This window comes from Pseudomonas wadenswilerensis (assembly GCF_024749185.1).
Taxonomy (GTDB): Bacteria; Pseudomonadota; Gammaproteobacteria; order Pseudomonadales; family Pseudomonadaceae; genus Aquipseudomonas; species Aquipseudomonas wadenswilerensis.
Map to the genome: position 1 here is coordinate 2,759,935 of NZ_CP087191.1, position 57,517 is coordinate 2,817,451.

Below are 57,517 nucleotides of genomic sequence, written 5' to 3' on the forward strand. Positions count from 1 at the left end.
CTCGATGCCGCCGAAGGCCGGGTCGACGTGGTGCTGGCCTACAACAGCGACCAGCGCGATCAGGGCATGCGCTTTTCCACGGTGCCGGTGCTGCGCGAGGAGGTGGCAGTGTTCTTCAATCGCCAGCGGCCGGTGACCTTCGAGCGCCTTGAAGACCTGGCCAGCTACCGCGGCGGGCTGTTGTTCGGCGAAAGCTACGGGCCTGACTTCGACCGCTTCGTCGCCCGTCACCAGAACATCGAATGGGTCTCCGACAGCCAGCAGAACTTCGGCAAGCTGATTCGCGGGCGTATCGACTTCGTCATCCAGGAGCGGCGCACCGGCCAGCTGTTCGTCGAGCATCTGCCCGGCGCCAAGGACATCCAGGCCTTGCCCACCGCGCTGAGCGTCGACTACCTGCGGGTGGCGGTATCGCGGCATTCGCCCTTGAGCCAGCACATGGCGCAGATCGACGAGCAACTGCAGCGCATGACCGACAACGGCGAGATCCAGCGCTGGCTGGAGCAGAGCGAAGTCACCTACCGCGACATGGTCAACCTGCCGGCAGACGCCAAATGATGCGCCTGCAACCCGGTGGCCTGCTGCGGCGCCTGCTGTTGTTCATCTTGCTGTTCAGCCTGTGCTTTACCGTGCTGGCCAGCACCGTGCAGCTGTATTTCGAGTACCGCCGCGAGATGCGCGACATCGACGCGCGCATGGCGTTGATTCGCGCCGGTTACCTGGCAAGCCTTGAACGCAGCCTCTGGGACCTCAACCAGGAGCAGTTGAAGGTGCAGTTGCGCGGCCTGGTGGACTTCTCGGATGTGGCGCGGGTACGCCTGAGCAGTGCCGACTTCGACTTGCTACAGGGCGAAGCGACGCCACAAGGGCCGCTGCGCATCGAGCGTTTCGCCCTGGACTATCAACCGCCTTCCGGGCCGTTGCGCCACCTTGGCGAGCTGGAGGTCAGCATCGACCTGGGTGCGGTGCACCGGCGCCTGTTCGCCACCGGGCTGACCAGCCTGCTGTGGATGAGCGTGTTCCTCTGCGGCCTGGCGGTGGCGTTGTCGGGCTTGTTTTACCGCCTGGTCACTCGCCATTTGCAGGTGATGGCCGAGTTTGCCCGGCGCATCGGCGCGGGCGACTGGCAAGAGCCGCTGCGCCTGGACAAACGCCGCTCGGCCCGCGCAGACGAAATCGACACCGTGGCCCACGCCCTGGACGACATGCGCCGGGCCATTCTCAGTGATATCGACCGCCGTGAAGTCGACCGCCTGGCCTTGCAGGACAAGCGCGACGAGCTGCAGAAGATGGTCGAGCGGCGCACTGCCAGCCTGATGCGCGCCAAGGATGATGCCGAAGCGGCGAACCTGGCCAAGTCGCGCTTCCTGGCGACCATGAGCCATGAACTGCGCACCCCGCTCAACGGCATCCTCGGCATGGCCGAATTATTGCGCGAGGCTGATCTCGACGCCCAGGACCGCAAGCGCCTGGATGCCCTGTACAAGGCCGGCGAAGGCTTGCTGACCATCCTCAACGAAGTGCTGTACTTTGCCCGCCTGGAGGAGGGCGAAAGCCACCCGGAAGCGGTGGATTTCTCCCTGCGCCAACTGTGCGACGAGGTCATGACCCTGCTCGAACCGCGGGCCCTGAACAACGACACGGTGTTGCGCTGTCGCATCGATACCCAGTTGGGGCCACGTCAACACGGCGCCGAACAGTTCCTGCGCCAGGTGCTCAGCAACCTGCTGGCCAACGCCATCAAGTTCACCGAGGCCGGTGAGGTGAGTGTCGAGGTCCAGGTGCTGGGCCAGGAGCAAGGCCAGCAGCAGCTGCGGGTCAGTGTTCGCGACAACGGCATCGGCATCGACCCGGCGGTGCAAGGGCGGATTTTCGATCGCTTCGTCCAGGCCAGCGAAGCCGTGGCCCGGCGCTATGGCGGCACTGGCCTGGGCCTGGCGATCTGCAAACACCTGGTGGAACTGCTCGGCGGGCGCATCGGCCTGGACAGTGCCGAGGGGCAGGGCAGTTGTTTCTGGTTCGAATTGAGCCTGCACACGGCGGCAGCGCAGGCTGCAACCGTGCCGCCGGTAGAGCCGGTGCACGCCCTGGATATCCTGGTGGTCGAAGACGTCGAACTGAACCGCGACGTGGTGCGCGGCCTGCTGCAGCGCGACGGGCACCGGTTGTGGATGGCCGAGGACGGGGAACAGGCCATGGTCCTCTGTGCGCAGCGGTGCTACGACCTGATCCTGCTCGACGTGCATCTGCCGGGTATCAGCGGGGTCGAGCTGTGCCGGCAGATCCGCCGCACCCCCGGGCCAAACCGCGCTTGCCGGATCCTGGCGCTGACCGCCAGTGTGCAGCCGGCGCTGGTGCGCGGTTACCTGGCGGCGGGCATGCAGGGCATCCTCGCCAAGCCGCTGAAGCTCGACAGTTTGCGCCAGGCATTGGCGCAACAGCGGCAGGTGGTCGAGGCCCCGGTGGCCGGGCAGGGCATGGACTGGGCGCTGCTCGATACCCATCGCAGCTTGCTCGGTGAACAGAAAGTCCAGGGTTTGCTGACGGTGCTGCGTGATGCCATCGAGCAGCATCAGGATGCCCTGGCCGAAGCGCTCAAGGCCGGCGACTGCACCGACGTCGCGCATCTGGCTCATCGCCTCGCCGGCAGTAGTGATTCCCTCGGTTTTCGCGGCCTGGCGACGGTACTGCGGGAACTGGAAGAGGCGGCGTTGAACAAGGCCCCGGCAGCCTTGCAGGCCCTGCAAACGCCCTTGGCCGAGCAATTGCGCCTGGCCGACGAAACCCTGAAACAGCTGATCCAGCGCTGACGTACAAAAACCTTACGACTTTTTACATCTTCGATCTTTACGTACAACGCCACCTTACATCGCTTTCCAATAATCGACGGCAACCGCTGCCCGCGGTCTTCGAAGCTTATTGGAGATAATAATAATGAACTGCCGTAAAGCTCAGCCGTCCCCGCACCATCGCCTGTCCCTCCCGCGCTTCAACCACTGTTGAGGTGCCGACATGACTGACTCTACCGAACGTAAAGGCATCCACCTGACCCGTGCGCTGAAAAGCCGGCATATCTTCATGCTGTCGCTGGGCGGGGTGATCGGCACCGGGCTGTTCATGGGCTCGGGGGTGACCATCAACCAGGGCGGGCCCATGGGCGCGATCCTCGCCTACCTGGTGGCGGGTTTTCTGATGTACCTGGTGATGGTCTGCCTGGGCGAGCTGTCGGTGCAGATGCCGGTGTCCGGCTCGTTCCAGACCCACGCCACCAAGTTCATCGGCCCGGCCACGGGCTTCATGATCGGCTGGGTGTACTGGATGAGCTGGGCCACCACCGTGGGCCTGGAGTTCACCGCCGCCGGCATGCTGATGGTGCGCTGGTTCCCCGAGGTGCCGATCTGGTACTGGTCGGCGCTGTTCGTGGTGGTGCTGTTCGGCCTCAATGCCCTGGCCACCCGCGCCTTTGGCGAAGCCGAATACTGGTTCTCGGGGATCAAGGTGGCGGCGATCCTCGGCTTCATCATCGTTGGCGTGCTGGTGATCTTCGGCGCGATCCCGCTGACCAGCGGCGAGCCGGCGCCGATGATGAACAACCTGATCGGCGACTCGATGTTTCCCAACGGCCTGTCGGCGGTGTTCGCGGTGATGATGACCGTGGTCTATGCCTTCCAGGGCTGCGAGATCATGGGCGTTGCCGCCGGTGAAACCGACCAGCCGGAAAAAAGCATCCCCCGCGCAGTGCGCAACGTGGTGTTCCGTGTGCTGATCTTCTACGTGCTGGCCATCGTCGTGCTCTCGGCGATTGTGCCGTGGCAACAGGCCGGCCTGATGGAGAGCCCGTTCGTGCAGGTGTTCGACATGGTCGGCATTCCCTACGCGGCGGACCTGATGAACTTCGTCATCCTTACCGCGATTCTGTCGGTGGGCAACTCCGGCCTGTATGCCTCCACGCGCATCCTCTGGGCCATGTCCAAGACCGGCATGGCGCCGAAAAGCCTGTCGCCGCTGAGCAAGCGCGGCGTGCCGTTGCGGGCGCTGAGCATCACCCTGTGCTTTGCCCTGGTGTCGCTGATGACCAGTTTTGTCGCCGCCGACACCTTGTTCATGGTGCTGATGGCGGTGAGCGGCATGTCCGGCACGGTGACCTGGATCGTCATTGCCCTGGCCCAGTACAAGTTCCGCCGCGCCTACTTGCAGGGCGGCGGCAAGCTCAGCGACCTCAAGTACCGCGCGCCGCTGTTCCCGCTGGTGCCGCTGCTGTGCATCGCCCTGTGCAGTTCGCTGTTCGTGTTCCTGGCCCTGGATGAGACCCAGCGGCCGTCGCTGTACTGGGGTTTTGGTTTCATCGCAGTGTGTTACGCGGCGTACTTCATCATTCACCGCAAGCGCCAGGTGGTGTTGGCGCCGTCGGTGTAAGCCCATCGCGGGGCAAACTCGCTCCTACCTGTAAATGTAGGAGCGGGCTTGCCCCGCGATAGGTTGTACAAAGTTGTAACAGGCGCGGCCATTACTTCTCAAAGTAAATATTTAAATCTAATAAAAACAAGCAATTAGATCTGTAACTTCATCTGTTACAGCAAGTAATCCAGCCGATTGTCTCCTTGTTGAACACTCGTTTAGTATGGCCTCACGTCATACCTCTCACGCCAACCACAATAATTCGAGGCCCCCCATGACCCCTCCTGCGTCGCTGCTCAGCCAGGTCGAAGCCGGCATTGCCTGGATCACCCTCAACCGTCCGGATCAGCGCAACGCGCTGGACATCCCCAGCCTGAAAAACCTGCATGCCTTGCTCGAGGCCCATAACGCCGACCCGGCGGTGCGCGTGGTGGTCTTGACCGGCACCGGCCGCAGCTTCTGCGCAGGCGCCGACCTTGCCGAGTGGGCCGAGGCCGAAGCCCGCGGCGCGCTTGAAAGCTACGGCTGGACCGAAACCGCCCACGCCCTGATGCAGCGCCTGCACAGCCTCGACAAACCGACCATCGCCGCCATCAACGGCACTGCCGTCGGCGCCGGCATGGACCTGACCCTGTGCTGCGACCTGCGCGTGGCCGCCGCCTCGGCGCGGTTCAAGGCCGGCTACACCAGCATGGCCTACAGCCCGGATGCCGGCGCCAGCTGGCACCTGCCGCGGCTGATCGGCAGCGAACAGGCCAAGCGCCTGCTGTTCCTCGATGAGCTGTGGGGGGCCGAGCGCGCCCTGGCAGCGGGACTGGTGGGTGAGGTGTGCGCCGATGAGCAGTTGCTGGCGGTGACCGCCGAGCTGGCCGGGCGCCTGGCCAAGGGCCCGACCTTCGCCTTCGCCCAGACCAAACGGCTGATTCGTGACGGCGCCCAGCGCACCCTGGGCGAGCAGCTACAGGCCGAGCTTGCCGCCGGGCTGCTGTGCGGGCGTAGCGAGGATGGCGCCGAAGCGTTGCGTGCTGCCGTCGAAAAGCGCACCGCTAATTTCGTTGGTAAATAACAACTTACAAGAACTTCTTCAGGATCGACTCATGAATTTCCAACTGACCCAAGAACAACAAATGTTGGTGGAAGCGGTACGCAGTTTTGTCGCCAAGGAGTTATTGCCCCATGAAGAGGCGGTCGACCGCGCCGACGAGGTGTCGCCGGAGCTCGCCGCGCAGATTCGCGGCAAGGCCATCGCCGCTGGCTTCTATGCCTTCAACATGCCTGAGGAAGTCGGCGGTGGCGGTCTCGATTACCTGTCCCAGGCGCTGATCGAGCGCGAGCTGTCGAAGGTGTCGTGGGCCCTGCATGTGTTTGTCGCGCGGCCGTCGAAGATCCTCATGGCCTGCAAGGACGAACAGATCAACGACTACCTGCTGCCGTGCATCCAGGGCGAGAAGACCGACTGCTTTGCCCTCACCGAACCGGGTGCCGGCTCCGATGCCAATGCGATCAAGACCCGCGCCGTGCGCGAGGGTGACAACTTCGTACTGAACGGCAGCAAGCACTTCATCAGCCATGCCGGCCACGCCGATTTCGCCATTGTCTTTGCCGTCACCGACACCTACGAGCACAACGGCAAGACGCGCAACGCGGTGACCGCCTTCCTGGTCGACCGCGGCACCCCGGGCATGACCATCCGCCGCGGGCCCAAGTGCGTGAGCAACCGCGGTTATCACACCTTCGAGCTGTTCTTCGATGACTGCACGGTGCCGGCCAGCAAGGTGCTGGGTGAAGTCGGCAAGGGTTGGGAAGTGGCCAACGCCTGGCTCACCGCCGGGCGGGTGATGGTCGCCGCCAACTGTGTTGGCCAGGCCCAGCGCGCCCTGGACGTGTCGCTGCAATGGGCGGCCGACCGCAAGCAGTTCGGCCAGCCGATCGGCACCTACCAGGGTATCTCGTTCAAGCTCGCCGACATGGCCACGCAGATCCGCGCCGCCGAGCTGTTGACCCTGCACACGGCCTGGAAGATGGACCAGGGCACGATGACCGATGGCGAGGCGGGCATGGCCAAGCTGTTTGCCAGTGAAGTGCTGGGCAAGGTTGCCGACGAGGCGGTGCAGATCTACGGCGGCATGGGCCTGATGGACGAAGGGCCGGTCGAGCGGATCTGGCGCAATGCGCGGATCGAGCGGGTCTGGGAGGGTACCTCGGAGATCCAGCGGCACATCATTTCCCGTGAACTGCTGCGCCCGCTGTTGCGCTGATCAGGAGCCTGCTCATGTTACGAGACAATCTCAAACGCCTGCTCGCCCCGCGCCACCTGGCGTTTGTCGGCGGGCGCAGCATGGCCCGGGCGCTCAAGCGCTGCGCCGAGGGCGGTTACCAGGGGCAGATGTGGCTGGTCAACCCGCAGCACGACAGCCTCGATGGCGTGCCGTGCGTGCGCAGCGTCGGCGAACTGCCCTGTGCGCCGGATGCGGTGTTCATCGCCACCAACCGCGAGCTGACCCTGACCTGCGTGGCCGAGCTGGCGGCCAAGGGTGCCGGCGGGGCGATCTGCTACGCCTCGGGCTTTGCCGAAACCGGCGCCGAAGGCCAGGCCCTGCAACAGCAACTGCTTGAGGCCGCCGGCGACATGGCGCTGCTCGGCCCTAACTGTTATGGCCTGCTCGATTACCTGCACAGCGCTGCGCTGTGGCCGGTGGCCCATGGCGGCAAGGCAGTAGAGAAGGGCGTGGCGGTGCTGACCCAGAGCGGCAATTTTGCCTACAACCTGTCCATGAGCGACCGCTCGCTGCCGGTGGCCTACATGGCTTCGGTGGGCAACCAGGCGCAGATCGGCATTGCCGAACTGATGGACGTGCTGCTCGATGAGCCGCGGGTCACTGCCATCGGCCTGCACCTGGAAGGCCTGAAGAATGTGCCGGGTTTTGCCCGCGCGGGGCACAAGGCGCTGGAGAAGGGCATCCCGATCATCGCCCTGAAAACCGGGGTGTCGCAAATCGGTGCGGAACTGGCGCTGAGCCACACCAGCTCGCTGTCCGGCTCCGATGCGCTGTACGACAGCCTGTTCGAGCGCCTGGGGGTGATCCGCGTCAGCGGCCCGGTGAGCTTTGTCGAAACCCTCAAGGCCGCCGCCTGCGGCCACTTGCCCAAGGGCGGCAGCCTGATCGCCCTGGCTTGCTCCGGTGGCGATGCCGGGCTGATCGCCGACTATGCCGAACGCAACGATCTGAGCCTGCCGAAGCTGGATGATGGCCAGGTCCGCGAGCTGGCCCAGGTGCTGCCAACCTATGCCAACCTGGTCAACCCGCTGGACTTCACCACGGCGATCTGGGGCGACGGCGCCGCGCTTGAGCGCATGCTCGACAGCGCCCTGCGCACCGAGGCCGATGCCGCCATGCTGGTGCTCGACTACCCGGCGGAGTTTACCGGCGAGCGCAAGGAGTGCGACCTGCTGCTGGAGCTGTACTGCGCGGCGCTCAAGCGTCACGGCAAGACCGGCTTTGTCACCTCGGCCTTGCCCGAACTGCTGCCGGCCTTCGCCCGCGAGCGCCTGCATGCCCATGGCATTGCCGCGCTGCAGGGCGTCGAGGATGGCCTGGCGGCCTGGGGGCGGATTGCCGCATACCAGGGCCAACGCCAGGCGCTGCTCGACCTGGGCGAGTCAGCGTTGCCGCCGTTGTGCCCGCAGGCGCTGCAAGGCGAGAGCGAGCTGCTCAACGAATGGCAATCGAAACAAGCCTTGCAGGCGTTTGGCCTGCCGGTACCCAAGGGCGTGTTGAGCACGCCGGAGCAGGCCCTGGCCAATGCGCAGCAAGTCGGCTACCCGCTGGTGCTCAAGGCGGTCAGTGCGCAACTGCCGCACAAGACCGAAGCCGGTGCCGTCGCCCTCAACCTGCGCGACGCCCAGGCCCTGGGCGCGGCGCTGGAGCAGATGCGCGCACGGATCGGCACCTATGCGCCGGGTGTCGCGTTCGATCAGCTGCTGCTCGAGCCCATGGCCAGCGCGCCGCTGGCCGAGCTGATCGTCGGCATCAAGCGCGAGAACGACTTCGGCCTGGCCCTGGTGATCGGTGCCGGCGGGATCCTCGTCGAGCTGCTCAAGGACAGCAAGAGCCTGTTGCTGCCGACCACCGACGGCGCCATCCGCAAGGCCGTGCTCGGCCTGCGCAGCGCGGCCTTGCTCCAGGGTTTTCGTGGCCGCGAGGCGGCTGACCTGGAGGCGCTGGTGGCAGCGATCCGTGCGGTCGCCGACTACGCCTGCGAAAACGCTGCGCAATTGCTGGAACTGGATGTGAACCCATTAATGGTCGGTGCCCAGGGCACCACCGCGGTCGATGCGTTGATTCGCCTCGGCCAGGTGTAAGGAGATGAACATGCACAACAGCTCATTGACCGGTGGCCAGGCCCTGGTGCGCCTGTTGGCCAACTACGGCGTCGATACCGTGTTCGGCATTCCCGGGGTGCACACCCTGGAGTTGTACCGTGGCCTGCCCGGCAGCGGCATCCGCCACGTGCTGACCCGCCATGAACAGGGCGCGGGCTTCATGGCCGACGGTTATGCGCGGGTCAGCGGCAAGCCGGGGGTGTGCTTCGTCATCACCGGCCCCGGCGTTACCAACGCCGCCACCGCCATCGGCCAGGCCTATGCCGACTCGATCCCGATGCTGGTAATTTCCAGCGTCAACCACACCGCCAGCCTGGGCAAAGGCTGGGGCTGCCTGCACGAAACCCAGGACCAGCGCGCCATGACCGCGCCGATCACGGCGTTCTCTGCCGTGGCGTTGAGCGCCGAGGACCTGCCTGGGCTGATCGCCCGTGCCTATGCGGTATTTGACAGCGAACGCCCGCGTCCGGTGCATATCTCGGTGCCGCTGGATGTGCTGGCCGCACCGGTCGCCCGCGACTGGAGCAATGAAGTGGTGCGCCGCCCGGGCCGGGGCGTGCCGGCCAGTAGTGTGCGGGATCAGGCAGCCGGCAAACTGGCAGGCGCCAGACGGCCGATGATCATCGCCGGTGGCGGTGCCCTGGCCGCTGCCCAGGAACTGCAACAACTGAGCACGCGCCTGGCCGCGCCGCTGTTCACCAGCGTTGCCGGTAAGGGTCTGCTGCCACCGGATGCGCCGCTCAATGCCGGTTCGTCCTTGTGCGTGGAGCCGGGCTGGCAACTGATTGCCGAGGCCGACGTGATCCTCGCGGTCGGCACCGAAATGGCCGACACCGACTTCTGGCGCGAGCGGCTGCAGCTCAATGGCGAGTTGCTGCGGGTGGATATCGATCCGCGCAAGTTCAACGATTTCTATCCCTGCGCCGTGGCCCTGCAGGGCGATGCCCGGCAGACCGTCGCCGCCTTGCTCGAGCGTTTGCCGCAAACGTCGCGCGATGCCGGCGCTGCCATGGATGCTGTCGCCAGCCTGCGCCAGGCGGTCAAGGCCAGCCATGGCCCGCTGCAGGCGATTCACCAGGCGATCCTTGACCGGGTCGCGGCCGAGCTGCCGGCCAATGCGTTCATCAGCACCGACATGACCCAGCTGGCCTACACCGGCAACTATGTCTATGCCAGCCGCGCCCCCCGCAGTTGGCTGCACCCGACCGGCTACGGCACCCTCGGTTACGGCTTGCCGGCCGGGATTGGCGGCATGTTCGCCACGGATGATCGCCCAGGCCTGGTGCTGGTCGGCGATGGCGGTTTCCTCTACACCGCCCAGGAACTGGCCACCGCGGTCGAAGAGCTGGAGCGCCCGCTGGTGGTACTGCTGTGGAACAACGATGCCCTGGGGCAGATTCGCGATGACATGCTCGGTTTGGATATCGAGCCGATCGGCGTGCTGCCGCGCAACCCGGACTTCATCGGCCTGGCCCGGGCCTTTGGTTGCAGCGTGGCGCAGCCGCACAGCCTGGATGACCTGCAACGGGAACTGCGCAGCGGCTTTGCCCGCAACGGCGTAACCCTGATCGAGCTCAAGCACGCTTGCGCGCGCTGAGCTTCAACCGCTTTTTTGGGAGACTGCCATGCGCTTTTCCGATCTGACCCAACGTATCGCCGGTGACGGCGCCGCTGCCTGGGACATCCACTACCGCGCCCTGGAACTGCTGGAAAAAGGCGAAGACGTGCTGTTGCTGTCGGTTGGCGACCCGGATTTCGACACCCCGGCGCCGATCGTCCAGGCCGCCATCGACAGCCTGCAGAACGGCCACACTCATTACTCCGACGTACGCGGCAAGCTGGCCCTGCGCCAGGCCATTGCCCGCCGGCATCAGCAACGCAGCGGCCAGCCGACCGCCGCCGATCAGGTGACGGTGCTGGCCGGGGCCCAGTGTGCGCTGTTCTGCGTGGCCCAGTGCGTGCTCAACCCCGGCGACGAAGTGATTGTCGCCGAGCCCATGTACGTCACCTATGAGGCCGTGTTCGGCGCCTGTGGCGCCACGGTGATCCCGGTGCCGGTGCGCCCGGAGCACGGCTTCCGGGTCCAGGCCGAAGATGTCGCCGCGCGCATCACCAGCAAGACCCGCGCCCTGGCCCTGAACAGCCCGCACAACCCCTCCGGCGCCAGCCTGCCGCGCACTACCTGGGAGGCGCTGGCCGAGTTGTGCATTGCCCATGACCTGTGGTTGATCTCCGATGAGGTCTACAGCGAGCTGCTGTACGACGGCGAGCACATCAGCCCCGGCAGCCTGCCGGGCATGGCCGAGCGCACGGCGACCCTCAACAGCCTGTCCAAGTCCCATGCCATGACTGGCTGGCGGGTCGGCTGGGTAGTGGGCTCGCCAGCGCTGGCCACGCACCTGGAGAACCTGGCGCTGTGCATGCTCTACGGCTCGCCGGACTTCATCCAGGACGCGGCAGTGGTCGCCCTGGAGCAACAACTGCCGGAGCTGGCGGCCATGCGTGAAGCGTACCGCCAGCGCCGCGACCTGGTCTGCGCGTGCCTGGCCGATTGCCCAGGCCTGCGTGCGCTCAAGCCCGATGGCGGCATGTTCGTGATGGTCGACATCCGTGAAACCGGCCTCAGCGCCCAGGCGTTCTCTTATCGCCTGCTCGATCACCACGGCGTCTCGGTGCTCGCCGGCGAAGCCTTCGGCCCCAGCGCCGCCGGGCATATCCGCCTGGGCCTGGTGCTCGGCGCCGAACCGCTGCGCGAGGCCTGCCAGCGCATTGCCCGTTGCGCGGCTGAACTGATGGAGGGCAAAGCCCATGCGTGACTACCCGCGGCTGTTTATCGATGGCAGCTGGCAGTTGCCGTCGGGCCAGGGCCTGGCCGAAGTGATCAACCCGGCCACCGAAGCAGTGGCAGGCCGGGTGCCGCTGGGCGACGAGCAAGACGTCAACCGGGCGGTGGCAGCGGCGCGCAACGCCTTTGGCAGCTGGTCGCAAACCCCGTCCAGTGTACGCGCCGGCTACATTCGCGCCCTGGCCGAACAGCTCAAGGCCCGCGCCGATGAGATGGCGGCCGTCATCACCCGCGAGCTGGGCATGCCGGTGCAGTGGTGCCGGGCGGTGCAGATCGACGGGCCGATTGTCGGCCTTGAGCAGTACATCGAACTGGCCGGGCTGATGGACGAGGTACGCGAAGTCGGCAATTCGCTGGTAGTGCGCGAGGCGGTGGGCGTTTGTGCGTTCATCAACCCCTGGAACTACCCCCTGCACCAGTTGATCGGCAAGCTGGCCCCGGCGTTGGCCGCGGGTTGCACGGTGGTGGTCAAGCCGAGCCAGGAAACCCCGCTGCACGCGTTTTTACTGGCCGAAATGATCGAGGCCATTGGCTTGCCGGCCGGGGTGTTCAACCTGGTCAGCGGGCCGGGCTCCAAGGTCGGTGAGGCGCTGGCCCGTCACCCGCAGGTGGACATGGTCTCGTTCACCGGCTCCACCGGTGCTGGCGTGCGCGTGGCCCAGGCCGCGGCGCCGTCGGTCAAGCGCGTGTGCCTGGAACTGGGCGGCAAGTCGCCGCTGTTGATCACCGCCGATGCCGACCTCGACGCCGCGGTGCGCTATGGCGTGCAGGACGTGATGATCAACTCCGGGCAGACCTGCACGGCCCTGACCCGCATGCTGCTGCCCGCCAGCCGCTATGAAGAGGCCCTGGCAATCGCCCTGGATGAAACCCGCCAACTGGTCATGGGCGACCCGCAAGACCCGAACAGCTTCCTCGGCCCCATGTGTTCGGCGGCGCAGCGGCGCACCGTGCTGGACTACATCCGCATTGGCCAGGAGGAGGGCGCACGGCTGCTGTGTGGCGGTGACACCGTGTCAGGCCTTGAGCGCGGTTTCTACGTGGCGCCGACCCTGTTCGCCGACGTCGACAACCGCATGCGGATTGCCCAGGAAGAGATCTTCGGCCCGGTGCTGTGCCTGATTCCCTATGCCGATGAGGCGCAAGGGGTTGCCCTGGCCAACGACTCACCCTTCGGCCTGTCCAGCGCGGTGTGGGCGGCGGACCGCGAGCGGGCCCTGCAACTGGGCCGGCAACTGCGCGCCGGGCAGTGCTTCATCAATGGTGCGGCGTTCAACTACCAGGCGCCGTTTGGCGGCTACAAGACCTCGGGCAATGGTCGCGAGTGGGGCGAGGAGGGTCTGGCCGAGTTCGTCGAGACCAAGGCTATTCAGCTCTGAAGTGGCGGGCAGGTTCAGGCCTGCCCGACGTTGTCCTGCGGTTTGTCGAAGGCCACGAACAACTGGTCGGCGGTGATAGCGCCCAGGTCCAGGCGCATGTTGGCTTCGAGCATGGCGAACAGGCGGGTGAACACCTCGAACACCTTGCAGTGGTCTTCCAGGCCGGAGAACGGGTTGTCGATCTTCTCGGCGATCAGCGAGCTTTCCTGCACCGCGTCGTAGACCTCGCGCAGGGTGATTTCGCTGGCCGGGCGGGCCAGGGTCAGGCCGCCATGGGCGCCGCGCCAGGACTTGAGGATGTTGGCCTTGACCATCAGCGACACCAGGCTGCGCACCCGCGTGGGATGGGTCTTGACCCACTTGGCGATGGTCTCGGTACGCAGTTTTTGCGGCGCGTTGGCGGCCACGAACGAGAGGATGTACGAGGCGGTGATCAGGCGGGTCGACTGGCTCATCTGGCGAAAATCCCTGTAGGAGCGGGCTTGCCCCGCGATCGATGTTACAGACAAAACGCTATCGCGGGGCAAGCCCGCTCCTACAGAGGAAGGGGATTGGCAGCGAACTGATTTTGAGTTTAATGTATTTGTCACGATGACAATTACAAATATTTGCATCGATGCGTGCGAGGTTGGCTGAATCCTTTTCTCTGCAGTTCTACAGGGGCAATGCCATGAGCGATAACAACAACAAGATTACTCAAGCGATGCACGACAGCGGTTTGCCGCGTCGGGATTTTCTCAAGTACAGCGCGACGGCGGCGGCCATTGCCGGTGCATTCTCGCTCGGCCTGCCGCTGCGCGGTTGGGCCGAGGAGGCCACGCCCAAGGCCGGCGGCGTGCTGCGCATGGGCCTGGCCGGGGGCAGTACCACCGACTCCCGCGACCCGGGCTCGTGGAGCGACACCTTTACCTTTGTCGGCTTCTCGGCGGTGTACAACACCCTGAGCGAAATCAGCGTCGACGGCACGGCGATCCCCGAGCTTGCCGAGCGCTGGGAGTCCAGCCCCGATGCCCGCATCTGGACCTTCACCCTGCGCCAGGGCGTGACCTTCCACAACGGCAAGACCCTCGATGCCGGCGACGTGGTTGCCTCGATCCAGCATCACCTGGGCGACAAATCCACCTCGGCGGCCAAGACCGTGCTTGGCGATGTCGCCAAGGTCCAGGCCCAGGGCAACGATACGGTGGTGTTCGTACTGCACTCGGGCAACGCCGACTTCGCCTATGTGGTCGCCGATTATCACCTGGTGATCATGCCGGCCAAGGACGGCGGTGCCGACTGGCAGGCCGGGGTTGGCACCGGCGGCTATCGCCTCAAGGGCTTCGAACCCGGCGTGCGCATGGACCTCGAACGCAGCCCGGATTACTGGAAAGCCGGCCGCGCGCATTTCGCCAGTGCCGAGTTGCTGGCCATCGCCGACGGCGCGGCGCGGGTCAATGCCCTGGTCACCGGCCAGGTCGATGTGATCAACAAGGTCGACCTGAAAACCGTCGCGCTGCTCAAGCGTAATCCCAACCTGGTCATCGAAGAGACCAAGGGCGCCCAGCACTACACCTTCCCGATGCTCACCGACAGCCAGCAGTTCCAGGACAACAACATCCGCCTGGCGCTCAAGCACGCGATCAACCGCGAAACCCTGCTGGCCTCGGTGCTCTACGGTTATGGCCAGATCGGCAACGATCACCCGATCCAGCCCGGCAGCCGCTTCATCAACAGCGCCCTGGAGCAGCGTGGCTATGACCCGGACAAGGCGCGCTTTTACCTGCGCCAGGCCGGGGTCGATTCGCTCAAGGTGCGCCTGCAGGCTTCGGACGCCGCCTACACCGGTGCGGTGGACGCCTCGGTGCTGTTCAAGGAGCAGGCGCGCCAGGCCGGCATCGACATCGACGTGGTGCGCGAACCGGCCGATGGTTTTTTCTCCAATGTGTGGATGAAACAGCCATTCACTACCTCGTTCTGGTACAGCAGCCTGACCGCCGACCGCATGTTCAGCATCGGCTACGCCAAGGGCGCGGCCTGGAACGAGACCCACTGGGACAACGCCCGCTTCAACCAGCTGCTCAATGCCGCCCGCGGCGAGATGAACGCGCCGCTGCGCCAGGAGATGTACAACGAAATGCAGGCCCTGTGCCGGGACGAGGGCGGGGCGATCGTGCCGCTGTTTGCCAGCTCCGTGGCCGCGCGCTCCAAGCGTGTGGCCCACGGCGGGCTGACCGCGCCCTACGGCGAACTCGACGGCTTGCGGCTGATCGAGCGCTGGTGGCAGGCGTAAGCCGCACGAGCGGATTGCACCTTTCTTGGTTGAGCCTGTTCGAGGAGCTGTACGGTGAATAGTCTTTGCAAACTGCTGCTCCAGCGCCTGGCCCTGGGCCTGTTGTCGCTGTTCGCGGTGTCGGTGATCATCTTCCTGGCCGTTGGCATGCTCCCGGGCGACGTCGCCCAGGCCATGCTCGGCCAGGCGGCAACTCCCGAGACCGTCGCGGCGTTCCGCGCCCAACTGGGCCTGGACCTGCCGCCGCTGACCCGCTTCGGCCACTGGGCCTGGCAACTGCTGCACGGGGACCTGGGCCTGTCGCTGGCCAACCAGCGGCCGATCGCCGAGCTGATCGGCGCACGCCTGGGCAACACCTTTACCCTGGCCTTGCTGGCGGCGCTGGTGTCGGTACCGGCGGCCTTGCTGCTGGGCATGCTCGCGGCGCTGTACCGCAACAGCTGGTTCGACCGCCTGCTCAACACCAGCGCCCTGAGCGCAGTGTCGTTCCCGGAGTTCTTCGTCGCCTACATCCTGATCCTGGTGTTCGCGGTCAAGCTCAACTGGTTGCCGAGCATCTCCAACCTGGCCCCGGGCGCGTCCTTCGCCGAGGTGCTGGAGCGTTCGCTGCTGCCGGTACTGACCCTGAGTCTGGTGGTGATCGCGCAGATGATGCGCATGACCCGTGCGGCGCTGATCAACCTGCTGGCCAGCCCGTATATCGAGATGGCCCGGCTCAAGGGCATCAGCCAGGCGCGGATCATCTTCCACCACGCCTTGCCCAATGCCCTGGCACCGATCATCAACGTGGTGGCGCTGAACCTGGCCTACCTGGTGGTCGGCGTGGTGGTGGTCGAAGTGGTGTTCGTCTACCCGGGGCTCGGCCAGTTGCTGGTCGACTCGGTGGCCAAGCGCGACATCCCGGTGGTGCAGGCCTGCAGCCTGATCTTCGCGGCCACCTACATCCTGCTCAATACCACGGCCGACGTGCTGTCGATTGCCAGCAACCCACGGCTGATGCATCCGAAGGGGTAAGCCATGAGCCTGATCAAACCGTTGTTGCGGGCCCCCTTGAGCGCCCAGTTCGGCCTGCTGGTGATTGTCCTGTACATCCTGGTGGCGCTGTTTGCGCCGGTGCTGGCGCCGTTTGGCGAGACCGAAGTGGTCGGCGAGGGCTTTGCGCCCTGGGGCGGGCAGTTCCTGCTGGGTACCGACAACCTTGGCCGCGACATGTTCAGCCGCCTGGTGTATGGCGCGCGCAACACCCTGGGGATTGCCTTCCTGACCACGCTGCTGGCCTTTGCCGTCGGCGGTTTCTGCGGCCTGGTGGCGGCGATCAGGGGCGGCTGGATCGACCAGGGCCTGTCGCGGCTGGTGGATATCCTCATGGCCATCCCGCAGCTGATCTTCGCTTTGCTGATCCTCAGCGTGGTCGGCACCAACGCCACGTCGCTGGTGCTGGTGATCGCGCTGCTCGACGCCACCCGGGTGTTTCGCCTGTCGCGGGCGGTGGCGATGACCGTGGTGGTCCAGGACTTTGTCGAGGCCGCGCGCCTGCGCGGGGAGGGGCTGTGGTGGCTGGTCAGCCGCGAGGTGCTGCCCAATGCCGCAGCGCCGCTGATTGCCGAGTTCGGCCTGCGCTTTTGCTTTGTCTTTCTGTTCATCAGTGCGCTGTCGTTCCTCGGCCTGGGCATCCAGCCGCCGACTGCCGACTGGGGCAGCATGGTCCGCGACAACGCCGTGCTGATCACCTTCGGCGATATCAGCCCGCTGTTGCCGGCCCTGGCGGTGGCGCTGATCACCGTCAGCGTCAACTTTGTCGTGGACTGGGTGCTGCATAAGTCCAGCGGCCTGAAGGAGTGCTGAGTATGACCATGAGTGAAAAGCCGCTGCTGGAAATCCGCGACCTGCACATCGAAGGCCATTACCAGGACGCCTGGCATCCGCTGATCAAGGGCATCGACCTGACCTTGCAGCGGGGTGAAGTACTGGGCCTGATTGGTGAGTCGGGGGCGGGCAAGTCGACCCTGGGCCTGGCCTCCATGGGCTATGTGCGCGACGGTTGCCGCATCACTGGCGGCTCGGTGCGTTTCGACGGCCAGGAGCTGGTCGGCGCCAAACCTGAAGCCTTGCGCACGCTGCGCGGCCTGCGCATCGCCTATGTCGCACAAAGCGCCGCCGCGTCGTTCAACCCGGCGCACCGGCTGATTGACCAGCATGTCGAGACGGCGGTCAGGAACGGCGGTATCGACCGCGTCCGGGCCGAAGCCGAAGCGGTGGAGCTGTACCGCGTGCTGCGCCTGCCCAACCCCGAACAGATCGGCCAGCGTTACCCCCACCAGGTCTCCGGCGGCCAGTTGCAACGGGTCATGACCGCCATGGCCATGGCCTGCCACCCGGACCTGATCATTTTCGACGAGCCGACCACCGCCCTCGACGTCACCACCCAGATCGAAGTGCTGGCGGCGATTCGCGATGCGGTGAAAACCTACGGCAGCGCCGCCCTGTACATCAGCCACGACCTGGCGGTGGTGGCGCAGATGGCCGACCGCATCATGGTGCTGCGCCACGGCAAGCTGGTCGAAGAGGCCGACACCCGCAGCATGCTTGACGCCCCGCAGCAGGACTACACCAAATCGTTGTGGGCGGTACGCAGTTTTCGCACTGAACCCAAGCCGTGCCCGCAACAGGCGACACCGCTGCTTGAGGTGCGCAAGGCCAGCGCCAGTTACGGCCACCAGCCGGTGCTGCATGAGGTCTCGCTCAAGCTCCATCGCGGCCAGACCCTGGCAGTGATCGGCGAGTCGGGCAGTGGCAAGAGCTCTACCGCACGGTTGATCACCGGCCTGTTGCCGCCGACTGCAGGCCAGGTGCTGTATGACGGTGAAGCCCTGCCGGCCGATTATCGCCAGCGCAGCAAAGAGCAGTTGCGCCGGGTGCAGATGATCTACCAGATCCCCGACACCGCGCTCAATCCGCGCCAGCGGATCGTCGACATCATCGGCCGGCCGCTGAGTTTCTACCTCGGCCTCAAGGGCCAGGCCCTGCGCCAGCGGGTCGCAGAATTGCTGGAAATGATCGAGCTGGACCCGGCGCTGTATATGGAGCGTCAACCCCGCGAGCTGTCCGGCGGGCAGAAGCAGCGCATCTGCATCGCCCGGGCGCTGGCTGCCGAGCCGCAGCTGATCATCTGCGACGAGGTCACCTCGGCCCTCGACCAACTGGTGGCCGAAGGTGTTTTGAAGCTGCTCAACCGTATCCAGCAGCAACTGGGCGTGGCTTACCTGTTCATCACCCACGACGTGGCCACGGTGCGCGCCATTGCCGACGAGGTGCTGGTGATGCAGCGCGGGCAGGTGGTCGATCACGGCAGCCGTGAGGCGATCTTCACCCCGCCGCACCGCGACTACACCGGCCTGCTGTTCTCCAGCGAGCCGGAAATGGACCCGGACTGGCTCGACCGCCTGCTGGCCAGGCGGGCGCTGACTTCCACTGTGCAAACCGTTTAAGGACTCCCCATGAATGTACTGATCGTTCACGCTCACCCCGAGCCGCAATCCTTCACCGCCGCCTTGCGTGACCAGGCTGTTGAAACCTTTACTGCCCAGGGCCATCAGGTGCAGGTCAGCGACCTGTATGCGATGAACTGGAATCCGGTGGCCAGCGCCGATGACTTCGTCAGCCGCGAGAACCCGGATTACCTGGTGTATGCCCTGGAGCAGCGCCTGGGGGTCAAGAGCCAGTCGATTGCCGCCGACATTCAGCAGGAGCTGGACAAGCTGCTGTGGGCCGACCTGGTGGTGCTGAATTTCCCGATCTTCTGGTTCTCGGCGCCGGCCATGCTCAAGGGCTGGATCGACCGGGTGCTGGTCTCGGGGGTGTGCTATGGCGGCAAGCGTTTCTATGACCAGGGCGGGTTGGTGGGCAAGCAGGCGCTGGTGACCGTCACCCTCGGCGGGCGTGAGCACATGTTCGGCGAAGGGGCGATTCACGGGCCGCTGGAGGACATGCTGCGGCCGATCTTGCGTGGCACCCTGGCCTACGTCGGCTTCGAGGTGCTGGAGCCGTTCGTGGCCTGGCATGTGCCGTATATCAGCGACGAGGCGCGCAAGGACTTTTTGCGTAGCTACCAGCAGCGCCTGGCGCATTTGTCCGATGAGCAGCCGCTGGTGTTTCCGCGCCTGGCGCAGTTTGACGAGGCGTTGTATCCGTTGGCTTGACGGTGGATGCAGTGGCCTCATCGCCGGCAAGGCCGGCTCCCACAGGGGTAGTGCAGGTCACTCAAACTGTGGGAGCCGGCCTTGCCGGCGATTGGCCGTAAGGTAAATGCTGCGCACCTACCCATTCGGGGTATGGTCGCCATCACCGGCTCCCTCGATAGTAACCCCGTCGGCTCACACCGAGCAGATCCTGGTGACACGACGGAGTGGCTATGCGAAAGACACTGAAGGTGATTTCCAGTCTGTTGCTCGCGCCCCTGGCAACGGCGGCGCTCGCCGCCGGCGGGGAGGCGGCCAACACACTCAGGCTGTACAACTGGACGGATTACATCGGCGAAACGACCCTCGCCGACTTTGAAAAAGCCACCGGCATCAAGGTGATCTACGACACCTTCGACGGCTACGAAACGGTTCAGACCAAACTGCTGACCGGGCGCTCGGGCTACGACCTGGTGGTGCTCAACGCCTCCCTGGTCCCGCCGCTGATCAAGGCCCAGGTGTTCCAGCCTCTGGACAAAAAGCAGCTGCCGAGCTGGAACAACCTCGACCCGCAAGTGCTCAGCGACCTGCAAGGCTACGACCCCGGCCTTGCTTATTCGGCGCCCTACACCTGGGGCAGCTCCGGGGTGACCTACAACGTCGACAAGATCAAGGCGCGCATGCCCGATGCGCCCATCGGTTCGCTGGCCATGCTCTTCGACCCGAAGATCGTCTCGCGTTTTGCCGATTGCGGCGTGACCCTGATGGACGCGCCCAGCGAAGTGATCCCGCTGGCCCTCAAATACCTCGGGCGCGACCCCAACAGCGCCACAGCGGATGACCTCAAGGCCGCCCAGGAACTGCTGCTCGGCGTGCGGCCATACATCAAGAAATTCGACTCGGTCAATTACCTGACCAGCCTGCCCAATGGCGATACCTGCCTGGCCCTGACCTGGTCCGGCGACTACGCCACCGCCCAGGCAAGGGCGCAGGAGGCGAAGAAGAACATCAAGCTGGCGTTCTTCATCCCCCAGGAAGGCTCGCTGATCTGGTTCGACAACCTCTACCTGCCCAGTGACGCGCCGCACGCGGCCAATGCCCATCGCTTCATCGAGTTTCTCCTGCAGCCGCAGAACATCGCCCAGGTCACCAACTACATCCACTACGCCAACAGCAATGCCGCTGCCACGCCGCTGGTGCGGGCCGAGATTCGCGACGATCCGGCGATCTACCCGGACGACGCCACCCGCCAGCGCCTGTTCGCGCAGAAAACCCAGAGCGGCAAGGACATGCGCGCCATTACCCGGGTCTGGAGCACGGTCAAGACCGGTAGCTGATTTCTATTTTCCCCTAGCCAAGGACACTGCCATGGCCACGCCAAACAAAGCCTTCGTAGCACCCGCCGCCAATGATGCCCTGGTGGCGGCCGACAAAGCCCACTACCTGCACGGCTACCACGTGTTCGATGAGCATGCCGAGCAAGGCGCGCTGAATATCGTCGCAGGCGAGGGCGCCTACATCTACGACACCGATGGCAACCGCTTCCTCGATGCCGTCGGCGGCATGTGGTGCACCAACATCGGCCTGGGCCGCGAAGAGATGGCCCTGGCCATCGCCGACCAGGTGCGCCAGCTGGCCTATTCCAACCCGTTTTCGGACATGGCCAACAACGTCGCTATCGAACTGTGCGCAAAACTCGCCAGCCTCGCTCCGGGCGATCTCGAGCATGTGTTCCTCACCACCGGCGGCTCGACGGCGGTCGATACCGCCTACCGGCTGATCCAGTACTACCAGAACTGCCGCGGCAAGCCGCACAAAAAGCACGTGATCGCCCGCTACAACGCCTATCACGGCTCCACCTGCCTGACCATGTCGATCGGCAACAAGGCCGCCGACCGGGTGCCCGAATTCGACTACGGCCATGAGTTGATCCACCACGTCTCCAACCCGAACCCGTATCGGGCACCGGATGACATGGACGCGGCGGAGTTTCTGGATTTTCTGGTGGCCGAGTTCGAGGACAAGATCCTCTCCTTGGGCGCCGACAATGTCGCGGCGTTCTTTGCCGAGCCGATCATGGGCTCGGGCGGGGTGATCATTCCGCCCAAGGACTACTTCCTGCGCATGTGGCAGGTATGCCAGACCTACGACATCCTCTTCGTTGCCGACGAGGTGGTGACCTCCTTTGGGCGCCTGGGCAAGTTCTTTGCGTCCGAGGCGCTGTTCGGCGTGCAGCCGGACATCATCACCACTGCCAAGGGCCTGACCTCGGCCTACCTGCCGCTGGGCGCGTGCATCTTCTCCGCGCGCATCTGGAAGGTCATCGCCGAGCCGGGCAAGGGCCGCTGCTTCACCCATGGTTTTACCTACAGCGGCCACCCGGTGTGCTGCACCGCGGCGCTGAAGAACATCGAGATCATCGAACGGGAGAACCTGCTGGCCCATGTCGATGAGGTCGGCGGCTACCTGGAGCAGCGCCTGCAGACCCTGGCCGGGCTGCCGCTGGTGGGCGAGGTGCGCTGCATGAAGCTGATGGCCTGTGTCGAGTTCGTCGCCGACAAACGCAGCAAGGCGCTGTTTGCCGATGAAGTGAACATCGGCGAGCGCATCCACCGCCGGGCCCAGGCCAAGGGTTTGCTGGTACGGCCGATCATGCACCTGAACGTGATGTCGCCGCCGCTGATCATCACCCGTCAGCAGGTGGACGAAATCGTCGAGACCTTGCGCCAGTGCATTGTCGAAACGGCAGAAGAGCTGCGCCAGGAAGGAGTGCACGTGGGTGCATGAGCAGCCATCGCTGGCAAAGCCAGCTCCCACAGGTCCGGTGTACACCAACCCACTGTGGGAGCAACTGTCTTGATCAGGCTGTTTGCACTCGCCAAGGGGTATTGTCCCGCAGCATTGCATTCAGCCTGACGATCAGCACCCGCATGCAAGCTACGAGTGCCACCTTGGCGCACTTGCCACGTGCCCGAAGTGCTTCGTAGCGTGCTTTAAATTCTGTGTTGTGACGGATGATGATCCAGCTCGACATGTACAGCACTCGCCTTACATGGGCCCGACCACCCCATATCTGGCGGTGCCCTCGATGGCTACCACTATCGTTGTTGTAAGGCGCTACGCCCACCAGAGCGGCGATCTGACGGCGGTCCAACTGCCCCAGTTCAGGCAGTGAGGCGAGCAGATTTGCGGCGGTTACTCGACCGATTCCGGTCACTGCCAATAACTGACGCGCCCTGGTATCGTCCAGTTGCACCATCGCCTGATCAATTTCTTCGTCGAGGCGTTTGATCAGCACTTTCAGCTGCTCTATATGCTCATCGAAGTGGGCCATCACTGTCGCCGAGCGACATTGCTGGCGACGCCGCTTGTCGTCATCACGGCTCTGCACAAATTGGGCGCGCTGCTTCACCAGCTCTCGCAGCTCTTCGCGTTCAGGGCTGACCGGTTGGCCTTGAGGGGCGCTGAGGTGTGCAGCGAAGTCCGCAAGGACTTCGGCGTCGATCTTGTCGGTTTTGGCTTTTTTACCCATGGCATCGGCGAATTTTCGGGCACGGGCTGGGTTGATGCAGATGGTTTCCAGTCCTGCTGAGGCCAGGGCGATCAACACATCTTTCTCGTAGCCGCCTGTCGCTTCGATCAGCACTCGACTGATATTGAAGTCCTTCAGACGCTCAAGCAACGCCTCGAAGCCTGCGGAGTTGTTGGCCACTTCGAAGCGGATTTTCTGAGGTTTGATGCAGATTTCCAAAGTGGCTTTGGCAGTGTCGATTCCAACAGAAGACAACATGGCTGAACCCTCTTACACTCAGTTGTGAGAGCGCTCTGGCTTGGCCCACGCTTGTGATTCGAGAGGCGCTCAATCAACTGTTCGGGCTCGGGCCAGAGTGGAGAGGTGAATGGCAGCTTTGCTCCCACACGTGCTTTAAGCACTACCGGCGTACAGCTTGCCATTCACCGCTCTCACTTCTGATTCTATTCCTACCTCAAGACACAAGCCGGCCTTGCCGGCGATGGGCTGCATCGCAGCCCCCAGGCGAGTTAGACTGCCGGGCATGAGCCGAGCCACCGCCGACACTCCGATCTGCCTGTCTTTCTCTGCCCTGCAGCAATGGCATGCAGCGCTGCAGCACGCCTTTGCCCGCAGCGGCGAGGCCGACGCCCTGGCAAGCCTCGCCGCCGCCCTGAGCCAGCTGGTGGCGGTCGAGTCGATGATGATCAGCCTCGAACGCCAGGGCCAGCCGCCGCAACTGCTCTACCAGCAAGGCATCCCCGAGCGTCACCGCGACGCCATCCTCAACCGCTACTTCACCGCCGGCTACCTGCTCGACCCGTTCTGCCTGGCGGTGGAGAAGGGCCTGGCGCAAGGCTTTTACCACCTGCAGGACATCGCCCCGGACCACTTCTTCGACAGCGACTACTACAAGACCTACTACCTGGGCACTGGCTGCACCGAAGACAGCTACTACATCGTCGATATCGACCACCACAGCAAGATCTCCCTGAGCCTGTTCCAGGGCTGCGGTGGCAGCAGCCTGAGCGTCGAACAACTGCACCTGCTGCAGGCGGTGGAGCCCATGGTGCGTGAACTGATCAGCCGCTTCGCCCAGCACGGCCTTGAGCAGAACAGCGAAGCCACTGGCCAGGGCAGCGTCCAGGCGGCCTTCGACAGCTTTGGCTGCAACGTGCTGACCGAACGCGAGCGTGAAGTGGCGCAGATGATCCTGCGCGGCCACTCGGTGAAATCCACCGCTGGCGAGATGGGCATCTCCCCGGAAACCGTGCGCATGCACCGCAAGAACCTCTACCTTAAACTGGAGATAAACTCCCAGTCCGAGCTGTTTGCGCGCTTTATCGACTGGTTGCGCCAAGGCTGACCCTCGGCCTTGTGGAGGCCCTGATGAACCGCTCTACCGAGCAACACCTGCAGGCCTTGGGCAACGACGGCTTCGTCTTGTTGCCGGGCGTGCTCGACAGTGCCCAGGTCAAGCTGCTGCGTCATGCCATCGACGGGCTCCAGGCGTTTCATTGGGACTACAGCGGCGGCCTGATCGAACACTACAAGTGCGTGTTCAACCGCGACCCGCTGTGGCTGGCGTTCCTCGACCTGCCCGGGGTGATCGAGCTGGCCGAGGCGGCGTTGGGTGAGGATTGCCATATCATCGGCCAGACCGCCTGGCGCTGCCATCCGGGCTACCAGGGCATGTCCTTGCACCTGGACTACCTGATGATGGACGTTGCCCCGGCGCTGATGGCCGACCCGGCCTTCGAGCTGCCAATGCAGATCTGCACTGTGCAGTTGTACCTGGATGACATCGACGCCGACCTGTGTCCGACCCGGGTGGTACCGGGCAGCCACAGGGCAGGGCGCGCGCCGCGCAAGAATGAGCAGAGCTGGCAGGGCCGTCCGCCGCAGGCGGTGCTATGCCAGGCCGGCGACGCCCTGGTGTTTCGCAGTGAGCTGTGGCACGCCGGCAGCGACAACCGCAGCGCAGACCGCAGCCGCTACCTGCTGCAGGTGCATTACGGCCGACGCATGGTCGCGCAGAAGTTCTCGCCCTACCTGCACTTTCAGTTCAACCCGGCGGTGCTGGCCGCTGCCACGCCACGCCAGCGCCGCTTGCTGGGCGAACACGCCGAAACCGAGTACGACTGAGCCTCAGCTCGCCCCGCGGATTGCCAGCACGTTGCACAGCCGGTGTTCCAGCACGTGCTCGGTGGTGCTGCCGGTCAGGCGTTCGAGCAGCTTGCGCGGGTGGTTGCCCATCACCAGCACGTCGGCGCGGCTGTGGCTGACGAACTCGGCGATGCTGCGGGTAATCGGCGCCGACAAAAAGTGCTGGCGCTCCACGGGTATTGCGTGACGCTGGGCCAGGTGCTCGAAGGCCTTGTGGATCGACTTGCGTACATCATCACCAAAGCCCGGCATGGTCACGGTCCCGGCGCCGAAGTCGGCGATATGGGTGTGGGCGCTGTCACACACATGCAACAGGTGCAGCTCGGCGTTGCACTGGCGGGCAAGGTCGGCCGCGGCTTCGATCACGGTTTCGTTGAGGTCGTTGTGCGGGTGCTCGGGGTGAGTCGGGTCGACGGCGGCAACGACAATGCGTGGCAGCGGGCAATGCACGTCGGTTACCAGGTGCACCGGGCACGGGCATTCGCGCAGCAGTTGCCAGTCCAGCGGCGCGACCACCAGGCGCTTGAGCAGCGGTTCGTGTTGTACATCCTTGATCAGCAGGTCGGGGTCGATCTCGGCGACCTGGGTCAAGGCCGCTTGAAGCACGTCTCGGGCCAGGATCACTTCGGTACTGACGCGAATGCCGTTTTCATGCAGCAAGGTCGCCTCATCGGCCAGCCACTGGCGGTTGTCCAGCATCAGGGTGTCGAGGTGGTGTTCGTCGCCGCTCATCAGGCCGAGGGTATCGATCTCGTCGATAAAGGCGCAGATATGCAAGGCGGCACCCGTGGCGCGGGCCAGGGCGGCGGCACGTTCCAGTGCCGGTGTGTGGCGCAGGTCGCAGCCGACCATCAGGAATAGGCGTTGGTACTGGCTCATGGGGCACCTCCGGTAGCGTTGTGTTGCCAGCCCCCCCCGTGCTTGAAGTCTAGTCCATGGTGCTGCCCGAAGTGCCTGGCGGGTCCGGTGCAGGCTCCTCGGCCGGGCTGTCGACGGCCAGCGGCTGCGCCACCCAGCTCATGAACAGCTCGTAGCCCACGGCCAGCACCACCGGGCCGATGAACAGGCCGATGATGCCGTTGGTCAGCATGCCGCCCAGGGCGCCGATCAACACCACCGGCATCGGTACGGCCACGCCGCGACCCAGCAGCATGGGCTTGAGGACGTTGTCGGCGAGCCCGGCAAGCAAGATCCAGATGACAAAGATCACCGTGCTGGCACTGACGCCGTCATGGGCCAGCACGTAGATCGCCACCGGCAGGGTGATCAACAACACCGGCAGCTGGGTGATGCCCAGCAGCAGCACCAGCAGGGCCAGCACCCCGGCAGCAGGAACCCCCATAATGACCAGGGCGACACCCACCAGCAGCATCTGGATGAAGGCGATGCCGACCACGCCCTGGGCTACGGCGCGGATGGTAGCGGTGCACAATGCGGCCAGTTGTTCGCCGCGCTGCGGGCCGGCGACGCGGGTGGCAATCGCCACCGCCGCGCGTTGGCCGGTTGCACCCTTGGCCATGATCAGGCCGGCGACGACCAGGGCCACAAGGAACATCAGGATGCCCGAGCCAATCCCGGCCAGTTGTGTCAGCAGGGTCTTGCTCAGGCCTTTGAGGTGCGGCGCGACCTGGGTCGCCGCCCAGCTCAGGTCACTGCTGGCATGGGCCCAAATGCCGTACAGCGGCGCGCCGATCAGCGGCCAGTCACGGACGTTGGCCGGTGGCGGCGGGATTTCGATGCGCTGGTCCTCGAAGCCGGTGATGCCTTGTTGCACGGTGTCGGCCACCGAAGCGCCCAGCAGGCTCAGCGGCCCGATCAGGCAGGCCAGGCCGATGATCACCAGGACGACGGCAGCCCAGCGCGGGCGCCCGCCGAGCCAGCCACCGAGGCGCTGACTCAGCGGATAGAGGGTGATCGCCAGGATCACCGCCCACAGCATCAGGTTGAGGAACGGCTTGAAGATGTCGAAGCAGAACAGCACCAGCACGGCGATCAGCCCGGCGCGGATCAGCACGTCGAGCAGTTCCCGGGCAGTGCCCAGGTGAACCGGGCGATTATTGGCCATGAGTGGGTCCTCGGGCAGGCGAGCGGGTTTCAGTGAACGGCCGGGCAACGGCTGGCACCGCCGCGGGCCGCCTGGCTGACCAGTTCGGTGAAACGCTTGAGGTTCTGTTGATGGGCCAGCACCAGTTCGTCGATGCTGGCGCCGGCCGGGCTCTGGATCACGCTGCGGCAGTTCAGCAGCGCGCTGCCGTTGCCGGCACGCAAACGCCAGCGGGCATCGAACAGGGCGTATTGCCCCGGCACCGAGTCAAAGCGCTGCACCTCCACGCGCAAGCCCAGACGCGGCTGGGCAGTGCTGCTGACGAACTGGTTGACCAGAGCATTGCGCAACTCGTCGGCGAGACTTGCGCCCCACCATTCGGTCTCGAGGATCGCCAGGCCGCTGTTGCCCTGGCGAATCACCACCTGCGGCCGATCGACCTGGGGCGGCACGCTGACCTGCTCCAGTTGCACATCGACACTGCTGGCCGGCACCGGTTGCTGCGGGATCAGTGTGTGGTAGTGGATCGGGTCGCTGCGGCAGGCGGCCAGCAACACCGCCAGGCTCAACACTGCAAACGGGGAGGCATGCGCCATGGGTGTGCTCCTGCGGTCAATTGCGCGACGAAGGTTTTAGCGAGTCAGCGGGTGCATCCTTGGGCCGGCCACGCAGCAGCGACTCGGGGTTGCGCCCCAGGTAATCGGCCAACTCGCGTAGCGAGCGCGACATGCGCCCCAGCTCGTCGAGGGTCTGGGTCAGCTGCTCACGCTGGGGCGAATCCTCGGCCAGGGTCGAGTTGGCCGACTGCAGGGTCTTGCTGACCTCCTGCAAGGTGCCCTGGACGCCCGGCAAGGTGCGGCTGTTGAACTGCTGCAAACCTTTGCGCAGCTCCACCAGGTTGGCATCGAGGTTGTTGGCGATGCGCTCGATGGGCAGGCGGTTGAGCCGCTCGACCATGACCTGGAACTGCTCCTGCAGTTGCTCCAGGCTACCCGGCACGGTGGGGATGGTAATCGGCCGGGCCGTCGGGTCGAACACCACTTTGGGCGCCTTGGGGTCGAAGTCCAGGGCGATGTACAGCTGCCCGGTGAGCAGGTTGCCACTGCGGGCCTGGGCGCGCAGGCCGTTGTCGACGAAGGAGCCGAGCAACTGCGCGGCGGCCTTTTCGTCGTCGGGGTCGTGGTTCAGTGCCTTGAGCAACTTGGTGTGGGCCCGGCCCAGGCGTTGCGGATAGATGACGATGCCGACATTGACCGGGAAGGTGCGTTTTTCGACGTCGAAGTCGAGGTTCACCGAAACCACCGAGCCGATTTCCACCCCGAGGAATTCCACCGGGGCACCGACCTTGAGGCCGCGCAGGGCCTGGTCGAAGCGCAGGCTCAGGTACTGTGCCTTGCCATGGGGCGGGGCGAGCGCCCGGGCGCGGTCGTCGAACAGCTCGAACTGGCGGTCTTCGGCGGCCACCTGATCGTCGGGGCTGTAGTCCGGGGCGCGAAAGGCGATACCGCCAACGATCACCGACGACAGCGACTCGGTGCGAAAGGCAAAGCCGTTGGCGCCGACTTCGACATCGACACCGCTGGCGTTCCAGAAGCGGGTGTTGTCAGTGACGAAGGCGTCGTTGGGCGAGTTGATGAACACTTCGATACTGACGCCTTTGCCGTTTTCATCCAGGCCGTAGGCGACCACCTGGCCCACCGGGATCTTGCGGTAGTACACCGGCGAACCGACCCCCAGCGAACCGAGATCGCTGGCGTGCAGGAAAAAGCGCTTGCCCGGTTCGCCATAGGTGATCGGCGGTGGCGATTCGAGGCCGATGAAGGCCTTGGCGCGGGTGTTCGATTCGCCGGAGTCGGCGCCGATGAAATCACCGGACAGCAGGGTATCGATACCCGACACGCCGCCGGCGCCGATGCGTGCCCGCACCACCCAGAACTTGGAATCCACCCGGGTGAAATTGTCGGCCTGCTTGACCAGCTTGACCGTGGCGGTGACGCTCTTCTGGTCCTTGCTCAACTCCACGGCGGTGACCTGGCCGATCACCACATTGCGGTACTTGACCGCGGTCTTGTTGGCTTCCAGGCCCTGACCGGTCTTGAAGGTGATCTCGATGGTCGGGCCTTGCTGCATGACGTTGTGCACCACCAGCGACAAGCCCACCAGCACCGCCACCAGCGGCACGATCCACACCAGCGAGATGCTGAAACGGCGGGTCTTGACCCCGGGCTGGCCGGGTTGTGGGCTGTCTTGGCGGGTATCAGTCATCGGCCTGCTCCTTGTCGCGCTGCCAGATCAGTCTAGGGTCGAAACTCATTGCCGCGAGCATAGTCAGCACCACCACCATGCCGAAAAACAGAATGCCCGGACGCGGTTGGATATCGCCCAGGGCCTGAAACTTGACCAGCGCCGCTACCAGGGCCACCACCAGCACATCGAGCATCGACCAGTAGCCGATCAGCTCGACGAAGCGAAACAGTCGCGCCCGTTGGCTCTGCGCCCAGGTGCTGCGGCGTTGCACGGTGATCAGCAGCAGGGCCAGGGCGACGAACTTGGTCGCCGGTACCGCAATGCTGGCGATGAAGATGATCAGGGCGATGTCCCAGGCGCCATGCTCCCAGAACTCCATGACCCCGCTCATGATGGTGCTGTCGGCGCCGCTGCCGAACAGCGTGGTGTTCATCACCGGCAGCAGGTTGGCGGGGATGTAGAACACCAGCGAGGCGATCAGGTAGGCCCAGGTGCGGGTCAGGGAATCGGGCTTGTGCGCATGCAGGGGTGCGCCGCAGCGTTCGCAGTCGTGCGGCTGGTTGCTGTTGTCGCAGGCCATGCCGCAGGCGTGACAGAGCACCAGGTTGAGCTCGGCGGCGCGCGGTGGGCGGCTCATGGCAGCAGGTCCCAGAGTTCGCGTATATCGCGCCCGGCGATGCGCAGTATCAGCAGGCTCAGCACTGCCAGCGCCACCAGGCCGATGCCCGGCAGCACATCGAGCATGCCGGCCAGCTTGAACACCGCGACCATGGCGCCGAGCAGGCACACTTCGAGCATGCTCCACGGGCGCAGGGTTTCCAGCCAGCGCATGCACAGGCTGAAGCCCGGGGCACGGCCGCCGGCCAGGGCAAAGCCCAGTACCCAGATCAACAGCAGCAGCTGGAACACCGGGGCGATGATGATCGAGATGGCCGCCACCAGGGCAATAAAGGTGATGGGGCCGGTGGCCAGGGCCCGGACCGAGTCCCACAGGGTGGCGCTATTGTGCAAGCCTTTGAGGCTAATGCTCATGATCGGGTAGAAATTGGCGAACACCCAGAGGATCAGCGCGGTGACGCTCAGGGCCAGGCGTTGCTGCACGCTCAGGCCGTTATAGCGCTGCAGCACGGCGCCGCAGCACTGGCACAGGGCTTTCTGGTGTTTGCCGAGGCTGACCTTCTGGTACACGCAATCGCAATGTTCGCAGATGATCAGCTGATGGGTATCCAGCATGGCGCGCGCTCTGGCTGCGGGCGGGGACTAGCTCAATATAGTCGGCGCTGGCGCGGGACTGCGGATTATTTAACCTCTGAGGGAGCGGGCTTGCCGGCGCTTGTAATCCAGGCGCTGCCTGGTGTGCTGGTTGTGTTGGCCTCATCGCGGGGCAAGCCCGCTCCCACAGTAGTGCTGTGTACGCCGGACTTGTGGGAGCTGGCCTTGCCAGCGATCGAGCGCGTAGCGGTCGCAATCCAGGCGCCGCCTGATGTGTTGGCTGGGCTGGCCTCATCGCTGGCAAGCCAGCTCCCACAGTAGTGCTGTGTACGCCGGACCTGTGGGAGCTGGCCTTGCCGGCGATCGAGCGCGTAGCGGTCGCAATCCGGGCGCCGCCTGATGTGTTGGCTGGGCTGGCCTCATCGCTGGCAAGCCAGCTCCCACAATGGATGTGTGTACACCCAACCTGTGGGAGCGGGCTTGCCCCGCGATGAGGCCAGTGTGGCGCGCTGAGTTACCAACCCGGCACCCCGCGCATGTCCGGCAGCTTATGGGCAATGCCCTTGTGGCAATCGATGCAGGTCGCCTGCCCACTGGCCAGCGAGGTCGAGTGCATGGCTGCGGCACGCTTGCTCTGGCGGGTGAAATCCATGAACTCGAAGTTGTGGCAGTTGCGGCATTCGCGCGAGTCGTTGGCCTTGAGCCGCGCCCATTCGTGTTCGGCCAGCTCGCGGCGATGGGCGAGGAATTTCTCGCGGGTGTCAATGGTGCCGAACAGCTTGCCCCAGACCTCCTTGGAGGCCTGCATCTTGCGCGCGATCTTGTGCGTCCACTCGTGCGGCACGTGGCAATCCGGGCAACTGGCACGCACGCCGGAGCGGTTGCTGTAGTGGATGGTGTCCTTGAGCTCGACGAAGACGTTGTCGCGCATCTCATGGCAGGAGGTGCAGAATTTTTCGGTGTTGGTCACTTCCAGGGCGGTGTTGAAGCCGCCCCAGAAGATGATCCCGGCGACGAACCCGCCCAGGGTCAGAAAACCCAGGCTGTAGTAGACGCTTGGCCGCCAGAGAATGCCCCAGTATTCCTTGAATAGCCTGAACAGTGCTTGCATGGCGCCTCCTCAGGGTTTTTGCGCGGCGTTGGCATCGTCTTGCAGCAGCTTGTCGATGGTTTCGAAGCTGTTGCCCACCAGCGGTTGCACCTCTTTTTGCGCGACGTGGCACTGGGTGCAGAAGTAGCGCCGCGGCGATACCGCCGCCAGGGCCTGGCCATCGCGGTCCATATAGTGGGTGATGCTGATCATGGTCGCCTGGCTGCGCGCGCTGTTGGCGCGGCTATGGCAGGACAGGCACTTGTTGCCGTTGATGTCGACCTGATAGCCACGAATGGTGTGGGGAATGGTCGGTGGCTGGTCGGGATAGTTGCGTTCGCGCTTGAGGTCCTTGTTCTCGTCGTTGGCCAGCGGCGGCGCCGGCATGCTCTGGGTCAGGGTACCACCAGGGCGGCGACCGTCCGGACCTGGGGCATCGAGGGGGTAGTCGACCTCGGCGGCGACCACCAGGCCGATCACCGCAAACATCAGCAAGGGCAGGCTGCGAATAGGCATGACGGTTCTCCTCAGGCCACGCTGATCAGCTCGATGCGTATGGCGCATTTCTTGTAGTCGGTTTGCTTGGAGATCGGGTCGGTGGCGTCCAGGGTGACTTTGTTGATCAGCTTGTTGGCGTCGAAGAACGGCACGAACACCAGCCCCCGTGGCGGTTTGTTGCGGCCACGGGTCTCGATCCGTGCACGAATCTCGCCACGCCGGCTGACCAGCTTCACTTCGCTGCCACGCCGGGCGTTGAGGGCCTTGGCGTCCTCCGGATGCATGTACACCAAGGCATCCGGCACCGCCTTGTACAGCTCTTCGACGCGCTGGGTCATGGTCCCGGTGTGCCAGTGCTCGAGCACCCGGCCGGTGCTGAGCCAGAACGGATAGTCGGCATCCGGCGCTTCGGCCGGCGGCTCGTAGGGCAGGGCGAAGATGATCGCCTTCTTGTCCGGGTAGCCGTAGAACTGCACGCCGCTGCCTGCCTCGACATAGGGGTCGAGGCCTTCGCGGTAACGCCAGCGGGTTTCCTTGCCGTCGACCACCGGCCAGCGCAAGCCGCGCTCGCTGTGGTAGCGGTCGAAGGCGGCCAGGTCATGGCCGTGGCCACGGCCAAACTGGGCGTACTCTTCGAACAGGCCTTTTTGCGGGTAGAAACCAAAGGCCTTGGCTTCATCGTTCTGGTAGCCGGCCTCCAGTTGCTCGACCGGGAACTGGTCGACCTGGCCATTTCTGTACAGCACTTCGAACAGGGTCTTGCCCTTGTATTCCGGGGCCTTGGCCAGCAACTCGGCGGGCCAGACCTCGTCGGTGGTAAAGCGCTTGGAAAACTCCATCAGCTGCCACAGGTCCGAACGGGCCTCGCCCGGGGCCGTCACCAGTTGATGCCAGAACTGGGTGCGGCGTTCGGCGTTGCCGAACGCGCCTTCCTTCTCCACCCACATGGCACTGGGCAGGATCAGGTCGGCGGCCTGGGCCGACACGGTCGGGTAGACATCCGAGACGATCACGAAGTTCTCCGGCTTGCGCCAGCCCGGCAACACCTCCTGCATGATATTGGGCCCGGCGTGCATGTTGTTGCTGGCCTGGGTCCAGTACACATTGAGCACGCCGTCCTTGAGCATGCGGCTCTGCTGCACGGCGTGAAAACCGACCTTTTCCTGGAGGGTCCCGGCAGGCAGCTTCCAGATCTTCTCGGCGGTGGCGCGGTGCTTGGGGTTGGTCACCACCAGGTCAGCGGGCAAACGGTGCGAGAAGGTCCCGACCTCGCGGGCGGTGCCACAGGCCGAGGGCTGGCCGGTGAGCGAGAAGGGGCTGTTGCCCGGCTCGCTGATCTTGCCGGTGAGCAGGTGGATGTTGTAGATCAGGTTGTTGGCCCACACCCCACGGGTGTGCTGGTTGAAGCCCATGGTCCAGAACGACACCACCTTGCGCTTGGGGTCGGCATATAGCTCGGCCAGCGCCTGAAGGCGCTCCGCTGGTACGCCCGATTCCTTCGCCGCGCGCTCCAGGGTGTAGGGCCGCACGAACGCGGCGAACTGCTCGAAGTCGATATCGCTCCAGGTGTTGGCCTTGTCGGCGTTCTTGGCCTTGGCTTCCCGTGGATCGTCGGCGCGCAGGCCGTAGCCGATATCGTCGGCGCCCCGGGCAAAGCGTGTGTGCTTGCTGATGAAGTCCTTGTTCACTGCGCCGCTTTCGATGATGTGGTTGGCGATGTAGTTGAGGATCAGCAGGTCGGTTTGTGGTTTGAACACCATGGGGATGTCGGCCAGGTCGAAGCTGCGGTGCTCGAAGGTCGACAGCACCGCCACCTTGACCTGCGGCTGGCTCAGGCGGCGGTCGGTGACCCGGCTCCAGAGGATCGGGTGCATCTCGGCCATGTTCGAGCCCCAGAGCACGAAGGCGTCGGTGGCTTCGATGTCGTCGTAGCAGCCCATCGGCTCGTCCATGCCGAAGGTGCGCATGAAGCCCATCACCGCCGAGGCCATGCAGTGGCGGGCGTTGGGGTCGATGTTGTTGCTGCGAAAACCGGCCTTCATCAGCTTGTTGGCGGCGTAGCCTTCCCATACCGTCCATTGCCCGGAGCCAAACATGCCGATCGCTTCCGGGCCCTTGTTTTTCAGCGCTTCCTTGTACTTGGCGGCCATGATGTCGAAGGCCTTGTCCCAACTGATCGGCTGGAACTCGCCCTGCTTGTCGTACTGGCCGTTGCGCATGCGCAGCAACGGCTGGGTCAGGCGGTCGTTGCCGTACATGATCTTCGACAGGAAGTAGCCCTTGACGCAGTTGAGGCCGCGATTGACCTCAGCCTTGACGTCGCCATGGGTCGCCACCACGCGGTTGTCGCGGGTGGCGACCATCACGCTGCAGCCGGTGCCGCAGAAACGGCAGGGCGCCTTGTTCCAGTTCAGGGTGACCAGGTCGGCCTCGGTCACCAGGTTGCTGGCATCGGTAAAGATCGGCAGGCCGGCTGCGGCGGCAGCGATGGCGGCGGCCTGGGCCTTGGCGAATTCACGGCGGGTCATGCTCATGGGCTGTCTCCTTCTGGGGCGAGGAGTTCGTGGTAGATCAGGGCGGCGTTGAGCACGCCGGGCAGGCTGTTGATCTGTTCGATGCGCTGCAGGATCTGCTGTTCATCGCTTGCCTCGAGCACCACCACCAGCTTGCCGGCGGCGCTTTGCCGGTGCAGTTCGAGGTGGTCGAGCAGGCGCAGGTTGGCTTTCACCGCCTCGAGCAGTTCGGGGCGGGCGTGTACCACCAGGCTGGCAATGTGCAGGGCTTCATCCATGGGCTGGCTCCAGTAGTCTGCGGGCGCGGGCTATCCGTTGGGTGGGCCGGGCGGGCCGTAGAGCAACTGGTAAAACCAGACGAGAAAGCCATAGCCGCCGACAATGGCGACCGAGAGCAAGGGGAACAGGCAGACAACCAGAAACACGAACAGCAGGGTTTCCTTTCTGCGCGCAATCTTCTGTTCTTCAGCCAGTGACATGGAGCGATCTCCAGTCGAAAGTGAACTGAGCCTAGTCCAGCCTTCCATGCGCCGGCCGTGTGGCGCGACCAACGGTATACACGGCCTGCAGCTTGACAAGGCAATCGGTGATCTACACTCAAGCCACTGCTCACAGCACAGCGCCGGTAAGCGATCATGCTCGATTACTTCGCCTTGGGTTTGTTGATTTTCGTCGGCCTGGTGCTGTTCTACGGGATCATTGTGTTGCACGACATCCCCTACGAAATTGCCGTGCACCGCAATCATCCGCACCAGGATGCGATCCATGCCACCGGCTGGGTCAGCCTGTTCACCCTGCATGCGCTGTGGCCGTTCCTGTGGATCTGGGCGATGCTCTACCGCGAAGATCGCGGCTGGGGGTTCGGCGACGGCAAGTCGCCGCAAAACCATGTGCTGCGCCTGGAACAACAGGTACTCGAACTGCAACAACGCCTCGACCGACTCGAAGGAACATCCGCCGCTGACGAACGCGGCGAAGGCATCTGAGCCATGGACCTGCTACTGATCCTTACCTACGCCGCGATCTGCGTGGCGATCTTCAAGCTGTTTCGCATCCCGCTGAACAAATGGACTGTGCCCACTGCGGTACTCGGTGGCATCGTCATGATCGGTGCGCTGATCTTCACCATGAACTACAACCACCCGTATTCGGAGGTAGCGCGTTCGTATTTCGTCTCGGTGCCGGTGATCCCGGTGGTCACCGGCAAAGTGATCGAGGTGCCGGTCAAGGGCAACCAGCCGCTGGAGAAGGGCGATGTGCTGTTTCGCATCGACCCGGCGCCGTTCGAGCACCGCTTGCGCTCGCTCAAGGCGCAGATCGTCGCCGCCAGGGGTGATCTGTACCGCATCAACGAGCTGATCAAACGCAACTTCGGTACCCGCCGCGAGCAGGAAGCGGCCATCGCCCGGGTCGACGACCTGCAGGCGCAACTGGACAACGCCCAGTTCGAACTCGACAGCACCGTGGTGCGGGCGCCGAGCAAGGGCTATGTCACCCATGTATCGTTGCGCGCGGGGATGATGGCCAGTGCCTTGCCGCTGCGCCCGTCGATGGTGTTCATCCCTGAAGAGGGCCAGTACTTCGCCGCCTGGATGCGCCAGAACAGCCTGTTGCGCCTGGTGCCCGGCGATGACGCGGAAGTGGCCTTCGACGGCATTCCGGGCAAGGTGTTTCACGGCAAGGTCAAGAATGTCATCGCGGTGATAGGCGAAGGCCAGGTCCAGCCCTCCGGCAACCTGGTCAGCTACACAGGCTCCCCCCCGGCAGGGCGGGTACCGGTGATCATCGAAATCGACGACCCGGCGTTCGCCCAGTACGCCAAGCAGATGCCCGGCGGTGCCTATGGCCAGGCAGCGCTGTACAGCAAGCACTTTCCGCATATCGCCACCATGCGCAAGATCCTCCTGCGCATGGCCGCGTGGATGAACTACATCTTCCCGTTTCATTGACGGCGTGCAAATGTGCGACCTGTGGGAGCGGGCTTTGCCAGCGATGAGGCCGGTACAGCCAGCACATCAGGTGTCGCCTGGATTACGACCTCTGTGGGAGCTGGCCTTGCCGGCGATGAGGCCGGTACAGCCAACACATCAAGTGTCGCCTGGATTACGACCGCTGCGCGCTCGATCGCTGGCAAGGCCAGCTCCCACAAGTCCGGCGTACAGAAATCCACTGTGGGAGCTGGCTTGCCAGCGATGAGGCCGGTACAGCCAACACATCAAGTGTCGCCTGGATTACGACCGCTTCGCGCTCGATCGCTGGCAAGGCCAGCTCCCACAGGATTGGCGCTATATCTGTAGGAGCGGGCTTGCCCCGCGATGAGGCCATTGCTGCAGCGCTAGGCCGCCCGCGCCTGACGTATTGGCAGTTCGATCCTGAATGTAGTGCCGGCACCGAGCTCGCTGTGCACGCGGATTTCCCCTCGATGGCGCTTGATGATCCCGTACGACAACGACAATCCCAGCCCCGTACCCTGGCCAACCGGCTTGGTGGTGTAGAAGGGGTCGAAGATCTTTTGCAGGCTGTCGGCGGCTATGCCCGAGCCATTGTCGGCCACTTCAATCCATACCTGCTCGCCCTCGCAGCCGGTACGCAGGGTGATGGTGCCGCGCTCCGGGCCAATGGCCTGGGCGGCATTGACCACCAGGTTCATGATCACCTGGTTGATCTGCGAGGGCAGGCATTCGACCTCGGGCAACGGCGCATAGTCCTTGAGCACATCGGCCTTGTACTTGAGTTCGCTGGCAACGATGTTCAGGGTCGACTCGATACCCTGCTGCAGATTGGTCCACTGCCAGTCCTGGCTGGAGTCCACCCGGGAGAAGTCCTTGAGGTCCTTGACGATCTGGCCAACGCGGCTGATGCCGTCCTTGGACTCGCGGATCAGCTGGGGAATGTCCTCGAGGATGTAGTCCAGTTCGATCTCGGTGCGCAGTTTCGCCAGGCTTGCACTCAGCGCTGTCGGGTCGATGGCCGTCTCGGCGTCGCGGTAGGCCTTGAGCATGTCCTGCAAGCGGCTGAAATAGTCGTCCAGCGCCCCCAGGTTGGATGATACGAAGCCAATCGGGTTGTTGACCTCGTGGGCGACGCCTGCCGCCAACTGGCCCAGGGACGCAAGTTTCTCCGATTGCACCAGTTGGCTTTCCAGCAGCTTGCGCTCGTCGATCTCCCGTTGCAGCGCGGCGCTGGCCTGGGTCAATGCCAGGGTGCGCTGCTCGACCCGCTGTTCCAGTTGGTTCATCTGCAACTGGGCACGGGCGGTCATTTCCCACTTGGTGGTGAGGGTGTTGGCCATCTGCAGGACTTCGATGTTGTCGAACGGTTTTTTCAGGATGAGCAGGCGGTCATGGCCGTTCAGGCGGTCGAGCAACTCGTCCCAGGAGTAGTCCGAATACGCCGTGCACACCACCACCTGCAGCAACGGGTCGTGTTGCCACAGCGCTTCAATGGTCTGCGCGCCATCCCAGCCATCGGGCATGCGCATGTCGACGAAGGCCAGGGCGTAGGGCCGCTGGTGGCTCGCTGCATCGAGCAGTTTGCCCAGGCCTTCCTGGCCACCGTAGGCCGAATCGAGTTCGAACACGGTGGTGACGGCCTTGGGTGCTTCGCCGAACAGGGCGTTTTCCAGGGCATCGAGATCGGGGTTGGAGGCGCATTCCGGGGCCAGGATCTTGCGAAAATCGTCATGGATCGCCGGCGTGTCGTCGATCAGCAGGATGCGCCGGTTGCAGGGCTCGGTCATGATTCACCTTCGGCGATTATCAACGGGATTTGCAGGACGAAGCGGGCACCCTTGCCCGGCCCGTCGCTGTAGGCCGCCAGGTGGCCGTTCATTTCCACCGCGGCCAGGGCGCAGCTGTGCAGGCCGAAACCATGGCCTTCCTTGCGGGTGGTAAAGCCGTGGGCAAAGATCCGCGTCATGTTTTCCGGGGCAATGCCTTCGCCTTCGTCGGTGACGCTGATCTGCAGGGTGTCGTCGAGCCGGTTGACCCCCAGGGTCATGTTGCGGGCGTGATTGCACACGTCCGACATAGCGTATTTGGCGTTGCTGATCAGGTTGATCAGAATCAGCAGCAGGCGGTGTTTATCGCCCATGATCCGCGGTACTTCGTCGTACTCCTTGAGCACCGTAACGTGGTGGCGGGTGAGGGCGCCGGCGTTCATGCGCAGGGCATCTTCGAGCAGCGTGCTGACCACCAGCGGCTCCAGCAACGTGCTGGCCCCGGCATAGGATTGCTGGGTGGCGACGATGTCCTTGATGTGATCGACGCTCTTGCTCAACTGGGTCAGCTCATCGGCCATTTCCTTCTGCTCCAGGCTGATCGCCTCGACCAGCTGGTTGAGGTAACCAGGGAGCATTTTGCCTTTGGCGTCTTCGCTCAGGTAACGCCCCAGGTCGTCGGGGTGCTCATTGATCAGCTGCATGGCCTTGCCCAGGCCCAGAGCCTTGCTGTTGCGCAGCTTGCGGGTCACCAGGTCGGCGGAAATGTTCACGCTGTTGAGCACGTTGCCGACATTATGCAGAACGTTGGTGGCGATTTCCGCCATGCCGGCCTGGCGCGCGGTGTCGAGCAGTTCGCTCTGGGTGTCCTTGAGCTGGCGGGTGCGCTCCTCGACCCGTTGCTCGAGCTCGTCGTTGGCACTGACCAGCGCGCGGTTGACCCGGTTGATCTCGCCAAAGCTGCGCATCAGGCGTATGCCCATGTAGATCAACAGCAGGACCAGCAGGGTGGAGAACACCAGCAGGTAGAAATGGTACTGCTGGTCGACCAGGGTGGCGGCACGCTCGTCGCGATCGAGCATCAACGTGATGTCGTCCAGGCGTTCGGCCACCGGCACTGCCTCGATCTGTTCAAGCAGTTGGTTGACCTTGGGTTGCTCGCGCAGGATCAAGGCAATGTGGTTGCTGAGGATATCGATGGGGGCGTGGAACTCGACAGGCAGGCGCTCTTTGTTGATGGCCAGCTTGTTCAGCCCGACCAGTATGTCGGCGGCCTTGTCATCGGTGGTCATCTGGGCGAACTCGAGGCTGCTGAGCATCAGGTCGTAGGTGTCGGTGGCGATGGTGTGCAGGCGCAGTTTGTCGGCATCTGCAAGCTGCCCTAGCTGGGCCTGGATACCATCTTCGGCGGTCGGTAAAAAGGCCAGGGAATTGCGCAGCACGGCGTTATGCGACTTGAACTGTTCCACCAGCCGCGACTTCTGCGCCAGGGCGCCCTGGTAATCGGCGTAGGCCGTGCGCCAGGCGGGTGTATCGCTGTGGCCATGCAGGGCCTCTGTGGTTTCGAACGCCTGCCACAGGCGCGTCATCTCCACCAGCGGCGACACCAGCGGGTCATAGTTGTAGCTGATGGTGATGCGCGCCTTGAGGATCTCGTTTTCCCATTGCGAGTCGTATTGCTTGATCTGCCGGACCAGGTCGCGGGCCCGGGCGTAGGTTTCGGTTTCATCGGCCTTGGACATGATGTACAGGTACACCAGAACCGAGGCCAACAGCGCCGCACTGGCGCCCAACAGGAACAGACCGTGCCGGTGGGTCAGTCTCATAACGGTTTGCCCTCCCATTCACCGGTCAGGGTCTTGAGGAACTGGACGATCAGCGCCTGGTCCTCGGCGCTTGGCGTGCGCCCGAGCTGATAGCGGAACATGACCTCGACCGCCGCTTCCAGGGTCGCTGCCGAGCCGTCATGAAAGTACGGTGCGGTGACCGCGACATTGCGCAGGCTGGGCACTTTGAACACATGCCGGTCGTCCTCGTCACCGGTGACGTTGTAGCGCCCCAGGTCTGCCTCGCTCGGGTTGCCGCGGTCTTTGAAGTAGTCACCCAGCACACCGAATTTCTGGAACATGTTGCCGCCGATGTTCACCCCCTGGTGACAGGCGATGCAGCCATACTCCTGAAAGCGCTGATAGCCGTATTTTTCTTCGGTTGTGAGGGTCTCGGTGTTGCCTTGCAGGTAACGGTCGAAGCGCGAGCCGGGGGTGAGCAAGGTGCGCTGGAAGGTGGCCAGGGCATTCTGGATGCTGTGCTCGCTCACGCCTTCGCTGTAGGCCTGGGCAAAGCCGCTGCGGTACTGCGGGTCGGCGGCAATGCGTTGCACCACTACCGTCCAGTCGCTGCCCATTTCCGTCGGGCTTTGCACCACCAGGTGCGCTTGCTGCTCCAGGGTTTGCGCGCGGCCATCCCAGAACTGGCGAAAATTCAGGCTGGCGTTGAATACACTGGGGGTATTGACCGGCAAGGGCTTGGCATCGACGCCGAGCGAGCGCGGCAAACGGTCGGCACCGCCATGGTCGAGTTGATGGCAACTGGCGCAGGACAGGCTGTTGTTGCTCGACAGACGTGGATCGTTGAACAGCTTGCGGCCCAGTTCGACCCGCTCGGCAGCCAGTACCGGTAGGGCCGGCAGCGGCATGAGCGGCCCGCCAACGCTTTGTGCCAGGGCCACGGCGCTGGCGCCAAGGGTTGCTGCAACTACCAGCAAGGGGAGGGGTTGTGCCATCCATGCGCTCTCAATCGTGGGGTGCGATGCGTTGTGGGTAGGTGTGCAGCAGCCGGGCGAACGCTGCAGGGTCTAGCGGTTTGCTGAAGTAGTAGCCCTGGCCTTGCTCACAGTCCTGGGCCTTGAGGAAGCTCAGTTGCTCGGCGGTTTCAACCCCCTCGGCGATAATGTTCAGGTTCAGGCTCTTGCCCAGGCTGATGATGCTGCTGACCAGCCGGGCATCGTTGTTGTCGCTGCCCATCTCGCGGACAAAAGACTTGTCGATCTTCAACACATCGACGGGGAATTTCTGCAGATAGCTGAGGCTCGAATACCCGGTGCCGAAGTCATCGATGGCCAGGCGCACACCCAGTTGCTTGATCGCCTGCAGGGTGACGACCGTGGCGTCGACGTTGCGCATCAGCACGCTTTCGGTGATTTCCAGTTCGAGTAGCGACGGGTCAAGGCCGGTGTCATTGAGCACGCCGGCCAGGTTGTCGACAAAGCCGCGCTGGCGAAAGTCCATGGCCGAGACATTCACCGAAACGCGCAATGGCGCCATTCCTTGCGCTTGCCACGCGCGTGCCTGGCCACAGGCCTGGCGTAGCACCCACTGGCTGAGGGCGATAATCAGGCCGCTGTCCTCGGCCACCGGAATGAAATCGGCGGGGTACACCCAGCCGTGGTCGGGACGCTGCCAGCGCACCAGCGCCTCGGCACCGACGATGGTGCCGTGGCGCAAGTCCACCTTGGGCTGATAGTGCAGGACAAACTCGTCACGCTTGAGGGCCAGGCGCAGGCCGCTTTCCATAGACTGCTGGCGGCGCGCGCGCAGGTTCATGTCGTCGATGAAAAAGTTGAAATCGTTGGGGCCGCTGTCCTTGACATTGCGCATCGCGGTCTCGGCCTTCTTGATCAGCCACACCGGGTCGCTACCGTCATCGGGATAAAGGCTGATACCCATGCTCGCGGTCACCGTCAGGTCATGGCCCGCCAGGGCATGCGGCATGCTGATCGAGGCCAGGAGCTTTTCGGCGACGCCCTGGGTTTGCTGCGGATGGACAATGTCGCAGAGGATCACCACGAACTCGTCGGCGCCGTAGCGGAACACCGAGTCCGACTCGCGTACGCTGCTGGTCAGCCGTGCTGCGACCTGTTTGAGCACTTCGTCGCCGACCGGATGGCCAAGGGCATTGTTGATGCGCTTGAAGCGGTCCAGGCCAAGGAACATCACCGCGGCCTTGCGCTCGTGACGACGCGCATGCAACAGATGCTGGGTCAGGCGGTCACCGAGCAGTGTGCTGTTGGGCAAACCGGTAAGGGCGTCGTAGTGCAGCAGTCGGGACACCTGCAGCAGCTCCTGCACCCGCTCCTCGACGGTGCGTTGCAGATCATGCAGCTTGCGCGTGGCGTCCTGGGCCAGTTGCCACTTCCAGCTCAGGGCATTGGCCATCTGGCGGATTTCCAGACTGTCGAAGGGCTTTTTCAGGATCAGCAACTGGTCGCCGAACTCGATGTGCTCGGCCAGTTCGTCCCAGGAGTAGTCCGAGAACGCCGTGCACAGGGCAATTTGCAGGTGCGGGTCGGCCTTCCACAATGCCTTGACGGTTTCCAGGCCATCCCAGCCAGGGGGCATGCGCATGTCGGTGAATGCCATGGCGTAGGGACGGCCTTGCGCACGTGCGCGGGTGACCAGCTCCAGCGCGTCTTCACCCCGGTAGGCGGAATCGAGTTCGAACTGCAGGCGTCGCCTGGCGGATGAGCCGAACAGCAGCGCCTCGGTAGCTTCCAGCGACTCCCGGCCCAGCGGCTCGGGGCTGAGGATCTTGCGAAAATCCTGATGGATTGCCGGGGTGTCGTCGATGATCAGGATTCGCCGGTTGGCGGGTTGGCTGAGCGGGTTCATCGCCTCACCTGCGGCAGTGGCATGCTGTCGAGCTTCAGCAGTTCCAGCGCCTGGGCGCTGTCCAGCGAGCGGCTGAAGGCATGGCTGATCGGCTGGGCAGCGTCGCTTCCGAGGAGGTCATGTGGCTGCGACAGTTCATGCCGGTCGGCGATGATGCCGATACCGACGTCACGGGCAAAGTTGATGATGGCGCGCAAGGTCTGCGCGCAATCGGGGTCGTTGCTGGCGCAGTCGAGTAGTTGCGGGGCCAGTTTGAGATGGTTGACCCGGTAGGTCTTGAGGTAGTCGAACGAGGAATACTCGCTGCCGAAATTGTCGATGGCAATCTTCACCCCCAATTGGCACAGCCGGGGAAGGATATCGTTGTGGGTCCACTTGGTTTGCGCCAGGGTCGCTTCGGTGACGTCGAAGCGCAATTCCCAGGGGCAGATGTTCCAGCGGGCGGTGGTGCGCAACACGTCGTAGATCAGGTCCGCGCCCGACTTGAGCTGGGTCAGTGAAACCTCCATGGCGATCAACGGTGGCGCGATGCCCTGGTCATGCCACTGGCGCATCTGCCGACACGCCTGGTCCAGCAGCCAATGGCCAAGGGCGATGCTGACACCGGTTTTTTCCGCCGCCGGCATGAACACCTCGGGTGCCAGCCAGCCGCGCTCGGGGTGCAGCCAGCGCACCCGGGCCGCCATGCCGAGCACCTTGCCACTCCCCAGGTCGATCTCCGGCAGGAACTGCAACTGCAGCTCGTCGTGCTCCAGCGCGTGCTTGAGGTCGTTGGCCAGGGTTACCCGCTCGCCGACTTCGCGGGTGATCTCCTCGCTATGGAACTGGAACTGGTTGCGGCCTTTTTCCTTGGCCCGGTACAGGGCCATGTCCGATTGTGCCAGCAAGCCATCGGCGCTCAGGCACTGGGGGGTGTACAGGCTGATGCCGATGCTCGACGACAGGCGCACGGCATTGTTGTCCAGGTAGTAGGGCTGGGCCAGGGCATCGCAGACCTTGCTGGCCAGGGCGGCACAGCGGGTCGGCTCGTCGACGTCCAGTTGCAGAATGGCAAACTCGTCGCCACCCAGGCGGGCAACCACGTCGTTCTCGCGGGTGCAGGCGCTGAGCCGTCGTGCCACCTCCTGCAACAGCAAGTCACCGACCGGATGGCCGAGGGTGTCATTGACCCGTTTGAAATGATCCAGGTCCAGGTAGAACATCGCAAATGGCGTTGCACCGCGCCTGGCGGCGGCAAACGCCTGGTGCAGGCGCTCGATCAGCATGGCCCGGTTGGCAAGGCCGGTGAGGCCATCGGTACGTGCCATCAGGGCGAATTTCTCTTCGGCCAGGCGGCGCTCGGTAATGTCGAGGATGATGCCTTCGATTTCCACCAGCTGGCCCTGGGCGTTGCGTACCGGGATATAGCGGTTCTCGACCCAGCGCAGGGTGTCATCGGCGGTGCGCAGGCGGAACTCGATGGAGGCCGCGGCGGCATCACGGTCCAGTACCCGCGCCATGGCCTCGTCGAGTTTGCCCAGGTCATCGGCATGCACCAGGGTGCTGGCCCAATCCGCAGCACCGACCAGCCGGGCTGCCGAGTGACCGAACTTGGTGATGTTGTGCGAGATGTACATCAGGGCAAAGGGCGGCTCGCCCCTTAGCCGGTAGAGAATGGTCGGGCTGTTCTGCACGATGATATTGGCATCGGCCAGCTCGCGGGTGCGCGCTTCGACCGCCTGCTCCAGGCGTTCGGCCTTGAGTGCGGCCTGTTCGGTCATCTGCCATTTGACCGTCAGGGCATTGGCCATTTGCCGGATCTCGATGGCATCGAAAGGCTTTTTCAGGATCAGCAGGCGGTCACCCAGGTCAAGCTGGCCGGTGATGTCTTCCCATGAATAGTCGGAATAGGCGGTGCAGAGCGCAACCTGCAATTTGGGATCGACCTGCCAGAGCCGTGCGATGGTCTGCAGGCCGTCCCAGCCGGGCGGCATGCGCATATCGATGAACGCCATGGCATAGGGCGCCTGGGCATTCAGGGCCGCCTCGACCTTGGCCAGCGCCTGCTCGCCCTGGAAGGCTGAATCGAGGTCGAAGTGCTGGGCTGGCGCCGTCGGCGGGGCGCCGAACAGCGCGTGCTCGGTTTCCCCCAGCGCGTCGTGGGTGCAGGAGCCGGCGTCGAGGATCTTGCGAAAGTCCTCATGAATTGACGGCGTATCGTCGACGATCAGAATCCGGCGATTGATGTCGGTCGGTGGCTGGCTCATCGCAACGCTCCGATGGCGCGCGCAACCGGCAAGTGGACGTGCATCGGGCAACCCTCCCTGGTAGCAATGCTCATGGAACACCTTCAGGGTCAGCATAGTCAGGCAAATGCCCATGCGCGAACCCGGGCACAAAGGTCGACCGTTTCGGCAAATGTCATCTAGCCTGTGTTCAGGAGCTGGTGCGCAGGCCCAAGGTGCAGGGAGGGGACCATGGAAGAACCCGTAGCGGATAAACCCGTCGTGTTGCTGGTCGACGACGAAACCTCGATTCTCAACAGCTTGCGCCGCCTGCTGCGCAGCCAGCCTTACGAGGTGTTGCTGGCTGAAAGCGGCGCCCGGGCCCTCGAAGTGCTTGAACAGCGCCCGGTCAGCCTGGTGATCAGCGATGCGCGCATGCCCAACATGGACGGCGCCACCTTGCTGGCGCACATCCATCAGCGTTTTCCCGCGACCTTGCGCATCCTGCTCACTGGCTATGCCGACATGGACACCATCGCCAAAGCCATCAACGACGGTCAGATCCATCGCTATATCAGCAAACCCTGGAATGACGAAGAATTGCTGGTAACCCTGCGCCAGGCGCTGGCCTACCAGCATTCGGAAAGCGAACGGCGGCGCCTGGAACAGCTGGCCCAGACGCAGAACCAGCAACTCAAGGCGCTCAACGCCAGCCTCGAACAGCGCGTTGCGGCGCGTACCGCCGAACTGCAGCAGACCGCCGACATGCTCGACCTGGCCTACGAAGAACTCAAGCGCAGTTACGTGACCGGCACCGAAGTGTTCTCGCTGCTGGCCAACCTGCGCCTGCCCAAAGCCAAGCAGACCAACCGCCAGGTCATCGAACTGATCCGCGTGTGCTGCACCCGCCACCGTCTGGACGAAGGCCGCAGCCGCGACCTGACCATGGCGGCGGCGCTGTACAACATCGGCAAGATGAGCTGGAGCGACAGCATGCTGACGTGCCCGGCGGACCTGCTGCCGCATACCGAGCGCGATCTGTACCGGGCCTATCCGCAGCACAGCGAGTCGCTGGTAATGACCCTGGAGCCGATGAAGGAAGCGGCGCGCATCATCCTTCACCACCAGGAACGCTGGGATGGCAGCGGCTTTCCCGGCCGTCTCAAGGGTGAGGCCATTCCCCAGGATGCGCGCTGGCTGAAACTGGCGGTGGATTTCATCGAGCTGCAACGCGGCTTGATCCTTGAACGGCAAATGAACAGCGATGAAGCGCTGGTGTATATCCGCAGGTACGCCGGCAAGCTATACGACCCGGGGCTGGTGGAGGATTTCGTCAAGGTCTGCGCCGAGTTCCTCAGTGATGTGACCCTGGCCGATCCGACGGTCAAGGTGCTGAGCACCCGCGATCTGGCTGGCGGCATGGTGCTGGCGCGCAATCTCAATGCCGACAACGGCATGCTCCTGCTCAATGCCGGCAAAGTGCTGAGCGCGGCACTGGTGGACAAGCTGATCGCCTTCGAAGAGATGGAGGGCGGCAAGTACAGTATTTTCGTCAAAGCCCCCGAGGAACTGGTATTGCCTGCCGTTGCGCAAACCACGGCTTGATACGGTGGAGTACAAATGTACTCCGTGGCGGTTTTACATGCAGTAACGAATGCCGGTGCACTGCTTTCGGCATGCTTACGCAGGTGGCACTAAGCTTTTAGCCCTTGAGCCCAGGTCTTCTCAGGAGGTGTGCCATGCCTACCCGTCGCCACTTTCTCGCGGCCAGTGCCACCCTGGCCGCAGGGCTGGCTTTCACCCGCGCGGCCTTTGCCCAGCCCCGCACGGGATTGCTGACCCGCAAGATTCCTGCAACGGGCGAGGCGCTGCCGGTAATCGGTGCCGGTACTTCCGGCAGTTTCGAGGTCGAGGCCGGTTCCGCCGAGTACCAACAGCTCAAGGAAGTGCTCAAGGTGTTCTTTAACGGCGGCGGCCGAGTGATCGACACCTCGCCCAACTACGGCGGCGCCGATGCAATGCTTGGCCAGTTGCTGGAGGAGGGTGGCTGGCGGGATAACACCTTCATCGCCACCAAGATCGCTGCTGACAGCCGCGCGGGGGCCGAAGCGCAGTGGGCCGGGTCCCTGCAAAAGCTGCGTACCGACAAGGTCGACCTGCTGCAGATCCACAACCTGCGCGACTGGCGGCACCAATTGCCCTATGCCCGCGAACTCAAGGCCCAGGGCCTGACCCGCTATGTCGGCGTAACCCACTACATTGACAGCGGCCTGGATGAGCTGGAGCAGATCCTGCGCAGTGAAGCCCTGGACTTCATCCAGATCCATTATTCGGTCAATGCTCCCAATGCCGCGCGTACGGTACTGCCTCTGGCCCAGGACAAGGGCGTGGCGGTATTGATCAACCGCGCTTTCGACGACGGCCGGCTATTTGCCAGGGTCAAGGGCCAGGCCTTGCCCGGCTGGGCGACAGAGGCGGGGATCGGCAGCTGGGCGCAGCTGTTTCTCAAGTTCGCCATCAGCCACCCGGCAGTGACCACGGTGATCCCGGCCACCAGCCGCCCGGATCGCCAACTGGATCAGCTCAAGGCCGGCAGCGGGCCGCTGCTCGGGGCCCAGCAACAACAAGAACTGATCAAGCAGTTCGGCTAAGGCCATGAAACGCCTGAGCACCCGGCTGTTGAATGTCAGGCCCGGCGAATCGCCGGCGGTGGTCGCTGGCCTGGCCTTGTTCTTTCTGTTGTTCGCCGGCTACTTCATGTTGCGCCCGGTGCGCGAGACCATGGGCGTGGCCGGTGGCGTCGAGAACCTGCAATGGCTGTTCACCGGCACCTTCATCGTCACCCTGATTGCCTTGCCGTTGTTCGGCTGGCTGGCTTCCAAGGTACAGCGCCGGCGTATCCTGCCCTGGACCTATGCGTTCATGGCCAGCAACCTGCTGCTGTTCGCCGCCTTGTTTGCCGTGCAACCCGACAACCTGTGGGGCGCGCGGGCGTTCTACATCTGGTTGTCGATGTTCAACCTGCTGACCATCTCGCTGGCCTGGAGCGTGCTCGCCGACCTGTTCTCCAGCGAGCAGGCCAAGCGCCTGTTTGGTTTGCTGGCGGCGGGGGCAAGTTTCGGCGGCTTGCTCGGGCCGTTGCTCGGGACCTTGCTGGTGGGGCTGATCGGCCATGCAGGGCTGGTGGTGCTGGCCACGGTGTTCCTGCTCGGTAGCGTGGTCGCGGCCATGTACCTGCAGCACTGGCGCGACCTGTATCCGTTACCGGCGCAAACCGAGCACCCCCGTTCAAAACCGTTGGGCGGCAATCCTTTTGCGGGTGCCAGCGAGGTGTTGCGTTCGCCCTACCTGCTGGGCATCGCGGTGTTCGTGGTGTTGCTGGCCAGCGTTAGCACCTTCCTGTACTTCGAGCAGGCGCGGCTGGTGGCCGAGCACTTTACCAGCCGCACCGAACAGACCCAGGTGTTCGGCCTGATCGACAGCGCCGTGCAGGCCCTGGCGATTCTTACCCAGGTGTTCGTCACCGGGCATATTGCGCGCAAGCTCGGGGTCGGGGTGTTGCTGGTGGCGGTGCCATTGGTGATGGTGCTGGGGTTTATCTGGCTGGCCCTGACGCCGCTGTTTGCCGTGTTCGTGCTGGTCATGGTGGTGCGCCGGGTGGGTGAGTACGCGCTGGTGCGGCCGGGGCGCGAGATGCTCTACACCGTGGTGGAGCCGGAGCAGAAGTACAAGGCCAAGAATTTTACCGACACCGTGGTCTATCGCGGCGGCGATGCCGTGAGTGGCTGGCTCAAGCGTGGGCTGGATGTCATGGGCGATCATCCGCAACTGGCGATGTTGATCGGCGCGGGTATTGCCTTGGGCTGGGCGGGGACCGGATGGTGGCTGGGGCGTCAGCAGCGCCGGCGCGAGGATGGGCGCCATTGATGTGCTGGCTGAACCGGCCCCATCGCGGGTCAAGCCCGCTCCCACAAGTTGCCAGCTACACTGTTTCTACTGTCTGATTCCGGAGTCCATCATGAACAGGTTGCCATCCATTGGCCTGTGCCTGGCTTTGTCGGCTGTGTGTGCCCAGGGCTGGGCCGAAACCGTGGTGCCGATGAAGGGCCAGAGCGCCCAGCAGGTACAGACCGATATCAACGATTGCCATAACGTCGCCGCCAGCTCCACGACCAGCCAGCCCCATGTCGGTGGCCGGGTACGCGGCGCGGCCGTGGGCGCTGCCGCCGGAGCTGCAGGCGCTGAGGTGCGGGGTCGTCAGCACGATGAGGTGTACGACCGGGTCGACGACGATGTCAAACAGCAATACCGGCAGAACCGTGCCGGTGAAACCGCCGCTGCCGGTGCGGTGGTCGGCGGCGCCCGGCAGCGTCAGGAACGCCGCGAGGACCGGCGCACCAGCGAGGCAACCAGCGCCTCGGCCTACACCAGTTGCCTGCAGAACAGGGGGTACCAGGTCACGCCATAGGCGCCGTTGATCTGCTAGTCTGCTGGCTTTGATCCGTGTGCAGGCAGCCATGAACAACGATATTCCTGAACCCCAAGCGGTGTGCAGCCCGATCACCAGCAGCGCGATTTTCATGGTCGCCACCCTGGCGCCCGGCCGTGACGCGCTGCACACCGTGCGCGAATGGTGCGCCGATATCGCCGGCCTGACCCGCTCGGTCGGTAAGCGCGTGCCGGCGGGCAACCTGTCGTGCGTGTGCGGTTTTGCCGCCAGTGCCTGGGACCAGCTGTTCGGCGGGCCGCGGCCAGCGGCCTTGCACCCGTTCCGTGAGTTTGGCGTAGAAGGGCGCCGCGCACCGGCCACCCCCGGCGACATCCTCCTGCACATCCGCGCCGACCAGATGGACCTGTGCTTTGAACTGGCCACCCAGCTGATGACGGCCTTGGGCGATGCGGTCAAGGTGGTGGATGAAGTGCAGGGCTTTCGCTATTTCGACATGCGCAGCATCGTCGGCTTCGTCGATGGCACCGAGAACCCGGTCGGTCGCCAGGTACCCAAGTTCACCCTGATCGGTGATGAAGACCCGGCCTTCAGTGGCGGCAGCTATGTGCTGGTGCAAAAGTACCTGCACAACATGACCGCCTGGAACGCGCTGCCGGTGGAGGCGCAGGAGCGGGTCATCGGCCGCACCAAGCTGTCGGACATCGAGCTCGGTGACGAGGTCAAGCCCAGCAACTCCCACAGCGCCCTGACCACCATCACCGGCGCGGACGGCGAAGAGCTGAAGATCCTGCGGGACAACATGCCGTTCGGCCGCCCCGGCGCGGGTGAGTTCGGTACTTACTTCATCGGCTATGCACGTTCGCCGGCACCGATCGAACTGATGCTCGAGAACATGTTCGTCGGCCGTCCGGTCGGCAACTATGACCGCCTGCTGGATTTCAGCACGGCGGTCACCGGCGGGCTGTTCTTCGTGCCCTCGGCCGAGCTGCTCGAAGACCTGGCCGAGCGGACACCAGACTAGTGCCTACGCCGGTTGCAATTCGCTGTCGAGCAGTGATTTGACCTCGGCAAAGCACTTCTCCGCGATTGCCGAACGCGGCTCGGTACGCCGCAGCAGCAAGCCGATGGGGGCATGCACGCTGGCAGCACTGATCGGCACGATGCGCAGGTGCTCGCTCAAGCCTTCCAGGCCGTAATCCAGCGGCATGATCGCGCAGCACATGCCGGCGCAGGCGGCCTGGATCAACTGGTAGCTGGAATCGCTTTCCAGCACCGCATGGGGCTGCAGGCCGCGGCTGCGAAAGCTCAGGTCGACCGACTGGCGATAATGCATGCCCTTGCTCAACAGCCCCAGGGGCACTTCGCTGACCGCTTCCCAGGGGAGTTCAGCCTGCTCGAACTGGAAATGACGCACGTCGTACAACAGGCCCATGCGCGTGGTGCCCAGTTCGATCACGTCGAAATAGGCGCTGTTGATCTGGTCCAGGTAGCAGATACCCAGGTCCAGCTGGTTGCGGCTCAGGCCATCGGTGATCTGCTCCGAGCTCAAGGATGACAGCTGGAACTGCAGCTCCGGATAGCGCTGGGCCAGGGGCTGGAGAAACTGCATGGGGTTGAAGCTCGACAGCGGCACCATGCCCAGGCGCAGGCTGCCGACGATCTGCCCGCGGCAACTGGCGGCTTCGGCCTGCAAGCCGTCATAGGCGGCAAGCAAGGTGCGGGCCCAGGCCAGGATGCGCTCGCCGGCCTCAGTGAAGCCCTCAAAACGCTGGCCACGGGTTACCAGCACCAGGTTCAGTTCGTCTTCCAGGTTGCGCAGACGCATCGACAACGTCGGCTGGGTGATATGGCACAGCGCCGCGGCCTGGCCGAAGTGGCGGGTCTGGTCCAGGGCGAGGAGAAACTTGAGTTGTTTGATATCCATGGCACAGCCTGGCAAGTCAGTGGGGGCGGGTGGGAAAACGGTAAAGCAAAGGGCCAGGCCCGTCCAATGAGCATTAGTGACCGGGTGATAGAGGCGCTTGATCAGTAGACGATAGACCCACTCGATAAGCCGGTCGGATCTATCGATTGGACGCTGTCGGTGTTTAGTTCTAGCGTTGCCCGCAACTTCCTGACTGCTGCCAAGGGGCTTTGCATGAGTATCAAACTGGACGCGGCCTTTGTGCCGCTGAATATCGCCGTGCTGACCGTCAGTGACACCCGCAGCTTTGACAACGACACCTCTGGCGAACTGCTCGCCAGCCGCGCGGTGGAGATGGGTCATCGGTTGGTTGATCGGGTGTTGCTCAAAGATGACCTGTACAAGATTCGCGCCCAGGTGGCGGGCTGGATTGCCGAAGACGACGTGCAGGTGGTGCTGATCACCGGCGGTACCGGCTTTACCGGCCGCGACAGTACCCCGGAGGCGGTGGCCTGTTTGTTCGACAAGCACATCGACGGTTTTGGCGAGCTGTTCCGCGCCTTGTCGATCCTCGACATCGGCACCTCCACCGTACAGACCCGCGCCCTGGCGGGCCTGGCCAATGGCACCCTGGTGTGCTGCCTGCCCGGCTCCACCGGCGCCTGTCGCACCGCCTGGGAAGGCATCCTCGCCGAACAACTGGATGCCCGCCATCGGCCTTGCAACTTCGTTGCCCACCTCAAGCCTGGCAAGCTGTGCGAATCGCGCCAGTGAACTAATCGCGGGGCACCGCTCCCACAGGTATTGCGCCGACCTTGTGGGAGCCGGTCTTGCCGGCGATCGAGCGCGAAGCGGTCGTAGCTCAACCCACAGCTGATGTGCTGGTTTCAGTGGCCTCATCGCTGGCAAGCCAGCTCCCACAGGTATTGCGCCGACCTTGTGGGAGCCGGTCTTGCCGGCGATCGAGCGCGAAGCGGTCGTAACTCAACCCACAGCTGATGTGCTGGTTTCAGTGGCCCCATCGCTGGCAAGCCAGCTCCCACAGGTATTGCGCCGACCTTGTGGGAGCCGGTCTTGCCGGCGATCGAGCGCGAAGCGGTCGTAGCTCAACCCACAGCTGATGTGCTGGTTTCAGTGGCCTCATCGCTGGCAAGCCAGCTCCCACAGGTATTGCGCCGACCTTGTGGGAGCCGGTCTTGAACTGGCCTAATGATTTTGGACACCTTCGTCGGGCGCTATTATGGCGCCCAATTGGAGGCAAAATCAGTGCGAAAATCTTACTCGAACGAATTCAAAATCAAAGCTGCCGAGATGGTGCTGGACGATGGTGAGTCAGTCCCTGATGTCTGCGAGAGCCTTGGTCTAGGGCGGACCGCACTTCGTCGCTGGGTCGAGCAACTGCGCCAGGAACGAGAAGGTCAAACACCAGTCGGCGCCAAGGCCATCACTCCAGAGCAGCAGCGAATCCAGGAGCTGGAAGCGCTAGTCCGGCAAAAGGACCGGGATATCGAAATCCTAAAAAAGGCCAGTGCTCTCCTGCTTCGGGACTCCAAGGATCGTTCTCGCTGATCAACGAACTGAGTGAGCAATTTGGTGTTTTCGACTGCTGTCGCGTCCTTGGAGTTCGGCGCAGCAGTTTCTACGCATGGCGAAAACGCCAAGGACGAAAGGATCCGGTCAGAGAGGATCTGCGTTCAACGATGGTCAGCCTTTTCAAGGCCTCTCGTAGCTCTGCTGGGTCGCGAACGCTGGTTCGGGAATTGCGTCGTGCTGGCCATAAAGCCGGGCGATACAAGGTACGTATGCTGATGAAGGAAGCCGGTCTGCAATGCAAGCAACGCAGGCCGCATCGTTACCGATCATCGGGCACAGAAGCATTGATCGCGAGTAACCAGCTCAAGCGAAACTTCAACGTCTCGACGGTCAACCAGGTGTGGTGCGGCGATGTCACCTACATCCAGGTAGGCAAGCGTTGGCTGTACTTGGCGGCTGTGATCGACTTGTATGCTCGCCGAGTGGTGGGCTGGGCTTTCTCAATGATCGCCGATGCCCGGCTTGCCTGCGAGGCGCTACGAATGGCGGCCGAATCTAGAGGTAGACCGGCTGGAGTGATGTTCCACTCGGATCAGGGTTGTCAGTACACCAGCCATAAATTCAGGGCTGCTCTTGAGGAGTACGGTCTGGAACAGAGCATGAGTCACCGAGGCCAGTGCTGGGATAACGCCGTCATGGAGCGCTTCTTCGGTGCATTGAAGTCTGAGTGGATGCCAGCAGAGGGTTACGAAACCGAAGCGCAAGCACAGTTAGACATCCAGGCTTATCTGATGCGTTACAACCTTAAGCGTCTCCACAGCTACAACGGCTATGAAACCCCGGTAGCCATGGAGAAAAAGCTCAAGGTTGCGGCATGAACCTAAACCGGTGTCCAAAATCTGTTGACCAGTTCAGTCTTGCCGGCGATCGAGCGCGAAGCGGTCGTAACTCAACCCACAGCTGATGTGCTGGTTTCAGTGGCCCCATCGCTGGCAAGCCAGCTCCCACAGGTATTGCGCCGACCTTGTGGGAGCCGGTCTTGCCGGCGATCGAGCGCGAAGCGGTCGTAACTCAACCCACAGCTGATGTGCTGGTTTCAGTGGCCTCATCGCTGGCAAGCCAGCTCCCACAGGTCTTGCGCCGACCTTGTGGGAGCCGGTCTTGCCGGCGATCGAGCGCGAAGCGGTCGTAACTCAACCCACAGCTGATGTGCTGGTTTCAGTGGCCCCATCGCTGGCAAGCCAGCTAGCACAGGTATTGCGCCGACCCCGCGATGGGGCGCTTCAGCTCAAGACAAAATCCACCGGCAACAGCGGCGGCGGCAGGTCCTTGCACCCGGTCGCACCCAGCAGCTCGCGCTCCAGCGTACGCACCATGGCATCGGTTGGCAGATCGTTCTCGTCGCGGCCAAACGGGTCCTCGAGCTCGTCGCTGATCGCATCCAGGCCGAAGAAGGTGTAGCTGACGATCAAGGTGAAGATCGGTGCCAGCCAGCCCAGCGGCTCGGCCATGGCGAACGGCAGCAGGATGCAGAAGATGTAGATGGTGCGGTGCAGCAGCAGGGTGTAAGGGAAGGGCAGCGGTGTGGTCTTGATCCGCTCGCACACCGCCTGCGCCTCCGACAACCCGCGCAATCGCTGCTCCAGGTTGAGGTAACGCCATTCGCTGATCTGCTGTTGCTCGGCCAGTTGCGAACAGCGCTTGCCGATGCTTTGCAGGATCCCGTCGCTGATGTTGTGCAGCGGCAAGTTCGAAGACTCTGCCACCCAGGGTTGCGCCGCTTGCAGCTCATCTTCGCCACGCAACCTGGCATTGAGCGCATGGGCATAGCCACACAGCGCCAGCAACAAGCTATCGCGGGTCTTGCGGTCGGCAATCACCACGCTCTCGCGAATGAACGAGCGTACCTCGATGATCATCTGCCCCCAGGCCTTGCGCCCCTCCCACCAGCGGTCGTAGCAGGCGTTGTTGCGAAAGCTCATGAAGATCGACAGGGAAATACCCAGCAGGGTGAAGGGTGTGGCGTTGACCTTGGCGAAGAACGCCGGATGCAGGTTCTCCACCAGCACGATCAGCGATGCCAGGGCGGTGACCATCACGCTGCGCCGGGCAATGCGTTTGGCGATCGAGCCTTTGAGGGAAACCAGGACGTTGAGCAGGTTGGGTTTGGGATGGACGATCATCGGGCTAGCCGCCAGTCATGTTCATGAAGCGCAGGATCTGCACCTCACCGTTGATATCGAAGGTGTGGCTGTAAGGTTTGAGGGTCATGGCCTGGCGGATGGCCTTGTCCAGGCGTTCAGTGTCACCCGGGTGGGCACGCAGCACCTGCTTGAGGTCGGCGGAATGTTCATTGCCCAGGCACAACAGCAGCCGCCCTTCGACGGTCAGCCGCACACGGTTGCAGGTGCCGCAGAAATTGTGGCTGTGGGGCGAAATGAAGCCGATACGGATGTCCGGTGCTTCGGCCAGGCGCCAGTAACGCGACGGGCCCTGGGTCGATTCGGCCGATTCGAGCAGGGTGAAGTGCTCGGCGATACGCGCACGCACCTCGTCGCTTGAGCAATAGGACTCGCTGCGCTGGTGCTCGCTGATCACGCCCAAGGGCATTTCTTCGATAAACGAGATGTCCAGTTGGCGGTCGATGGCAAAGCGCACCAGGTCGACCACTTCATCATCGTTGCGGCCCTTGAGCACCACGCAATTGAGCTTGGTGCGGCGAAAGCCTGCGGCATGGGCGGCATCGATGCCGGCAATCACCTGGGCCAGGTCGCCGGTACGGGTCAGGGCCTTGAAGCGCTGGGCATCGAGGCTGTCGAGGCTGATGTTCAGGCGCGACAGGCCGGCATCGAACAGCGGCTGGGCCAGGCGGGTGAGCTGCGAGCCATTGCTGGTCATGCACAGCTCGCGCAGGCCAGGCAGGGCGGCAACCCGGGCGCACAGCTCGACGATGCCCGCGCGCACCAGCGGCTCGCCGCCGGTCAGGCGGATCTTGCGGGTGCCCATGGCGACAAAGCGTTCAGCAAGCTGATACAGCTCTTCAAGGGTGAGGATGCGCTGGCGCGGCAGGAACTGCATGTCTTCGGCCATGCAATAGACGCAGCGAAAGTCGCAGCGATCGGTGACCGACATGCGCAGGTAATCGATTTTCCGACTGTAGCCGTCGACCAGTTGTTTGCCGTTTGCACTCATGATGGGCAGGGCCTCTTATATCGCGGCAGAGATGCTGTTTGGAGAATAAACCTTTGATAGTTGTTGAGGGTAAATAGCCCATGCAAGTCGGTCAAATCACTAATAATGACCACGTGATAAGGTTCATCTATCGGTGGCTTTAGAGGCCCGTATTCAGGGGCTTTCGGCGCGGTGATAGAGGGTTTTGATCGGTTCGTCATTTCTTTTGATTAGACGCAAAAGTCCACGCTCAATAGCCTGAAAGGGTAGAAAACGAAGTTCGCCATTAACTGCGATGTAACTATCAAGTTGTTAGATGGCGAAACGTTAAAGTTGTCCTGCGTGCCAAGCGAGGAAGCCCCGATGAGCCAAGATGAACATATAAAAAACTATGACGCCCCCGCCGCCGGTTGGGGCGCGCTGAAGAGCGTGACCAAGAGCTGGCTGGGCAGTGAAAACGCCTTCAAGAACCTGCGGGTGATGCTCAAGACCAACCAGAACGGCGGTTTCGACTGCCCGGGCTGTGCCTGGGGCGAGTCGCCGGAAAGCGGCATGGTCAAGTTCTGCGAGAACGGTGCCAAGGCGGTCAACTGGGAGTCCACCGGGCGCCTGGTCGATCCGGATTTCTTTGCCCGCTACAGCGTCACCGAGCTGGCCCGGCAGAGCGACTACTGGCTTGAGTACCAGGGCCGCCTGACCCACCCGATGCGCTACGACGCCGCCACCGATCACTACGTCGAAACCAGCTGGGAAGACGCCTTCGCGCTGATCGCCAAGCACCTCAACAGCCTCGAATCCCCCGACCAGGCCGAGTTCTACACCTCGGGCCGGGCCAGCAACGAGGCGGCATTTCTCTACCAGTTGTTCGTGCGCGCCTATGGCACCAACAACTTTCCTGACTGCTCGAACATGTGCCATGAGGCCAGCGGCGTCGGCATGTCGGAAACCCTCGGGGTCGGCAAGGGCACCGTGGTGTTCGACGACCTGGAGCACGCCGACGCAATCTTCGTCATCGGCCAGAACCCTGGCACCAACCACCCGCGCATGCTCGAACCGCTGCGCGAGGCGGTCAAACGCGGTGCCCAGGTGATCTGCCTGAACCCGCTCAAGGAGCGTGGCCTGGAGCGTTTCCAG

49 protein-coding genes (2 of these 49 running past the window's edge) are annotated in these 57,517 nt (G+C 63.8%); 28 read left to right on the top strand and 21 right to left on the bottom strand.

The genetic code is table 11. The features are described from left to right. The 9 genes from LOY45_RS12690 to LOY45_RS12730 form a co-directional block, all read left to right on the top strand. On the top strand, positions 1-558 hold the 3' portion of the coding sequence (locus tag LOY45_RS12690) for a substrate-binding periplasmic protein (RefSeq protein WP_258579232.1). 216 nt of this gene lie to the left of the window's left edge; 558 of the gene's 774 nt are visible here — the last part of the coding sequence; its start codon lies off the left edge, out of view; it ends in the stop codon at positions 556-558. Beyond that, the gene (locus tag LOY45_RS12695; protein WP_258579233.1) at positions 555-2,810 is read left to right on the top strand and encodes an ATP-binding protein; all 2,256 of its coding nucleotides are present in this window, start codon (positions 555-557) and stop codon (positions 2,808-2,810) included. Before LOY45_RS12690 ends, LOY45_RS12695 begins: the two co-directional genes overlap by 4 nt. 202 nt (positions 2,811-3,012) lie before the next feature. Next, entirely contained in the window at positions 3,013-4,416 is a 1,404-nt protein-coding gene (locus tag LOY45_RS12700; protein WP_115086546.1) for an amino acid permease, read from the top strand. Positions 4,417-4,672: 256 nt separating this feature from the next. Beyond that, positions 4,673-5,464, top strand: coding sequence for an enoyl-CoA hydratase/isomerase family protein (locus LOY45_RS12705; protein ID WP_115086547.1), 792 nt, complete (start codon positions 4,673-4,675; stop codon positions 5,462-5,464). Between the two features lie 31 nt (positions 5,465-5,495). After that, the gene (locus LOY45_RS12710) at positions 5,496-6,656 is read left to right on the top strand and encodes an acyl-CoA dehydrogenase family protein (RefSeq protein WP_115086548.1); all 1,161 of its coding nucleotides are present in this window, start codon (positions 5,496-5,498) and stop codon (positions 6,654-6,656) included. Between the two features lie 14 nt (positions 6,657-6,670). After that, a complete protein-coding gene (locus LOY45_RS12715; protein WP_258579234.1) occupies positions 6,671-8,761 on the top strand; it encodes an acetate--CoA ligase family protein in 2,091 nt (696 codons plus the stop codon). Between the two features lie 10 nt (positions 8,762-8,771). After that, a complete protein-coding gene (locus tag LOY45_RS12720; RefSeq protein ID WP_258579235.1) occupies positions 8,772-10,379 on the top strand; it encodes a 5-guanidino-2-oxopentanoate decarboxylase in 1,608 nt (535 codons plus the stop codon). Positions 10,380-10,407: 28 nt separating this feature from the next. Beyond that, positions 10,408-11,598 carry a pyridoxal phosphate-dependent aminotransferase gene (locus LOY45_RS12725; protein WP_134062584.1) on the top strand — a complete coding sequence of 397 codons (1,191 nt, stop codon included), beginning with the start codon at positions 10,408-10,410 and terminating at the stop codon, positions 11,596-11,598. Beyond that, entirely contained in the window at positions 11,591-13,006 is a 1,416-nt protein-coding gene (locus tag LOY45_RS12730; protein WP_258579236.1) for an aldehyde dehydrogenase family protein, read from the top strand. Before LOY45_RS12725 ends, LOY45_RS12730 begins: the two co-directional genes overlap by 8 nt. Before the next feature lie 14 nt (positions 13,007-13,020). On the opposite strand, the gene LOY45_RS12735 is transcribed toward LOY45_RS12730, so the two are convergent. After that, positions 13,021-13,461 (bottom strand): Rrf2 family transcriptional regulator, encoded by a 441-nt coding sequence (locus LOY45_RS12735; RefSeq protein ID WP_115086553.1) that lies wholly within the window; start codon positions 13,459-13,461, stop codon positions 13,021-13,023. Between the two features lie 215 nt (positions 13,462-13,676). On the opposite strand from LOY45_RS12735, the gene LOY45_RS12740 reads away from it, so the two are divergent. The 7 genes from LOY45_RS12740 (at position 13,677) to LOY45_RS12770 (ending at position 22,243) form a co-directional block, all read left to right on the top strand. Beyond that, positions 13,677-15,278 (top strand): ABC transporter substrate-binding protein, encoded by a 1,602-nt coding sequence (locus tag LOY45_RS12740; RefSeq protein WP_233673400.1) that lies wholly within the window; start codon positions 13,677-13,679, stop codon positions 15,276-15,278. 54 nt (positions 15,279-15,332) lie between these two features. Further along, positions 15,333-16,292, top strand: coding sequence for an ABC transporter permease (locus LOY45_RS12745; protein ID WP_115086555.1), 960 nt, complete (start codon positions 15,333-15,335; stop codon positions 16,290-16,292). Positions 16,293-16,295: 3 nt separating this feature from the next. Next, complete coding sequence (locus LOY45_RS12750; protein WP_115086556.1) at positions 16,296-17,123, top strand: ABC transporter permease; 828 nt, start codon at positions 16,296-16,298, stop codon at positions 17,121-17,123. A gap of 8 nt (positions 17,124-17,131) precedes the next feature. Further along, entirely contained in the window at positions 17,132-18,766 is a 1,635-nt protein-coding gene (locus tag LOY45_RS12755; RefSeq protein WP_420832722.1) for an ABC transporter ATP-binding protein, read from the top strand. Positions 18,767-18,775: 9 nt separating this feature from the next. After that, positions 18,776-19,477, top strand: a complete 702-nt coding sequence (locus LOY45_RS12760; RefSeq protein WP_134062596.1) for an NAD(P)H-dependent oxidoreductase — start codon at positions 18,776-18,778, stop codon at positions 19,475-19,477. 212 nt (positions 19,478-19,689) lie between these two features. Next, positions 19,690-20,793 carry a polyamine ABC transporter substrate-binding protein gene (locus LOY45_RS12765; RefSeq protein WP_258579237.1) on the top strand — a complete coding sequence of 368 codons (1,104 nt, stop codon included), beginning with the start codon at positions 19,690-19,692 and terminating at the stop codon, positions 20,791-20,793. Positions 20,794-20,824: 31 nt separating this feature from the next. Next, a complete protein-coding gene (locus LOY45_RS12770; protein ID WP_258579238.1) occupies positions 20,825-22,243 on the top strand; it encodes an aminotransferase in 1,419 nt (472 codons plus the stop codon). 73 nt (positions 22,244-22,316) lie between these two features. Here the strand turns inward: LOY45_RS12770 and LOY45_RS12775 are convergent, their stop codons facing one another. After that, positions 22,317-23,246 (bottom strand): IS110 family RNA-guided transposase, encoded by a 930-nt coding sequence (locus tag LOY45_RS12775; RefSeq protein WP_134061462.1) that lies wholly within the window; start codon positions 23,244-23,246, stop codon positions 22,317-22,319. Positions 23,247-23,511: 265 nt separating this feature from the next. On the opposite strand from LOY45_RS12775, the gene LOY45_RS12780 reads away from it, so the two are divergent. Further along, positions 23,512-24,333 carry a helix-turn-helix domain-containing protein gene (locus tag LOY45_RS12780; RefSeq protein ID WP_134062603.1) on the top strand — a complete coding sequence of 274 codons (822 nt, stop codon included), beginning with the start codon at positions 23,512-23,514 and terminating at the stop codon, positions 24,331-24,333. Between the two features lie 23 nt (positions 24,334-24,356). Then, positions 24,357-25,112 (top strand): phytanoyl-CoA dioxygenase family protein, encoded by a 756-nt coding sequence (locus LOY45_RS12785; protein ID WP_233673397.1) that lies wholly within the window; start codon positions 24,357-24,359, stop codon positions 25,110-25,112. A 3-nt stretch (positions 25,113-25,115) separates the two neighbouring features. On the opposite strand, the gene LOY45_RS12790 is transcribed toward LOY45_RS12785, so the two are convergent. The 11 genes from LOY45_RS12790 to napE form a co-directional block, all read right to left on the bottom strand. Beyond that, entirely contained in the window at positions 25,116-26,012 is an 897-nt protein-coding gene (locus tag LOY45_RS12790) for a universal stress protein (protein ID WP_115086563.1), read from the bottom strand. A 49-nt stretch (positions 26,013-26,061) separates the two neighbouring features. Then, a complete protein-coding gene (locus LOY45_RS12795; protein WP_115086564.1) occupies positions 26,062-27,198 on the bottom strand; it encodes an AI-2E family transporter in 1,137 nt (378 codons plus the stop codon). Between the two features lie 29 nt (positions 27,199-27,227). After that, positions 27,228-27,773, bottom strand: coding sequence for a PqiC family protein (locus LOY45_RS12800; RefSeq protein ID WP_115086565.1), 546 nt, complete (start codon positions 27,771-27,773; stop codon positions 27,228-27,230). A gap of 16 nt (positions 27,774-27,789) precedes the next feature. Further along, entirely contained in the window at positions 27,790-29,442 is a 1,653-nt protein-coding gene (locus LOY45_RS12805) for a PqiB family protein (protein WP_115086566.1), read from the bottom strand. Beyond that, positions 29,435-30,061, bottom strand: coding sequence for a paraquat-inducible protein A (locus LOY45_RS12810; RefSeq protein ID WP_258579239.1), 627 nt, complete (start codon positions 30,059-30,061; stop codon positions 29,435-29,437). The genes LOY45_RS12805 and LOY45_RS12810 overlap by 8 nt, the downstream gene beginning before the upstream one ends. Beyond that, entirely contained in the window at positions 30,058-30,657 is a 600-nt protein-coding gene (locus LOY45_RS12815; protein WP_115086568.1) for a paraquat-inducible protein A, read from the bottom strand. The genes LOY45_RS12810 and LOY45_RS12815 overlap by 4 nt, the downstream gene beginning before the upstream one ends. Before the next feature lie 493 nt (positions 30,658-31,150). Then, the gene (locus tag LOY45_RS12820; RefSeq protein ID WP_115086570.1) at positions 31,151-31,747 is read right to left on the bottom strand and encodes a cytochrome c3 family protein; all 597 of its coding nucleotides are present in this window, start codon (positions 31,745-31,747) and stop codon (positions 31,151-31,153) included. A gap of 9 nt (positions 31,748-31,756) precedes the next feature. Beyond that, positions 31,757-32,242, bottom strand: coding sequence for a nitrate reductase cytochrome c-type subunit (locus LOY45_RS12825; RefSeq protein ID WP_115086571.1), 486 nt, complete (start codon positions 32,240-32,242; stop codon positions 31,757-31,759). An 11-nt stretch (positions 32,243-32,253) separates the two neighbouring features. Further along, complete coding sequence (gene napA, locus LOY45_RS12830) at positions 32,254-34,758, bottom strand: nitrate reductase catalytic subunit NapA (RefSeq protein ID WP_258579240.1); 2,505 nt, start codon at positions 34,756-34,758, stop codon at positions 32,254-32,256. Next, positions 34,755-35,015: a chaperone NapD gene (locus tag LOY45_RS12835; RefSeq protein WP_115086573.1), complete on the bottom strand. Its 261-nt coding sequence runs from the start codon at positions 35,013-35,015 to the stop codon at positions 34,755-34,757. Before LOY45_RS12835 ends, napA begins: the two co-directional genes overlap by 4 nt. A gap of 30 nt (positions 35,016-35,045) precedes the next feature. Then, positions 35,046-35,216, bottom strand: coding sequence for a periplasmic nitrate reductase, NapE protein (napE, locus tag LOY45_RS12840; RefSeq protein ID WP_115086574.1), 171 nt, complete (start codon positions 35,214-35,216; stop codon positions 35,046-35,048). Between the two features lie 156 nt (positions 35,217-35,372). Between napE and LOY45_RS12845 the strand changes: the two genes are divergently transcribed. Both LOY45_RS12845 and LOY45_RS12850 read left to right on the top strand, forming a co-directional pair. After that, positions 35,373-35,723: a DUF3302 domain-containing protein gene (locus LOY45_RS12845; RefSeq protein WP_115086575.1), complete on the top strand. Its 351-nt coding sequence runs from the start codon at positions 35,373-35,375 to the stop codon at positions 35,721-35,723. Positions 35,724-35,726: 3 nt separating this feature from the next. Next, a complete protein-coding gene (locus tag LOY45_RS12850; protein WP_115086576.1) occupies positions 35,727-36,686 on the top strand; it encodes an HlyD family secretion protein in 960 nt (319 codons plus the stop codon). A gap of 386 nt (positions 36,687-37,072) precedes the next feature. On the opposite strand, the gene LOY45_RS12855 is transcribed toward LOY45_RS12850, so the two are convergent. From LOY45_RS12855 to LOY45_RS12875, 5 genes are read right to left on the bottom strand one after another with little or no spacing between them, the layout of a single operon-like run. Next, positions 37,073-38,476 carry an ATP-binding protein gene (locus LOY45_RS12855; RefSeq protein WP_115086577.1) on the bottom strand — a complete coding sequence of 468 codons (1,404 nt, stop codon included), beginning with the start codon at positions 38,474-38,476 and terminating at the stop codon, positions 37,073-37,075. After that, a complete protein-coding gene (locus LOY45_RS12860) occupies positions 38,473-40,281 on the bottom strand; it encodes a DAHL domain-containing protein (RefSeq protein WP_258579241.1) in 1,809 nt (602 codons plus the stop codon). Before LOY45_RS12860 ends, LOY45_RS12855 begins: the two co-directional genes overlap by 4 nt. Next, complete coding sequence (locus LOY45_RS12865) at positions 40,278-41,237, bottom strand: cytochrome-c peroxidase (protein ID WP_258579242.1); 960 nt, start codon at positions 41,235-41,237, stop codon at positions 40,278-40,280. The genes LOY45_RS12860 and LOY45_RS12865 overlap by 4 nt, the downstream gene beginning before the upstream one ends. A 10-nt stretch (positions 41,238-41,247) precedes the next feature. Next, positions 41,248-43,122 (bottom strand): putative bifunctional diguanylate cyclase/phosphodiesterase, encoded by a 1,875-nt coding sequence (locus LOY45_RS12870; RefSeq protein WP_115086580.1) that lies wholly within the window; start codon positions 43,120-43,122, stop codon positions 41,248-41,250. Further along, entirely contained in the window at positions 43,119-45,368 is a 2,250-nt protein-coding gene (locus LOY45_RS12875) for a putative bifunctional diguanylate cyclase/phosphodiesterase (RefSeq protein ID WP_258579243.1), read from the bottom strand. Before LOY45_RS12875 ends, LOY45_RS12870 begins: the two co-directional genes overlap by 4 nt. Positions 45,369-45,578: 210 nt before the next feature. Between LOY45_RS12875 and nosR the strand changes: the two genes are divergently transcribed. The 5 genes from nosR (at position 45,579) to LOY45_RS12900 (ending at position 50,797) form a co-directional block, all read left to right on the top strand. Next, positions 45,579-46,931: a response regulator c-di-GMP phosphodiesterase, NosR family gene (gene nosR, locus LOY45_RS12880; protein ID WP_258579244.1), complete on the top strand. Its 1,353-nt coding sequence runs from the start codon at positions 45,579-45,581 to the stop codon at positions 46,929-46,931. 134 nt (positions 46,932-47,065) lie between these two features. Then, entirely contained in the window at positions 47,066-47,977 is a 912-nt protein-coding gene (locus tag LOY45_RS12885) for an aldo/keto reductase (protein ID WP_115086583.1), read from the top strand. Between the two features lie 4 nt (positions 47,978-47,981). Further along, on the top strand, positions 47,982-49,253 hold the full coding sequence (locus LOY45_RS12890; protein ID WP_233673391.1) for an NTP/NDP exchange transporter: 1,272 nt from the start codon (positions 47,982-47,984) through the stop codon (positions 49,251-49,253). Positions 49,254-49,344: 91 nt separating this feature from the next. Continuing rightward, a complete protein-coding gene (locus tag LOY45_RS12895; protein WP_258579245.1) occupies positions 49,345-49,794 on the top strand; it encodes a YMGG-like glycine zipper-containing protein in 450 nt (149 codons plus the stop codon). 49 nt (positions 49,795-49,843) lie between these two features. Next, positions 49,844-50,797, top strand: a complete 954-nt coding sequence (locus tag LOY45_RS12900; protein WP_134062626.1) for a Dyp-type peroxidase — start codon at positions 49,844-49,846, stop codon at positions 50,795-50,797. Positions 50,798-50,800: 3 nt separating this feature from the next. Here LOY45_RS12900 and LOY45_RS12905 read toward each other — a convergent pair whose 3' ends face one another. Beyond that, entirely contained in the window at positions 50,801-51,700 is a 900-nt protein-coding gene (locus LOY45_RS12905) for a LysR family transcriptional regulator (protein WP_258579246.1), read from the bottom strand. A 213-nt stretch (positions 51,701-51,913) separates the two neighbouring features. On the opposite strand from LOY45_RS12905, the gene moaB reads away from it, so the two are divergent. Together moaB and LOY45_RS12915 are read left to right on the top strand one after the other, a co-directional pair. Then, the gene (gene moaB / locus LOY45_RS12910; protein ID WP_115086588.1) at positions 51,914-52,453 is read left to right on the top strand and encodes a molybdenum cofactor biosynthesis protein B; all 540 of its coding nucleotides are present in this window, start codon (positions 51,914-51,916) and stop codon (positions 52,451-52,453) included. A gap of 435 nt (positions 52,454-52,888) precedes the next feature. Further along, positions 52,889-54,090 (top strand): IS3 family transposase gene (locus LOY45_RS12915; protein ID WP_233674886.1). Its coding sequence is split into 2 segments (ribosomal slippage): positions 52,889-53,195 and positions 53,195-54,090, totalling 1,203 coding nucleotides; the frame shifts between segments, so codons are not numbered across the junction. 405 nt (positions 54,091-54,495) lie between these two features. Here LOY45_RS12915 and LOY45_RS12920 read toward each other — a convergent pair. Both LOY45_RS12920 and moaA read right to left on the bottom strand, forming a co-directional pair. After that, on the bottom strand, positions 54,496-55,395 hold the full coding sequence (locus tag LOY45_RS12920) for a bestrophin family protein (RefSeq protein ID WP_233674408.1): 900 nt from the start codon (positions 55,393-55,395) through the stop codon (positions 54,496-54,498). A 4-nt stretch (positions 55,396-55,399) separates the two neighbouring features. Beyond that, complete coding sequence (gene moaA / locus LOY45_RS12925) at positions 55,400-56,404, bottom strand: GTP 3',8-cyclase MoaA (RefSeq protein ID WP_115089528.1); 1,005 nt, start codon at positions 56,402-56,404, stop codon at positions 55,400-55,402. A gap of 342 nt (positions 56,405-56,746) precedes the next feature. Here moaA and LOY45_RS12930 point away from each other — a divergent pair, with 342 nt between their 5' ends. Next, positions 56,747-57,517: the 5' end (the start) of an FdhF/YdeP family oxidoreductase gene (locus LOY45_RS12930; protein WP_258579247.1), read on the top strand. 1,554 nt of this gene lie beyond the right edge of the window; only the first 771 of its 2,325 coding nucleotides appear in the window; its start codon is at positions 56,747-56,749; its stop codon lies off the right edge, out of view.

What these genes read in the sequence shown, in the direction of transcription:
- LOY45_RS12695 (WP_258579233.1), top strand. Translation starts at nt 555, where the DNA reads ATGATGCGCCTGCAACCCGGTGGCCTGCTGCGGCGCCTGCTGTTGTTC.
- LOY45_RS12700 (WP_115086546.1), top strand. Translation starts at nt 3,013, where the DNA reads ATGACTGACTCTACCGAACGTAAAGGCATCCACCTGACCCGTGCGCTG.
- LOY45_RS12705 (WP_115086547.1), top strand. Translation starts at nt 4,673, where the DNA reads ATGACCCCTCCTGCGTCGCTGCTCAGCCAGGTCGAAGCCGGCATTGCC.
- LOY45_RS12710 (WP_115086548.1), top strand. Translation starts at nt 5,496, where the DNA reads ATGAATTTCCAACTGACCCAAGAACAACAAATGTTGGTGGAAGCGGTA.
- LOY45_RS12715 (WP_258579234.1), top strand. Translation starts at nt 6,671, where the DNA reads ATGTTACGAGACAATCTCAAACGCCTGCTCGCCCCGCGCCACCTGGCG.
- LOY45_RS12720 (WP_258579235.1), top strand. Translation starts at nt 8,772, where the DNA reads ATGCACAACAGCTCATTGACCGGTGGCCAGGCCCTGGTGCGCCTGTTG.
- LOY45_RS12725 (WP_134062584.1), top strand. Translation starts at nt 10,408, where the DNA reads ATGCGCTTTTCCGATCTGACCCAACGTATCGCCGGTGACGGCGCCGCT.
- LOY45_RS12730 (WP_258579236.1), top strand. Translation starts at nt 11,591, where the DNA reads ATGCGTGACTACCCGCGGCTGTTTATCGATGGCAGCTGGCAGTTGCCG.
- LOY45_RS12735 (WP_115086553.1), bottom strand. Translation starts at nt 13,461, where the DNA reads ATGAGCCAGTCGACCCGCCTGATCACCGCCTCGTACATCCTCTCGTTC.
- LOY45_RS12740 (WP_233673400.1), top strand. Translation starts at nt 13,677, where the DNA reads ATGAGCGATAACAACAACAAGATTACTCAAGCGATGCACGACAGCGGT.
- LOY45_RS12750 (WP_115086556.1), top strand. Translation starts at nt 16,296, where the DNA reads ATGAGCCTGATCAAACCGTTGTTGCGGGCCCCCTTGAGCGCCCAGTTC.
- LOY45_RS12755 (WP_420832722.1), top strand. Translation starts at nt 17,132, where the DNA reads ATGAGTGAAAAGCCGCTGCTGGAAATCCGCGACCTGCACATCGAAGGC.
- LOY45_RS12760 (WP_134062596.1), top strand. Translation starts at nt 18,776, where the DNA reads ATGAATGTACTGATCGTTCACGCTCACCCCGAGCCGCAATCCTTCACC.
- LOY45_RS12765 (WP_258579237.1), top strand. Translation starts at nt 19,690, where the DNA reads ATGCGAAAGACACTGAAGGTGATTTCCAGTCTGTTGCTCGCGCCCCTG.
- LOY45_RS12770 (WP_258579238.1), top strand. Translation starts at nt 20,825, where the DNA reads ATGGCCACGCCAAACAAAGCCTTCGTAGCACCCGCCGCCAATGATGCC.
- LOY45_RS12775 (WP_134061462.1), bottom strand. Translation starts at nt 23,246, where the DNA reads ATGTTGTCTTCTGTTGGAATCGACACTGCCAAAGCCACTTTGGAAATC.
- LOY45_RS12780 (WP_134062603.1), top strand. Translation starts at nt 23,512, where the DNA reads ATGAGCCGAGCCACCGCCGACACTCCGATCTGCCTGTCTTTCTCTGCC.
- LOY45_RS12785 (WP_233673397.1), top strand. Translation starts at nt 24,357, where the DNA reads ATGAACCGCTCTACCGAGCAACACCTGCAGGCCTTGGGCAACGACGGC.
- LOY45_RS12790 (WP_115086563.1), bottom strand. Translation starts at nt 26,012, where the DNA reads ATGAGCCAGTACCAACGCCTATTCCTGATGGTCGGCTGCGACCTGCGC.
- LOY45_RS12795 (WP_115086564.1), bottom strand. Translation starts at nt 27,198, where the DNA reads ATGGCCAATAATCGCCCGGTTCACCTGGGCACTGCCCGGGAACTGCTC.
- LOY45_RS12800 (WP_115086565.1), bottom strand. Translation starts at nt 27,773, where the DNA reads ATGGCGCATGCCTCCCCGTTTGCAGTGTTGAGCCTGGCGGTGTTGCTG.
- LOY45_RS12805 (WP_115086566.1), bottom strand. Translation starts at nt 29,442, where the DNA reads ATGACTGATACCCGCCAAGACAGCCCACAACCCGGCCAGCCCGGGGTC.
- LOY45_RS12810 (WP_258579239.1), bottom strand. Translation starts at nt 30,061, where the DNA reads ATGAGCCGCCCACCGCGCGCCGCCGAGCTCAACCTGGTGCTCTGTCAC.
- LOY45_RS12815 (WP_115086568.1), bottom strand. Translation starts at nt 30,657, where the DNA reads ATGCTGGATACCCATCAGCTGATCATCTGCGAACATTGCGATTGCGTG.
- LOY45_RS12820 (WP_115086570.1), bottom strand. Translation starts at nt 31,747, where the DNA reads ATGCAAGCACTGTTCAGGCTATTCAAGGAATACTGGGGCATTCTCTGG.
- LOY45_RS12825 (WP_115086571.1), bottom strand. Translation starts at nt 32,242, where the DNA reads ATGCCTATTCGCAGCCTGCCCTTGCTGATGTTTGCGGTGATCGGCCTG.
- napA (WP_258579240.1), bottom strand. Translation starts at nt 34,758, where the DNA reads ATGAGCATGACCCGCCGTGAATTCGCCAAGGCCCAGGCCGCCGCCATC.
- LOY45_RS12835 (WP_115086573.1), bottom strand. Translation starts at nt 35,015, where the DNA reads ATGGATGAAGCCCTGCACATTGCCAGCCTGGTGGTACACGCCCGCCCC.
- napE (WP_115086574.1), bottom strand. Translation starts at nt 35,216, where the DNA reads ATGTCACTGGCTGAAGAACAGAAGATTGCGCGCAGAAAGGAAACCCTG.
- LOY45_RS12845 (WP_115086575.1), top strand. Translation starts at nt 35,373, where the DNA reads ATGCTCGATTACTTCGCCTTGGGTTTGTTGATTTTCGTCGGCCTGGTG.
- LOY45_RS12850 (WP_115086576.1), top strand. Translation starts at nt 35,727, where the DNA reads ATGGACCTGCTACTGATCCTTACCTACGCCGCGATCTGCGTGGCGATC.
- LOY45_RS12855 (WP_115086577.1), bottom strand. Translation starts at nt 38,476, where the DNA reads ATGACCGAGCCCTGCAACCGGCGCATCCTGCTGATCGACGACACGCCG.
- LOY45_RS12860 (WP_258579241.1), bottom strand. Translation starts at nt 40,281, where the DNA reads ATGAGACTGACCCACCGGCACGGTCTGTTCCTGTTGGGCGCCAGTGCG.
- LOY45_RS12865 (WP_258579242.1), bottom strand. Translation starts at nt 41,237, where the DNA reads ATGGCACAACCCCTCCCCTTGCTGGTAGTTGCAGCAACCCTTGGCGCC.
- LOY45_RS12870 (WP_115086580.1), bottom strand. Translation starts at nt 43,122, where the DNA reads ATGAACCCGCTCAGCCAACCCGCCAACCGGCGAATCCTGATCATCGAC.
- LOY45_RS12875 (WP_258579243.1), bottom strand. Translation starts at nt 45,368, where the DNA reads ATGAGCCAGCCACCGACCGACATCAATCGCCGGATTCTGATCGTCGAC.
- nosR (WP_258579244.1), top strand. Translation starts at nt 45,579, where the DNA reads ATGGAAGAACCCGTAGCGGATAAACCCGTCGTGTTGCTGGTCGACGAC.
- LOY45_RS12885 (WP_115086583.1), top strand. Translation starts at nt 47,066, where the DNA reads ATGCCTACCCGTCGCCACTTTCTCGCGGCCAGTGCCACCCTGGCCGCA.
- LOY45_RS12890 (WP_233673391.1), top strand. Translation starts at nt 47,982, where the DNA reads ATGAAACGCCTGAGCACCCGGCTGTTGAATGTCAGGCCCGGCGAATCG.
- LOY45_RS12895 (WP_258579245.1), top strand. Translation starts at nt 49,345, where the DNA reads ATGAACAGGTTGCCATCCATTGGCCTGTGCCTGGCTTTGTCGGCTGTG.
- LOY45_RS12900 (WP_134062626.1), top strand. Translation starts at nt 49,844, where the DNA reads ATGAACAACGATATTCCTGAACCCCAAGCGGTGTGCAGCCCGATCACC.
- LOY45_RS12905 (WP_258579246.1), bottom strand. Translation starts at nt 51,700, where the DNA reads ATGGATATCAAACAACTCAAGTTTCTCCTCGCCCTGGACCAGACCCGC.
- moaB (WP_115086588.1), top strand. Translation starts at nt 51,914, where the DNA reads ATGAGTATCAAACTGGACGCGGCCTTTGTGCCGCTGAATATCGCCGTG.
- LOY45_RS12920 (WP_233674408.1), bottom strand. Translation starts at nt 55,395, where the DNA reads ATGATCGTCCATCCCAAACCCAACCTGCTCAACGTCCTGGTTTCCCTC.
- moaA (WP_115089528.1), bottom strand. Translation starts at nt 56,404, where the DNA reads ATGAGTGCAAACGGCAAACAACTGGTCGACGGCTACAGTCGGAAAATC.